52 protein-coding genes and 1 pseudogene (1 of these 53 running past the window's edge) are annotated in these 57,671 nt (G+C 59.9%); 24 read left to right on the forward strand and 29 right to left on the reverse strand.

The features are described 5' to 3' along the window. Positions 1–454 (reverse strand): mannose/fructose/sorbose PTS transporter subunit IIA (locus tag JK232_RS13760; protein WP_212589317.1); only part of this gene is annotated, 454 nt, incomplete at its 3' end. 570 nt (positions 455–1,024) lie between these two features. Here JK232_RS13760 and JK232_RS13765 point away from each other — a divergent pair. Beyond that, the gene (locus JK232_RS13765; protein ID WP_212589318.1) at positions 1,025–2,572 is read left to right on the forward strand and encodes a TerC family protein; all 1,548 of its coding nucleotides are present in this window, start codon (positions 1,025–1,027) and stop codon (positions 2,570–2,572) included. Between the two features lie 47 nt (positions 2,573–2,619). Here JK232_RS13765 and JK232_RS13770 read toward each other — a convergent pair whose 3' ends face one another. The 4 genes from JK232_RS13770 to pabB form a co-directional block, all read right to left on the reverse strand. Continuing rightward, positions 2,620–4,215 carry an EAL domain-containing protein gene (locus JK232_RS13770; protein ID WP_101828501.1) on the reverse strand — a complete coding sequence of 532 codons (1,596 nt, stop codon included), beginning with the start codon at positions 4,213–4,215 and terminating at the stop codon, positions 2,620–2,622. 309 nt (positions 4,216–4,524) lie between these two features. Next, positions 4,525–5,889: an L-serine ammonia-lyase gene (gene sdaA, locus JK232_RS13775; protein WP_072933289.1), complete on the reverse strand. Its 1,365-nt coding sequence runs from the start codon at positions 5,887–5,889 to the stop codon at positions 4,525–4,527. A gap of 349 nt (positions 5,890–6,238) precedes the next feature. Further along, positions 6,239–6,847, reverse strand: a complete 609-nt coding sequence (locus JK232_RS13780) for a CoA pyrophosphatase (RefSeq protein ID WP_101833776.1) — start codon at positions 6,845–6,847, stop codon at positions 6,239–6,241. Then, positions 6,844–8,229, reverse strand: coding sequence for an aminodeoxychorismate synthase component 1 (pabB, locus tag JK232_RS13785; RefSeq protein WP_072933291.1), 1,386 nt, complete (start codon positions 8,227–8,229; stop codon positions 6,844–6,846). The genes JK232_RS13780 and pabB overlap by 4 nt, the downstream gene beginning before the upstream one ends. A 167-nt stretch (positions 8,230–8,396) precedes the next feature. Here pabB and JK232_RS13790 point away from each other — a divergent pair, with 167 nt between their 5' ends. Further along, positions 8,397–8,636 carry a YoaH family protein gene (locus tag JK232_RS13790; RefSeq protein WP_072933292.1) on the forward strand — a complete coding sequence of 80 codons (240 nt, stop codon included), beginning with the start codon at positions 8,397–8,399 and terminating at the stop codon, positions 8,634–8,636. 51 nt (positions 8,637–8,687) lie between these two features. On the opposite strand, the gene purT is transcribed toward JK232_RS13790, so the two are convergent. After that, entirely contained in the window at positions 8,688–9,866 is a 1,179-nt protein-coding gene (gene purT / locus JK232_RS13795; protein WP_212589319.1) for a formate-dependent phosphoribosylglycinamide formyltransferase, read from the reverse strand. 317 nt (positions 9,867–10,183) lie between these two features. On the opposite strand from purT, the gene dbpA reads away from it, so the two are divergent. The 4 genes from dbpA to JK232_RS13815 all read left to right on the forward strand — a co-directional run bounded on the left by dbpA (position 10,184) and on the right by JK232_RS13815 (position 14,542). Beyond that, positions 10,184–11,566: an ATP-dependent RNA helicase DbpA gene (gene dbpA, locus JK232_RS13800; protein ID WP_212589320.1), complete on the forward strand. Its 1,383-nt coding sequence runs from the start codon at positions 10,184–10,186 to the stop codon at positions 11,564–11,566. Between the two features lie 111 nt (positions 11,567–11,677). Further along, positions 11,678–12,013, forward strand: coding sequence for a YebG family protein (locus JK232_RS13805; protein WP_101833771.1), 336 nt, complete (start codon positions 11,678–11,680; stop codon positions 12,011–12,013). A gap of 25 nt (positions 12,014–12,038) precedes the next feature. Next, positions 12,039–12,344 (forward strand): N(4)-acetylcytidine aminohydrolase, encoded by a 306-nt coding sequence (gene yqfB / locus JK232_RS13810; protein ID WP_072933302.1) that lies wholly within the window; start codon positions 12,039–12,041, stop codon positions 12,342–12,344. Positions 12,345–12,499: 155 nt separating this feature from the next. After that, the gene (locus JK232_RS13815; protein ID WP_212589321.1) at positions 12,500–14,542 is read left to right on the forward strand and encodes a S9 family peptidase; all 2,043 of its coding nucleotides are present in this window, start codon (positions 12,500–12,502) and stop codon (positions 14,540–14,542) included. Positions 14,543–14,637: 95 nt separating this feature from the next. Here the strand turns inward: JK232_RS13815 and exoX are convergent, their stop codons facing one another. Then, complete coding sequence (gene exoX / locus JK232_RS13820; protein ID WP_072933306.1) at positions 14,638–15,300, reverse strand: exodeoxyribonuclease X; 663 nt, start codon at positions 15,298–15,300, stop codon at positions 14,638–14,640. Between the two features lie 27 nt (positions 15,301–15,327). Further along, the gene (locus JK232_RS13825; RefSeq protein WP_072933308.1) at positions 15,328–16,080 is read right to left on the reverse strand and encodes a carbon-nitrogen hydrolase family protein; all 753 of its coding nucleotides are present in this window, start codon (positions 16,078–16,080) and stop codon (positions 15,328–15,330) included. A 441-nt stretch (positions 16,081–16,521) separates the two neighbouring features. Here JK232_RS13825 and pip point away from each other — a divergent pair, with 441 nt between their 5' ends. Continuing rightward, the gene (gene pip, locus JK232_RS13830) at positions 16,522–17,478 is read left to right on the forward strand and encodes a prolyl aminopeptidase (RefSeq protein ID WP_072933310.1); all 957 of its coding nucleotides are present in this window, start codon (positions 16,522–16,524) and stop codon (positions 17,476–17,478) included. Positions 17,479–17,504: 26 nt separating this feature from the next. On the opposite strand, the gene JK232_RS13835 is transcribed toward pip, so the two are convergent. Further along, positions 17,505–17,735, reverse strand: a complete 231-nt coding sequence (locus JK232_RS13835) for a DNA polymerase III subunit theta (protein ID WP_072933312.1) — start codon at positions 17,733–17,735, stop codon at positions 17,505–17,507. A 359-nt stretch (positions 17,736–18,094) separates the two neighbouring features. Here JK232_RS13835 and ftnA point away from each other — a divergent pair, with 359 nt between their 5' ends. The 6 genes from ftnA to JK232_RS13860 all read left to right on the forward strand — a co-directional run bounded on the left by ftnA (position 18,095) and on the right by JK232_RS13860 (position 21,884). Next, positions 18,095–18,604 carry a non-heme ferritin gene (gene ftnA / locus JK232_RS13840; protein WP_072933314.1) on the forward strand — a complete coding sequence of 170 codons (510 nt, stop codon included), beginning with the start codon at positions 18,095–18,097 and terminating at the stop codon, positions 18,602–18,604. A gap of 164 nt (positions 18,605–18,768) precedes the next feature. Next, the gene (copC, locus tag JK232_RS13845) at positions 18,769–19,143 is read left to right on the forward strand and encodes a copper homeostasis periplasmic binding protein CopC (RefSeq protein WP_072933316.1); all 375 of its coding nucleotides are present in this window, start codon (positions 18,769–18,771) and stop codon (positions 19,141–19,143) included. Continuing rightward, positions 19,140–20,036 carry a copper homeostasis membrane protein CopD gene (gene copD, locus JK232_RS13850; protein WP_072933318.1) on the forward strand — a complete coding sequence of 299 codons (897 nt, stop codon included), beginning with the start codon at positions 19,140–19,142 and terminating at the stop codon, positions 20,034–20,036. The genes copC and copD overlap by 4 nt, the downstream gene beginning before the upstream one ends. A gap of 33 nt (positions 20,037–20,069) precedes the next feature. Then, a complete protein-coding gene (locus tag JK232_RS13855) occupies positions 20,070–20,405 on the forward strand; it encodes a YebY family protein (protein ID WP_072933320.1) in 336 nt (111 codons plus the stop codon). A gap of 844 nt (positions 20,406–21,249) precedes the next feature. Next, positions 21,250–21,426, forward strand: coding sequence for an mRNA interferase (locus tag JK232_RS22845; RefSeq protein ID WP_101828506.1), 177 nt, complete (start codon positions 21,250–21,252; stop codon positions 21,424–21,426). 50 nt (positions 21,427–21,476) lie between these two features. Further along, positions 21,477–21,884 carry a type II toxin-antitoxin system HicB family antitoxin gene (locus JK232_RS13860; RefSeq protein WP_101828507.1) on the forward strand — a complete coding sequence of 136 codons (408 nt, stop codon included), beginning with the start codon at positions 21,477–21,479 and terminating at the stop codon, positions 21,882–21,884. 46 nt (positions 21,885–21,930) lie between these two features. Here the strand turns inward: JK232_RS13860 and JK232_RS13865 are convergent, their stop codons facing one another. The 4 genes from JK232_RS13865 to JK232_RS23080 all read right to left on the reverse strand — a co-directional run bounded on the left by JK232_RS13865 (position 21,931) and on the right by JK232_RS23080 (position 23,112). Further along, the gene (locus JK232_RS13865; protein ID WP_212589322.1) at positions 21,931–22,341 is read right to left on the reverse strand and encodes a type II toxin-antitoxin system HicB family antitoxin; all 411 of its coding nucleotides are present in this window, start codon (positions 22,339–22,341) and stop codon (positions 21,931–21,933) included. 62 nt (positions 22,342–22,403) lie between these two features. Beyond that, on the reverse strand, positions 22,404–22,529 hold the full coding sequence (locus JK232_RS22850; RefSeq protein WP_420847732.1) for a type II toxin-antitoxin system HicA family toxin: 126 nt from the start codon (positions 22,527–22,529) through the stop codon (positions 22,404–22,406). A gap of 276 nt (positions 22,530–22,805) precedes the next feature. Next, positions 22,806–22,991 (reverse strand): hypothetical protein, encoded by a 186-nt coding sequence (locus JK232_RS13870; RefSeq protein WP_101828509.1) that lies wholly within the window; start codon positions 22,989–22,991, stop codon positions 22,806–22,808. 61 nt (positions 22,992–23,052) lie between these two features. Then, positions 23,053–23,112 (reverse strand): type I toxin-antitoxin system Ibs family toxin, encoded by a 60-nt coding sequence (locus JK232_RS23080; protein WP_146000768.1) that lies wholly within the window; start codon positions 23,110–23,112, stop codon positions 23,053–23,055. Between the two features lie 143 nt (positions 23,113–23,255). Here JK232_RS23080 and JK232_RS22855 point away from each other — a divergent pair. Then, positions 23,256–23,619: pseudogene (locus JK232_RS22855) on the forward strand (structural protein); the annotation flags it as partial. A gap of 330 nt (positions 23,620–23,949) precedes the next feature. Here JK232_RS22855 and JK232_RS13880 read toward each other — a convergent pair. Continuing rightward, entirely contained in the window at positions 23,950–24,792 is an 843-nt protein-coding gene (locus JK232_RS13880; RefSeq protein WP_101828511.1) for a DUF2971 domain-containing protein, read from the reverse strand. A gap of 109 nt (positions 24,793–24,901) precedes the next feature. Between JK232_RS13880 and JK232_RS13885 the strand changes: the two genes are divergently transcribed. Continuing rightward, on the forward strand, positions 24,902–25,213 hold the full coding sequence (locus tag JK232_RS13885; protein ID WP_101828512.1) for a hypothetical protein: 312 nt from the start codon (positions 24,902–24,904) through the stop codon (positions 25,211–25,213). A 328-nt stretch (positions 25,214–25,541) separates the two neighbouring features. Here the strand turns inward: JK232_RS13885 and JK232_RS13890 are convergent, their stop codons facing one another. The 3 genes from JK232_RS13890 to yddG form a co-directional block, all read right to left on the reverse strand. Continuing rightward, entirely contained in the window at positions 25,542–26,696 is a 1,155-nt protein-coding gene (locus JK232_RS13890; RefSeq protein ID WP_212589323.1) for an acyltransferase family protein, read from the reverse strand. A gap of 174 nt (positions 26,697–26,870) precedes the next feature. Beyond that, entirely contained in the window at positions 26,871–28,001 is a 1,131-nt protein-coding gene (locus JK232_RS13895; RefSeq protein WP_101854308.1) for an acyltransferase family protein, read from the reverse strand. A gap of 652 nt (positions 28,002–28,653) precedes the next feature. Further along, positions 28,654–29,556 carry an aromatic amino acid DMT transporter YddG gene (gene yddG / locus JK232_RS13900; protein ID WP_101833891.1) on the reverse strand — a complete coding sequence of 301 codons (903 nt, stop codon included), beginning with the start codon at positions 29,554–29,556 and terminating at the stop codon, positions 28,654–28,656. A gap of 126 nt (positions 29,557–29,682) precedes the next feature. On the opposite strand from yddG, the gene JK232_RS13905 reads away from it, so the two are divergent. Continuing rightward, positions 29,683–30,237 carry a sugar O-acetyltransferase gene (locus tag JK232_RS13905; protein ID WP_072933330.1) on the forward strand — a complete coding sequence of 185 codons (555 nt, stop codon included), beginning with the start codon at positions 29,683–29,685 and terminating at the stop codon, positions 30,235–30,237. A 10-nt stretch (positions 30,238–30,247) separates the two neighbouring features. Here the strand turns inward: JK232_RS13905 and JK232_RS13910 are convergent, their stop codons facing one another. Beyond that, positions 30,248–31,123, reverse strand: a complete 876-nt coding sequence (locus JK232_RS13910; RefSeq protein ID WP_072933332.1) for an NAD(P)-dependent oxidoreductase — start codon at positions 31,121–31,123, stop codon at positions 30,248–30,250. Between the two features lie 510 nt (positions 31,124–31,633). Here JK232_RS13910 and JK232_RS13915 point away from each other — a divergent pair. From JK232_RS13915 to JK232_RS13930, 4 genes are read left to right on the forward strand one after another with little or no spacing between them, the layout of a single operon-like run. After that, the gene (locus JK232_RS13915; RefSeq protein ID WP_101828516.1) at positions 31,634–34,366 is read left to right on the forward strand and encodes a WG repeat-containing protein; all 2,733 of its coding nucleotides are present in this window, start codon (positions 31,634–31,636) and stop codon (positions 34,364–34,366) included. After that, a complete protein-coding gene (locus JK232_RS13920; RefSeq protein WP_212589324.1) occupies positions 34,363–37,275 on the forward strand; it encodes a WG repeat-containing protein in 2,913 nt (970 codons plus the stop codon). The genes JK232_RS13915 and JK232_RS13920 overlap by 4 nt, the downstream gene beginning before the upstream one ends. A 50-nt stretch (positions 37,276–37,325) precedes the next feature. After that, on the forward strand, positions 37,326–37,715 hold the full coding sequence (locus JK232_RS13925) for an ASCH domain-containing protein (RefSeq protein ID WP_072933338.1): 390 nt from the start codon (positions 37,326–37,328) through the stop codon (positions 37,713–37,715). A gap of 10 nt (positions 37,716–37,725) precedes the next feature. Further along, on the forward strand, positions 37,726–38,346 hold the full coding sequence (locus tag JK232_RS13930) for a hypothetical protein (RefSeq protein WP_072933340.1): 621 nt from the start codon (positions 37,726–37,728) through the stop codon (positions 38,344–38,346). Positions 38,347–39,127: 781 nt separating this feature from the next. Here JK232_RS13930 and JK232_RS13935 read toward each other — a convergent pair. From JK232_RS13935 to yebS, 11 genes are all read right to left on the reverse strand, one after another. Then, positions 39,128–39,373 carry a DUF1480 family protein gene (locus tag JK232_RS13935; RefSeq protein WP_072933342.1) on the reverse strand — a complete coding sequence of 82 codons (246 nt, stop codon included), beginning with the start codon at positions 39,371–39,373 and terminating at the stop codon, positions 39,128–39,130. Positions 39,374–39,483: 110 nt separating this feature from the next. Then, a complete protein-coding gene (locus JK232_RS13940; protein WP_101854332.1) occupies positions 39,484–40,845 on the reverse strand; it encodes a GGDEF domain-containing protein in 1,362 nt (453 codons plus the stop codon). Positions 40,846–40,899: 54 nt separating this feature from the next. After that, positions 40,900–41,850, reverse strand: a complete 951-nt coding sequence (locus tag JK232_RS13945) for a Csu type fimbrial protein (RefSeq protein ID WP_072933350.1) — start codon at positions 41,848–41,850, stop codon at positions 40,900–40,902. Between the two features lie 35 nt (positions 41,851–41,885). Then, positions 41,886–44,261: a fimbria/pilus outer membrane usher protein gene (locus JK232_RS13950; RefSeq protein ID WP_212589349.1), complete on the reverse strand. Its 2,376-nt coding sequence runs from the start codon at positions 44,259–44,261 to the stop codon at positions 41,886–41,888. 553 nt (positions 44,262–44,814) lie between these two features. Next, a complete protein-coding gene (locus tag JK232_RS13955) occupies positions 44,815–45,579 on the reverse strand; it encodes a fimbrial biogenesis chaperone (protein ID WP_072931020.1) in 765 nt (254 codons plus the stop codon). 29 nt (positions 45,580–45,608) lie between these two features. Continuing rightward, positions 45,609–46,166 carry a Csu type fimbrial protein gene (locus JK232_RS13960; RefSeq protein WP_079205287.1) on the reverse strand — a complete coding sequence of 186 codons (558 nt, stop codon included), beginning with the start codon at positions 46,164–46,166 and terminating at the stop codon, positions 45,609–45,611. Between the two features lie 16 nt (positions 46,167–46,182). Continuing rightward, the gene (locus JK232_RS13965; protein WP_101828518.1) at positions 46,183–46,734 is read right to left on the reverse strand and encodes a Csu type fimbrial protein; all 552 of its coding nucleotides are present in this window, start codon (positions 46,732–46,734) and stop codon (positions 46,183–46,185) included. A gap of 11 nt (positions 46,735–46,745) precedes the next feature. Beyond that, a complete protein-coding gene (locus JK232_RS13970) occupies positions 46,746–47,276 on the reverse strand; it encodes a Csu type fimbrial protein (RefSeq protein ID WP_072931012.1) in 531 nt (176 codons plus the stop codon). A 418-nt stretch (positions 47,277–47,694) separates the two neighbouring features. Beyond that, complete coding sequence (gene rsmF / locus JK232_RS13975) at positions 47,695–49,083, reverse strand: 16S rRNA (cytosine(1407)-C(5))-methyltransferase RsmF (protein WP_246538578.1); 1,389 nt, start codon at positions 49,081–49,083, stop codon at positions 47,695–47,697. A 220-nt stretch (positions 49,084–49,303) separates the two neighbouring features. After that, on the reverse strand, positions 49,304–51,937 hold the full coding sequence (locus tag JK232_RS13980; RefSeq protein WP_072931009.1) for a PqiB family protein: 2,634 nt from the start codon (positions 51,935–51,937) through the stop codon (positions 49,304–49,306). Further along, positions 51,906–53,153, reverse strand: coding sequence for a membrane integrity lipid transport subunit YebS (yebS, locus tag JK232_RS13985; RefSeq protein ID WP_079205286.1), 1,248 nt, complete (start codon positions 53,151–53,153; stop codon positions 51,906–51,908). The genes JK232_RS13980 and yebS overlap by 32 nt, the downstream gene beginning before the upstream one ends. Before the next feature lie 358 nt (positions 53,154–53,511). Here yebS and JK232_RS13990 point away from each other — a divergent pair, with 358 nt between their 5' ends. The 4 genes from JK232_RS13990 to htpX all read left to right on the forward strand — a co-directional run. After that, positions 53,512–54,012 carry a GAF domain-containing protein gene (locus JK232_RS13990; protein WP_072931005.1) on the forward strand — a complete coding sequence of 167 codons (501 nt, stop codon included), beginning with the start codon at positions 53,512–53,514 and terminating at the stop codon, positions 54,010–54,012. A 91-nt stretch (positions 54,013–54,103) separates the two neighbouring features. Next, on the forward strand, positions 54,104–54,823 hold the full coding sequence (gene proQ / locus JK232_RS13995; RefSeq protein ID WP_072931003.1) for an RNA chaperone ProQ: 720 nt from the start codon (positions 54,104–54,106) through the stop codon (positions 54,821–54,823). Between the two features lie 19 nt (positions 54,824–54,842). Further along, positions 54,843–56,882, forward strand: a complete 2,040-nt coding sequence (gene prc, locus JK232_RS14000; protein WP_212589325.1) for a carboxy terminal-processing peptidase — start codon at positions 54,843–54,845, stop codon at positions 56,880–56,882. Positions 56,883–57,145: 263 nt separating this feature from the next. Continuing rightward, on the forward strand, positions 57,146–57,671 hold the 5' portion of the coding sequence (gene htpX, locus JK232_RS14005) for a protease HtpX (protein ID WP_101828521.1). The gene runs 356 nt beyond the window's last position; only the first 526 of its 882 coding nucleotides appear in the window; its start codon is at positions 57,146–57,148; the stop codon falls past the right edge of the window.

Raw genomic sequence — 57,671 nt, forward strand, 5'->3', positions numbered from 1 at the left:
ACGAAGGGGAATGGGGAGGGGACTGCGCCTCAACGGGGGCGGCTTGCGGCGCCGGTTCCGGCGCTTTCAGGGCTTTCACCCCGGCGCGCCCGCTCTCAATCGCCAGCGCAGTGAGGTCCGCCAGGGTCGGGTCATCATCCCTGGCCATAAACGTTTCTGCCAGCATCGGAATATTGACGCCGGTGACCACCTCATAATTCTCCTCATCGTGGGCGATCCGGCTGGCCGCATTAAAGGGGCTGCCGCCCCAGGTATCCACCAGAAACAGCACCCCTTCTGAGGTGTCCAGGTCTTTTATTTTCTCGCGGTATTTATCGATTAATGTCTCTGCGTTTTCACCGGGAACGAAATCGATAAAGGTCACATTTTCCTGGGTGCCCAAAATCATTTCCGCCGTTTTCAGTAGCTGTTCTGCTGCCCAGCCGTGTGTGCCAATGACAATCGCAATGCTCACCCGCTACCTCCTGTTAATCACTGCATCGCGTCGGCGCACGACGGGCGCGGCGACAGATGCTGTATAAAAGATGCACTACACCTGTCCGAAAAACCCTGGTTTTCCAGAAATAAATGAGTAAATTCATCAGGCTGTAATACGCGCTGCACAAGACCCATTTATTTTAGTCAGCGAAGAAATAATTTATGTGATGGTGCTCTGTTATTTCGTGATGCCTAATACATCGCCGGAAAGACGGCGATAAAAACCGCACTTGTGTTACAAATTAATTCAAATGGTAAGATCAGATGGTAGTCGTCTTTTAAAAATCCTGTTACAGTGCCGGTTCTTATTTTAATGAGGAGTGTAGGGGCCAACCCCACTTTATGGACCGTCACCGAAGTCGCTTTATCCCTGATGATCGTTATTCCCAGCCCCGCTGCGGCACACACGCGATCTCCCGCTTGATGTTGTTACCCCGTACTGCCCCCGTTGATAACCGATCTGGTGCCCCTGTATGTGCGCTGCCGTACGCGGCTGCCCGGCATCCGGTTGTTGCTCATTTAACCTGTTCTCATTCTGGAGTCTGACATGGAATTTCTGCTGGATCCCTCAATCTGGGCCGGTTTACTGACGCTGGTGGTGTTGGAAATTGTCCTGGGTATCGACAACCTGGTGTTTATCGCCATCCTGGCGGACAAGCTGCCGCCGCACCAGCGTGACAAGGCGCGGCTTATCGGCCTGTCGCTGGCGCTGATCATGCGCCTCGGTTTGCTGTCGCTGATCTCCTGGCTGGTACGGCTCACCGCGCCGCTGTTCTCCGTTGGCAGCCTGACCTTCTCGGGGCGTGACCTGATCCTGCTGCTGGGCGGGTTGTTCCTGCTGTTTAAAGCCACTACCGAACTGCATGAACGGCTGGAGGGGCATGACGCCAGCACCGGGCATAACCGCGGCTATGCCGGGTTCTGGCTGGTGGTGTTCCAGATTGTGGTGCTGGATGCGGTCTTCTCGCTGGACGCGGTGATCACCGCCGTGGGGATGGTAGACAACCTGGCGATCATGATGACGGCGGTTGTGATTGCGATGGGGGTGATGCTGCTGGCGTCGAAAGCCCTGACGCGCTTTGTTAACGCCCACCCGACCGTGGTGGTGCTCTGCCTCAGCTTCCTGCTGATGATTGGTTTGAGCCTGGTGGCGGAAGGGTTTGGTTTCCACATTCCTAAAGGTTACCTCTACGCGGCGATCGGCTTCTCCATTCTTATTGAGCTGTTCAACCAGGTGGCGCGCCGTAACTTCATCAAGCATGAATCACGCCGCCCGCGCCGTGAACGCACAGCCGAGGCGATCATGCGCCTGATGGGTGGCCGTCGCCAGGACGCCGATCCGCAACAGCCGCAGAATGAGATCCCGGCCGGGGCGTTTGCCGAAGAGGAGCGCTACATGATAAGCGGCGTGCTGACGCTCGCCTCGCGCTCGCTGCGCAGCATCATGACCCCGCGCACTGACATCTCCTGGGTTGATTGTGACCGCCAGCCGGAAGCGATCCGCCTGCAACTGCTGGATACGCCGCACAGCCTGTTCCCGATTTGCCGCGGCTCACTGGATGAGATGATAGGCGTGGTACGCGCCAAAGATCTGCTGGTGGCGCTGGAGCAGGGGGAGGACATCGTGGCCTTCGCGGCCCGTACGCCGCCGATCATCGTGCCGGAGACGCTGGACGTCATCAACCTGCTGGCCGTGCTGCGCCGCGCCAAAGGGCGGCTGGTGGTGGTCAGCAACGAATTCGGGGTGATTCAGGGGCTGGTCACGCCGCTGGATGTGCTGGAGGCGATCGCCGGGGAATTCCCGGACGAAGACGAAACCCCGGACATCGTGCCGGAAGGGCGCGGCTGGCTGGTCAAAGGCGGGGCGGATGTCCACTCGCTGGAACAGGCGCTGGATTGCTCAGAGCTGGTCAGCCCCTCTGAGGATTACGCGTCCCTGGCGGGTTTGCTGCTCTCCCACATCGGGCAGATGCCGCAGGCCGGTGAGGTGCTGGAGCTGCACCGCTTCCGGTTTGAAATCCGCGCGGTGTCAGACTACCGCATCGATCTGGTCTACGTGGAGGCCTTGCCGGAAGAAGAACCGGTACAGGCGTAACCCTTCACCCTCTTCCTGTGCCGGCACCCTGCCGGCGCAGGATCCCCTCAGCGTTTCCCTTCCTGTTGGGCAGGCTGTGCGCCGTCGGGCGTGGCGCCATGAAACCGCGCCAGCCAGGCGGGGAATTCCTGCACCGGTAACGGGCGGGCATAGTAATAGCCCTGCACTGCATCCACCTGCCGCTCCCGTAAGTAGGCGATCTGTTCCGGCGTCTCCACCCCTTCGACCACCAGCTTCAGCTTCAGGCGCTGCGCCAGCGTGATAATCATGTCCGTGACCGTGGCATTGACCGCATCGGTGCCGATGGCGGCGGTAAAAGACTGGTCAATCTTCAGCACATCCGGGTTCAGCCCTTTCAGGTAACTCAACGAATTGTGCCCGGTGCCGAAATCGTCAATCGCCAGCAGCACGCCCAGCGCTTTCAGCTGGTGGATCTGCTTGCTGTCAATGTCGCTCAACCGGCTGCGCTCGGTCAGCTCGATCATCAACGTCACCGGGGGCTGCTTCGCGAGCCAGATCTGCTGCACATCCTGCAAAATCTGCCGCTGGTGGAAGTGGCGCGCATCGACATTGATGCTGATGTAAAACGCCGGGTCCTGCGGGAACAGCGCAAAATTATCGGCGATCTGCGCCATCAGGTAACGGGTCAGCGGCACAATCAGCGCATGTTGCTCCGCCAGCGGGATAAACACATCCGGCGGCACCGGCCCATAGCGCGGGCTGTTCCAGCGTAGCAGCGTCTCAATACCCACACAGCGCGCACTCTGGCAATGGATAATCGGCTGGCAATAGATCGCAAACTCCCTGCGGTCCAGCGCGTGGTTCAACGGGTAGGCCAGGCTCATGCGGGTGCCGGCCACCAGGTACGCCGCCGCCATCACCAGCAGGCTTATCAGCAGCGCCAACGGCAAATGGTGGTAGAGCTGCGCAAACGCCAGATGGTAGGCAGAGCGGGCGTACAGCGAGATCGAGAACGGGTAATGCGGCGAACTGTGGGTATATTGCGGCAGGCCACTCAGGTTTACCTGCGGGGTCAGGCTGTTTTTGTGGTACTCCAGGCTGTTGCCGGAAACATTCAGCACCAGCCGGTCAGCGTAGGGGGGCTGCGGCTCCAGCAGGAATTGCGCCAGCAGGCGGATATTGAACGTGTAGATCTGGCCGCTGTTATCGTCCGGGCCAAAGGGTTTCCACATCAGCATCAGTGGCTCGCCGCGGTTAAGGCCAACGGAGGCGCGCAGTGCCAGCAGCTTCTGGTGGGCGGGCAATTCCGGCAACACGCTGCTGAAAGGCAGGTCCAGCGTGCCCACCAGGCTGGAACAGATCAATACCCCGTCGCGCACCAGCACAATCGAGCGCAGGGTCTGGAGGTCAGCCGCCTGCTTTAACAGCTTCAGCTGGATTTGCGGGCATTCCATACCGTAAAAGGCGTCATAGCCGAGCGGCGCCCGATCCACCGGCCAGATAAGCATGTCCAGTTGTTGCGCCGTATGGGCGACCAGCGCCTGCTGGGTGGCGGCGATGCGCCGGCTCTCCTCATAAACGCGCAGCCCGAGGATAAGCAGCAATGTCAGCAGGCCGATACCGGCGGACAGGCCCCAGCGGTAAAGGCGGTATCTGGCACTGGCATGATCAGGTGTCAGCATAGGGTTCCTTGATGAAAAACGGCAGGCAATCCGCTGCCGGCGCAGGCGTGCTGCACACGGGGCGGATCGGTGGCCACTCCCTGATAACACCTGGCCTCACACCGAGGACAGAAAAAAGCGCCGCTGACAGGCCGGACGCAAAGAACAGGCGGAGAATAAAGGGCTTATTTTTGGATTGCCTGCCTGAAGCATGAATAATAGTGATACAAATTCCGCAGACCAGCCAGAAAATCACAGAAAGAATTGGGCAAAATGGGGAGGGGGCGGGGAAGGTGTCCGGGCAGCCTCAGCGGCTGCCCGGTGGAAAGATTAGTCGCACTGCACTTTGATGGCCAGGCCACCGCGGGAAGTTTCCCGGTATTTGGCGTTCATGTCTTTACCGGTTTCGTACATGGTTTCGATCACTTTATCCAGTGACACGCGCGGCGCACTGGTACGGCGCAGCGCCATCCGGGCGGCGTTGATCGCTTTCACCGAGGCGATGGCATTGCGCTCAATGCACGGCACCTGCACCTGGCCGCCGACCGGGTCACAGGTCAGCCCCAGATTGTGTTCCATACCGATTTCCGCCGCGACGCACACCTGCTCCGGGCTGCCGCCCAGCAGCTCCGCCAGCCCGGCTGCGGCCATAGAACAGGCCACACCGACTTCACCCTGGCAGCCGACTTCCGCACCGGAAATGGAGGCGTTCATTTTATACAGCGCGCCAATCACGCCGGAGGCCATGAAGTAGCGAATGTAAATCTCCGGCGTCACCGGCTCAATAAAGTGATCGTAGTAGGCCAGCACCGCAGGCACGATACCGCAGGCGCCGTTGGTCGGGGCGGTCACCACCCGGCCACCGGCGGCGTTCTCTTCATTCACCGCCAGCGCGAACATATTCACCCAGTCAATCACGTTCATCGGGTCACTGGAGAGTTTGTCCGACGAGACCAGCATCCGGCGCAGCGCCGACGCCCGGCGCGGCACCCGCAGCGGGCCGGGCAGCACGCCTTCGGTATTCAGCCCGCGGTCGATACAGGCGCGCATGGTCTGCCAGATCTGGCTGAAGTAGCGCTCAATCTCCTCTTTGCCGTGCAGCGCCAGTTCGTTCTGCATCACCAGGCCGGAGAGCGACAGCCCGGTCTGATGGCAGTGGGCCAGCAGATCGCTGGCATGGCTGAACGGGTAGGGCACGGCCACCGCCTGCTGATCCACCTGGCCAAAATGTTCTGCATCAACAATAAACCCGCCGCCGATCGAGTAGTAGGTTTTGCTGTAGATCGGCGTATCCCCGGCGAAAGCGTGGATCTGCATCCCGTTTTCATGCAGCGGCAGATTGTCCTGACGGAACACCATGCCGGTGTCACGCGGGAAATCAACCTCGTGGCGGCCGTTGGCCAGCAGCAGACGCTGGCGCGCCTCCACATCACGGATAAAGGCCGGGATGCCGTCGATATCCACGCTGTCCGGCAGGTTACCGGCCAGGCCGAGAATAATGGCGATGTCCGTATGGTGGCCTTTCCCGGTCAGGGAGAGGGAGCCGTAAACATCCACGGCAATACGGGTCACGGCAGGCAGAAGATCGCGGCTGACGAGGTCGTCAACAAACTGTTTGCCCGCTTTCATCGGCCCCACGGTGTGGGAACTCGACGGGCCAATGCCGATCTTAAACATGTCGAAAACGCTGATCACGCTGAAACTCCTTCAGGGGAAACGGGGCGGTTGCCTTAAAAACAACCAGGGACCTGCTTATTAAGTGTAGTGAGGCTGCCTGGCCTGCGGCCCCTTTTCGCATGAGATTACCTAATGGCAAGGCTTACCGGGTGGAGAAACCTCCTGCCCCGACACGCTGCATAAAACCGGGCAGCGATGGCCGTTATTAGTTTGTCATACAAAAAACAGGGGCTTTTTCAGTAGCAAATCATGGCAGGGGGCTAATATACAGAATATTACCATAAATAAGGTGATAAAGATCGCCTTCCTGACAGTGGCTCAGTAAAAGTGCGCACAAAAAAGGCGGATCAAAAGGACGATATGGCGGTTAACCGGCAGTCAGGGAGGGATTCATGCTGGCGCTCTCCTCCGGGCGGGCCACATGGCGTGACAGCTCACGGATAATCCCGGCGGTCATGCCCCAGACAAACTGATGCTGATACCAGCTCAGGTAGATGCGGTGGCGGATGCCGCGGCGCTCAATCTCCAGCGGCGTATAGCGCGACAGCCGCAGCGCCTCCTGCAACGGCATCTCAAAGATGTCCGCCACCTCCTCTGCATTCGGCACCAGCAGGGTATCCGGCGGGATAAGCCCCACCACCGGCGTAACCTGAAAACCGGTGGAACTCTCCACCGGCCCCAGCATGCCCAGCACCCGTACCGAGGCGGGGGGAATACCGACCTCTTCATGCGCCTCGCGCAGCGCGGTGGCAATCAGGGAGGCATCATCCGGGTCGGCGGAGCCGCCGGGAAACGCCACCTGGCCGGCATGTTTGCGCAGGGTATCGGCGCGCCGGGTCAGCAGCAGCGTCGGCTCCGGGTGGCAGACCACCGGCAGCAGCACCGCGGCCTGCCGCACATCGCGCAGCGGCTTGGGCGGGGCGGGCTGTTGCAGCGTAAAGCGGGTAATAAACTCGTCCAGCGTATAGTCGCTCATCCGGCGGTAACCTCCTGCGGTTCAGCGGCCGGGCGCAACTGCGGCAGAATGCGCGCCACTTTGTCAAACGTCTCCTGGTATTCCGCCTGCTCATCGCTGTCGGCCACAATGCCGCCGCCTGCCCAGCAGTGCAGGCGGCCCGCCTCAGCCAGCAGGGTGCGGATGGTGATATTGGTGTCCATCGTGCCGCACAGGCTGAGGTAACCGATGCTGCCGCAATAGACGTTGCGCCGTTGCGGTTCCAGCTCCTCAATAATCTGCATAGCCCGTATTTTGGGCGCGCCGGTGATGGACCCGCCGGGGAAACAGGCGCGCAGCAGGTCGGCGGCGTGGCAGCCTGCCGGCAGCCGGGCGGTGATGGTGCTCACCAGATGGTGCACCGCCGGGAACGGCTCCACCGCAAACAGTTGCGGCACCCGCACGCTGCCCGGTTCCGCCACCCGGCCGATGTCATTGCGCAGCAGATCAACAATCATCAGGTTCTCAGCCCGGTCTTTCTCTGAGGCAGCCAGCCGCGCCGCCTGGGCGGCATCGGCGGCCGGATCGGCGAGCCGCGGCAGGGTGCCTTTGATCGGCCGGGTCTGGATCTGGTTGTCCGCCAGCCACAGGAAGCGCTCCGGCGACACACTCAGCACCGCCTGGCCAGGCAGCCGCAAAAAGGCAGAGAACGGGGCGCGGTTACTGGCATTGAGGCGGGTAAATGCCTGCCACTCACTGCCCTGATAGGGGGCGGTAAAGCGCTGGGTCAGGTTAATCTGGTAGCAGTCGCCGCTGCGCAGATAATCCTGCACCTGCCGGAAGCGTTCACCATACGCCTCGCGGCTCAGGTTCGCCTGCCACTCCCCGGTCAGCCGGAAATCATCGGCCGGGGCCGGGCGCGCCTGCTGAACGTCCAGCCAGGCCAGCCGGGCTGCCGCATCCCCGTGGCAGACCAGCGTCAGCCGCTGCTGATGGTGGTCAGCGATCAAGGCCCAGTCATAAATGCCGACTGCCATGTCCGGCGCGGCGATATCCTGCGCGGCCAGGCTGGGCAGCGATTCCACCCGGCGGCCGAGATCGTAGCCGAACAGCCCCAGCGCACCGCCCAGAAACGGCAGATCCGCCTCCGGCGCGGCCGTCAGCCCCAGCGAGTCCATCGCCTCCGCCACCAGTTGGAAAGGATCGTCTGTGCGGCGCTGTTCGCCCCCGGCCCCGGCAATCGTCGTCTCTTCGCCGTGGGTCACCAGCGTGATGCGCGGGTCAGCCACCAGAATATCGAACCGGTTATGCAGGTGATCCGCCCGGCCGGAGTGCAGCAGCATTGCCCACGGGGAACCGGAAAGCGGGGCAAAGCGCGTCAGCAGCGCATCGGGGGTGTAAGTCAGGGTATGGGTTGCGTACATGGTGTCGGGCCGGCCGGGCAGTCAAAAACAGTCGCCCAGCCTACCACAGAACCGCACCGGGTGAAAAAGGGCGGCATCGTCCCGGCGCGGCGGGCAGCGCACGGCATGAGAGTAGGCCATTGGGCCATCGGCGCGTATACTGTGCCGGTCAACAGAGGAGACGAACCATGCAAGCGGGTATGCCGGCACTTTCACATCAGGAGCAGCAACAGGCTGCGGAACGCATCCATCAGCTGATGGAAGAGGGGATGAGCAGCGGCCAGGCCATTGCTGTGGTCGCGCAGGAGATCCGGGAATCCCATCAGGGCGGGCAGGTCGCGGTACGTTTTGATGACGAAGAGGATGACGCGGAACAGGACGCGCAAGACGACCAGGACGAAGATGAAGAGGATGACCACGGTTATTGACCGGTGGGCATTCTGGGGAAACGGGCGCCGCGGCGCCCGTTTTTTTTGGCCTCAGCCGCTGACCTTGACCGCTGCCGCCGCCCCGACGGCCCGTGCGACGGCCTGCTCCACGGTGTCACCGGTAGCCAGCGCCACACCCAGCCGGCGCGACCCGGCGATCTCCGGCTTGCCGAACAGGCGCAACTGGTTGTGGCCGGTCAGTGCCTGGCCGACACCGCTGAAACGCACATCACTGCTGGTGAGCGACGGCAGGATCACGGCGGAAGCCGACGGCCCGAACTGGCGGATTTCCCCTACCGGCAGGCCGAGGAAGGCGCGCACATGCAGCGCAAACTCTGACAGGTCCTGCGAGATCAGTGTCACCATGCCGGTATCGTGCGGGCGCGGCGACACTTCGCTGAAGATCACCTCATCCCCACAGACAAACAGCTCCACGCCAAACAGGCCGTGGCCGCCCAGTGCCGTCACCACTTTTTTGGCAATCTCCTGCGCGCGTTGCAGCGCCAGGGCGCTCATCTGCTGCGGCTGCCAGGATTCCCGGTAATCCCCGTCCTCCTGACGGTGACCAATCGGGTCACAGAAATGGATACCGTCCACCGCGCTGATGGTCAGCAGCGTAATCTCAAAATCAAAGCGGACCAGCCCCTCCACAATCACCCGGCCGCCCCCGGCGCGCCCGCCTTGTTGGGCATAGTCCCAGGCTGACTGGCACTCATCCTCATGGCGGATCAGGCTCTGGCCTTTGCCGGAGGAGCTCATCACCGGCTTGATGATGCAGGGCAGGCCGATGTCGCTCACCGCCTGGCGGAAAGCGCTCTCGCTGTCAGCAAACTGGTAGGTTGACGTCGGCAACCCCAGGGTTTCGGCGGCCAGGCGGCGGATGCCTTCACGGTTCATGGTGAGGCGGGTCGCCTCGGCACACGGCACCACATTGTGGCCCTGCTGCTCCAGCTCAACCAACATGCTGGTGGCGATAGCCTCAATTTCCGGCACGATAAAATCGGGGCGCTCCTGCTCAATCACGGCCCGCAGGGCGTCGCCGTCCAGCATGTTGATCACATGGCTGCGGTGGGCAACATGCATTGCCGGGGCATCGGCATAGCGATCAACGGCAATCACTTCCAGGCCGAGACGCTGGCATTCGATGGCCACTTCTTTACCGAGTTCACCGGAACCCAGCAGCATGACACGGGTGGCGGAAGGACGCAGGGCAGTTCCAAGGATCAACATAACTTACCTTCATTTACAGGGTTAACTGACAAGACCGGAGAAAATCGCGCGCAGTATAAACGAAAACGTTTGCGTGGTCACGGCTGTGCCGGTTATTGCCCGGAAGAGGGGGGCTGCCGCGTGCGGCCCGGCTGCGCAGGCAGGCCACAGAACAGGCAGGTTATGGATAAAAAACCGCCCGGATGCGGCTTTTTCCGCCCGGTTAAGCCACTATTAACACGCAGGGCGCCGGCTCTGTTATGATGGGCGTTTGCTGGAACTGACTGTATAGCAGCACACTCCCGCCTCCTTTTCTGATCACCATAAGAGTTACTGTCTTGAGCACACTTTCATTTTCTTCCCTGCCGCTGCCGGCGGAGCAACTCGCCAATCTGGCGGAACTCGGTTACGCCACCATGACCCCGGTGCAGGCGGCGTCACTGCCGGCGATCCTCAGCGGCCGCGACGTGCGCGCCAAAGCCCAGACCGGCAGCGGCAAAACCGCCGCATTCGGCATTGGCCTGCTGGACAAAATTGTGCCGGGGCAGTATGTCACGCAGGCGCTGGTGTTATGCCCGACGCGTGAGCTGGCGGATCAGGTCAGTAAAGAGCTGCGCCGGCTGGCACGTTTTACCCAGAACATCAAAATCCTGACCTTATGCGGCGGCCAGCCTATCGGCCCGCAGCTCGACTCCCTGGTGCACCCGCCGCATATCGTGGTCGGCACGCCGGGGCGCATCCAGGAGCACCTGCGCAAACAGACGCTGTCACTGGACGCCCTGCGCATCCTGGTGCTGGATGAAGCCGACCGTATGCTGGACATGGGCTTCAGCGATGACATCGATGAAGTGATCCGTTACACCCCGCCGCGCCGCCAGACACTGCTGTTCTCCGCCACGTACCCGGAAGGCATCGCCCGCATCAGCGCCCGCGTGCAACAGGAGCCGCTGGATGTGGAGATCGCGGCAGAAGCGGAACAGACCACCATTGAGCAGATCTTTGTGGAAACCACCCGTGAAAAACGGCTGCGCCTGCTGACCGGCACCCTGCGCCACTACCAGCCGACCTCCTGCGTGGTGTTCTGCAACACCAAACGCGACTGCCAGGAAGTCTACGAGGCGCTGGCTGACGAGAACATCAGCGCGCTGGCGCTGCATGGCGACCTGGAGCAGCGTGACCGCGATCAGGTGCTGGTGCGCTTCGCCAACCGCAGTTGCCGGGTGCTGGTGGCGACAGATGTCGCCGCACGCGGGCTGGACATCAAAGACCTCGAACTGGTCGTCAACTATGAGCTCTCCTTTGACCCGGAAGTGCATGTTCACCGCATCGGCCGTACCGGCCGCGCCGGGATGAGCGGCCTGGCCGTGAGCTTCTGTACGCCGCAGGAGATGGTGCGCGTGCACGCGCTGGAGGATTACCTCGCCATCCGTACCACCTGGCAACCGGCTGAAAAACTGCTTGCCACCCCGCCGGTCGCGCTTGAGCCGGAGATGGCTACCCTCTGCATCGACGGCGGCCGCAAGGCGAAAATCCGTCCCGGTGACATCCTGGGTGCGCTGACCGGCGATGCCGGGCTGACGGCGGCCGAGGTGGGCAAAATTGACATGTTCCCGGTCCATGCCTATGTCGCCATCCGCCGTGCCAGCGCCCGCCGGGCGTTGTCGCAGTTGCAGCAAGGTAAAATCAAAGGTAAAAGCTGTAAAGCCCGATTATTGAAGTAGTTTTTCTTTTGCGAGGCAGGTTCCGGAATGTGTAAAAGGGCTTGCCTCCGCGCCCCGATTTACTTAAACTGTATATTCATACAGTAGTGTGCCATAAGAGGATTATCACTCATGACGGTAGAAGTAAAATATGTCGTGGTGCGACAAGGCGAGGAAAAGATGACGTTTGCGACCAAGAAAGAAGCTGACGCTTACGACAAGATGCTGGATCTGGCCGATACCCTGTCTGAATGGCTGGCCCATTCTGCGCTGGAAATGGAAGAGAGCGAGCGTGAGCGCCTGAGCTTCTTCCTGGCGGAACATAAAGATCCGCTGACGCAAATCCTGCGGGGCGGCTCGCTGGAAAGCGTGCTGGCATCAGCACCAGGCAACGACGCCGCAGAACCGGCGCGCCTGAAACCCAAAAGCCGCGGCAAGGCCGAAGGCAGCGACGAGCAGGCCGCCTGAGCCTGCGCCATCAGGGAGTGATGCCGTGATACCTTTCACCTTTTACCGCCGTTTTGAGGCGGACATCCTGGCAGGCCGTAAAACCATCACCCTGCGCAGCGGCAGTGACGCTGACGTTGCGCCGGGTGATATTTTGCAGGTCTCACGCCTGGAGGATGGGGTTTCCTTCTGCCGCCTGCGCGTGCTTTCCGTCACGCCTGTGGCTTTCTCTGCGCTGGATGCGTCCCATGCCCGGCAGGAGAACATGACCCTGCCTGAACTGAAGCAGGTCATCGGGTCCATCTACCCCGGCATACAGCACCTCACCTGCATTGAGTTCACCCTCTGTTAGGGTCTATCATTATTTTTGTTATTAATGTGTTGTGACGGGACGCCCGCGTCGCCGCCGCAGCATGACGTATGATGACCGTACAGACTCCGGAGCGCCTGTCGCCCGCGTCCCGCATTTTTCAGTCGGTTCATAATGGCAGTGCCAGGGATCAGTTCATGACCACACCACCAAAAGCAGAGAAACGCCCGCATCCGATTACCGCCCACGGTGATACCCGGATCGATAATTATTACTGGCTGCGTGACGATGACCGCACACACCCCGAGGTGCTGGATTACCTGGCGGCAGAGAACGCCTATACCGCGCAGGCCATGCAACCTTATCAATCCTTGCGGGAAGCCCTCTATCAGGAGATGGTAGACCGCATCCCGCAAGAAGACGCGTCGGTGCCCTATGTGCGCCACGGTTTCCGTTACCAGACCCGTTACCAGCCCGGCAATGAATACCCGATTTACCTGCGCCAGCCGGCAGACGCCGCGGCGGAGTGGGATGTCCTGCTTGATGCCAACGTGCGCGCAGAAGGGCACGAGTTCTATACGCTGGGCGCGATGGAAGTCAGCCCGGATAACCGCCAACTGGCCCTGGCAGAGGATTTCCTCTCCCGCCGCCAGTACGACATCCGCATCAAACAAATCGGCAGCGATGAATGGGCCGACGAGGTGATTACCAATACCTCCGCCAGTTTTGAATGGGCCAATGATGCCCGCACGCTCTACTATGTGCGCAAACATGACAAAACCCTGCTGCCTTATCAGGTTTACCGCCACGTCGTCGGCAGCGATCCGGCTGAAGATACCCTGATCTACCAGGAGCAGGATGACACCTTCTATGTGGGGCTGGAGAAAACCACCTCCGAGCGCTTTATCCTGATCCACCTCAGCAGCACCACCACCTCAGAGATCCTGTTACTGGATGCTGACCAGCCTGATGCCGCGCCGCAGGTCTTTGTGCCGCGCCGCCGTGACCATGAATACGCGCTGGATCACTACCAGAACCATTTCTATATCCGTTCCAATAAAGACGGTAAAAACTTCGGCCTTTACCGGGCTGACCAGCCGGACGAGGCACAGTGGCAGGCGGTGATCCCGCCGCGCGATACTGTGATGCTGGAGGGCTTCAGCCTGTTCCGTGACTGGCTGGTGGTGGAAGAGCGCAGCGAAGGGCTGACCCATTTGCGCCAGATCCACTGGCAGAGCGGCGAGCAGAAAGAGATCCGCTTTGATGACCCGACCTATGTCACCTGGCTGGCCTATAACCCAGACCCGGAGACGTCTCTGCTGCGCTATGGCTACTCCTCAATGACTACCCCGGCCTCAATGTTTGAAGTCAACATGGACACCGGCGAGCGCACCTTGCTGAAACAGCAGGAGGTCAAAGATTTTAACAGCAGCGACTATACCAGTGAGCGCCTGTGGGTGACGGCGCGCGACGGCGTAAAAGTGCCGGTGTCGCTGGTGTACCGGCGTGACCGGTTCACCGCCGGCAATAACCCGCTGATGGTTTACGGCTACGGCTCCTACGGCAGCAGCATGGATCCGTCATTCAGCGCCAGCCGCCTCAGCCTGCTCGATCGTGGGTTTGTCTTTGCACTCGCCCATATCCGCGGCGGCGGCGAACTGGGCCAGCAGTGGTACGAAGACGGCAAGCTGTTCAACAAGATGAACACCTTCCATGACTTCATTGATGTCACCCGCGCGCTGGTGGAACAGCAGTACGGCCATGCGGACAAGGTCTATGCGATGGGCGGCAGCGCCGGTGGGTTGCTGATGGGCGCGGTGATCAACCAGGCCGGGGAGCTGTATCACGGGATTGTGGCGCAGGTGCCGTTTGTGGATGTGGTGACAACGATGCTCGATGAGAGCATTCCGCTGACCACCGGTGAGTATGACGAGTGGGGCAACCCCAATCAGGAAGCCTATTACCGCTGTATGCTGGAATACAGCCCCTATGACCAGATCACCGCCAAAGCCTATCCGCATATGCTGGTTACCACCGGTTTGCATGACTCGCAGGTGCAGTACTGGGAACCCGCCAAATGGGTGGCGAAACTGCGCGAACTGAAAACGGACACCAACCAATTGCTGATGTACACGGACATGGATGCCGGGCATGGCGGGAAGTCGGGCCGCTTCAAAGCCTATGAGGATATCGCGATGGAGTATGCGTTTGTGCTGGCGCTGAACGAGGCGCAGGCCTGACGCCGGGCAGTGCCGCCGCGGCATTCAGTGCGCGGCGGGGGCCGGAAAAGGGGCCGGCTGATCGGTAAAAGGATCAGCTGGCAGTCTGGTAGAGGTCAGGGCGCCAGATAGTGGTTCAGCGTATAGCGCATATCGGGGCTGAGATCGTCGATGGATTTCAGCATCCAGCGCAAATAGGCCGGGTCTTCCTGCGCCACGGTTTCAATCGGGCGGCCGCGGTATTTGCCGAATTTCAAGGTGCGCAGCAGCACCGGCTGTTCGGTAATGTCCGCCATCTCTTCAGCGCTCCAGCCCGTCTCCTGCATAATGCGCTGCAACAGCGCCGCCGTGACGTAGCTGTCATACAGCGCGCGGTGCGGGTAAAGCCCCTCCGGCACATCCACTTTCAGCCGCAAGGCGTAACGTAAATGCTGGTTGCTGTATTTCAGGCCGGGAAACGCCTGCCGGGCCAGTTTTACGGTACAGATCCAGCGGCCATGCATTTCCGGCAACATGGCGCGGTCAAACGCGGCATTGTGCGCCACATAATAGGGGCTGCCGTGGTAGCGGCCGATCACTTTTGCAATCCGCGGTTTGCCTTCGACCATCTCTTCGGTGATGTGGTGGATCGCCATCGCCTCAATACTGATTGGGCGATCGGGGGAAACCAGATCGCTCATCGGGTTCACAATCTCTCCCCCGACCAGATCCACTGACGCGATCTCAACCACGCCACCGTCCAGGCCGCAGGTTTCGGTATCAATAACTCGCAGCATCATTGGCACTCCTTTGGGTAGGGGTCACGGTTACCCTAATGATAATACATGGCCCTGCCATTGGTTTTGATGGCGGGTGCCCACCACCAGCGCATTGCCGTGGCTCGGTGCGCGGGCGATGCAATGGCCGCCTTCGGCCCAGATGGCACTTTTGCCGGCCGGCTGCCACCCGCCGGTATGGCCGCCGTGGTTGGCCATTAACACCGCCATCTGATGTTGCCGGGCGTACGTCTCCAGGGTTTGGGTGTCTTCCAGGTAACCCTCTTCGGAAAAGAGCACGCTGGCGGTATAAATCTGCGCGCCGGAAAGCGCGGCCTGGGCCGGATGCGACGGTACGCGCACATCCGCACAGATGGCCAGCCCCACCGGGTAACCCTGCACATTCACCAGCGGGCCGCCTTCGCCCTGGGAGAAATAGTGGGGCTCATTGCCGGCAAGGTGCTGTTTGGTATAGGCGTAGAGGGTACCGTCGGCCTCACAGGTCACGGCACCGATGCAGCAGGTGCCCTGGTCGTCAGTAATAATCGGCGCACCAAAAACAACGGTCATCTTATGGCGGCGCGCATCATCGCGCAGCGGCGTGAGGCGGGGGTCGCCAAGCATCAGGGCCAGCTCCGGTGCCTGGGCAATTTCATAACCAGTAATCGACAGCTCGGGAAAAATCAGCAGGTTGACCTGATGCTCCGCTGCCTGGGCAATAAACTCGCGATGTAACGAGACATTTTTCTCGATATCACATGGCACGCTGCAATATTGTGCCGCTGCAATAACAATCCGACTCATGCACTCAATCCTTTAGATATCAGAGACAATAAAAAAACCCGCCAGAGCGGGTTTAAGTACGCGGTTCAGCCGGACTCATTCTTGCGGATGCGCCTTTTTTGAACGTTTATCCGCCCGCTTTTCAGCTGGGGTCTTCAACGGCTTCTTCTTCGCATTTTTTTTGCTATCCATTCCCTTACTCATGGTGGCCTCTCTGTACCGGTGGCTGGGTTGGTATGCACCCTTATTAACGGCTGATTGAGAAAATTTTTCAAGCGCTATTAACCAAAATTTTTAAACGCACTGTTTTTTTTAAGATCTCTTTTTGGACAAAATGTAGCGTAACAGTGGTGGGAAAATCGCCAAAAAAACCGGAATCTCTACACAATAGAGCTAATTCATTGACGCAAATGTAACAATCGGTTTTAGTAAACCTCAGGATCAGGCAGATCGGAACAGCAGATGACGGTATTAAAGGGCTTATATCCGCCCATCAGAGCATACGCCAGCGGGTGGCTGAACACCGGCGACGGGCACCAGATCTACTGGGAGCGCAGCGGGAACCCGCAAGGCAAACCGGCGGTGTTTATTCATGGCGGGCCGGGCGGCGGCTGTTCACCCCTCCATCGCCAGCTGTTTGATCCCGCACACTACAACGTCACGCTGTTTGACCAGCGCGGCTGCGGCCGCTCCCGGCCCCATGCCAGCCTGGACAACAACACCACCTGGCACCTGATCGACGACATGGAAAAGCTGCGTGAGATGGCCGGGGCAGAGCAGTGGCTGGTCTTTGGCGGCTCCTGGGGGTCCACGCTGGGGCTGGCGTATGCCCAGACGCACCCTGAACGCGTCAGTGAGCTGGTGCTGCGCGGCATTTTCACCCTGCGCCAACAGGAACTGGATTGGTACTATCAGGATGGTGCCTCGCGCTTCTTCCCGGACAAATGGCAGCGCGTGCTCTCTATTCTGTCAGAGGAGGAACGGCAGGATGTGATTGGTGCCTACCGCCGTCGCCTCACCGGCAATGACCCGGTCGTGCAGCTGGAAGCGGCACGCCTCTGGAGCCTGTGGGAAGGGGAGACCGTCACGCTGATGCCGGCGGTGAATGCCGCCTCCTTTGGTGAGGATGATTTTGCGCTGGCGTTTGCCCGCATTGAAAACCACTATTTCAGCCACGGCGGCTTCCTGGAGCGGGACGATCAGCTGCTGGAGAATGTTACCCGCATCCGCCATATTCCCGGCGTGATTGTGCATGGGCGCTATGATATGGCCTGCCAGGTGCAGAACGCCTGGGATCTGGCGGCCCGCTGGCCGGAAGCAGAGCTGCATATTATCGAAGGGGCGGGGCACTCGTTTGACGAGCCGGGCATTCTGGATCGCCTAATCCGCGCGACTGACCAGTTCGCCGGCAAGGCATAGCGGCCCGCCCCGGCCTGGGGCGGCGCTTACTTCATTTTGGGTTCATAGGGCAGGCGTGAGTAGTTGTGCGATGCGCTGCGGTAGAACGCCACACGTTCGCGGAAGTAATCACGCAGCGCTTCCGGTTGCTCGCGCTCAACCAGTTCAGGCACCACCGGCATATTGTAACGCTCTTTAAAAGCGACGCCGGACGCGGCCAAATCCACATTGATCCGGTTCATCTCATCGGGTGTCAGTTCAGCCAGGTTATATCCCATCATTCTCTCCTGCCGGGCGTTGGTTATGCTGCGGCAAAAATAAAGCAAGCCTGTGAAAATGGCAAGGCGGTGTGTGTCTGCCGGGCAGGTGGGGCAACAGGAAGAAAGGGGCAGGCGGGATAAAATATAAATAAGAATGATTCGTCTTTATTTATTTTAAGGGATGTAAACAATTATCATTAAATAAAGAGGGTTGCCGGGTGGTGTCGTGCCGTAATAAAAAAATAATGACTATTTTCAAGAGGATGATTTACTTTCTCTGCGATTGTTAAAATTGCTGTTTGTAATTTAAAAGGATGTCGGCATAATGCGAAAAATTATTAAATATCGCTTCGCCTGTCGTTTATAAGGATATGTCTATGTTAAAGCCAGAAATGGTCAGCCAGCTTAACGAGCAACTGAACCTGGAGTTCTATTCCGCTAACCTCTACCTGCAAATGAGCGCCTGGTGCAGTGACAAAGGCTTTGAAGGGGCGGCGGCGTTCCTGAAGTCACACTCGCGTGAAGAGATGGAACATATGCAGCGCCTGTTTGACTATGTCAGCGACACCGGTGCGCTGCCGCTGCTCGGCACCATTGCCGCGCCGCCGGTAGAGTTTGCATCCCTGGCGGATGTGTTCACCCTGACCTATGAGCACGAGCAGTTGATTACCCGTAAGATCAACGAACTGGCCCACCTGGCAATGACGTTGCAGGATTATTCTACCTTCCACTTCCTGCAATGGTATGTGGCTGAGCAGCATGAAGAAGAGAAACTGTTCAAATCCGTGCTCGACAAGCTGGGCATGGTGAGCAACACCGGTAACGGCCTGTTTATTATCGATAAAGAATTAAAAAACATGACGGCGGGCAGCGACCCGGCGGCATAAAAACATTGCGCGCACGTATTGGCCTGCACCCTGGTGCAGGCCTTTTTTATTGCCCTTTCTTTTCACCTCCGCGCGATAACCCAATGCATTTTTTGCAACATCTCACCGGCTGAATCGGGTAAAGTAGGCGCAAATTTTGCCCCGCAGCCAGAGAGACGTCTGTTATGCCAAAAACATTCCTTTGTCTTCGTGTGTTATGCGCGTTCCTGTTCACCGCGGCCGTCGCCCCTGCGGCATTGGCCCACGCCCACCTGGCTTCTTCGGCACCTGCCGCCAACGCCCTGGTGCAGGGCGGCCCGCAACAGCTGGTCCTGACTTTCACCGAGGGCGTAGAACCCCGCTTCAGCCGTATCACCCTGAGCGGCCCGGTGCAGATGACGATACCTTCCGCCGCGCTGAGCAGTGACAACGGCGATAACACCCGCTTGCAGGTGCCGCTGGATAAGGCGCTTCCCGCCGGTGAGTATCAGGTCGCGTGGAAGGTTGTCTCTGTCGATGGGCACCGCACCCAGGGAACCTACCGCTTCACGGTAAAATGAGTACGCTTTCCCTGCTGTGGGTGGCATGCCGCTTTGTGCATTTTCTGGCGGTGATGCAACTGTTCGGCATCAGTGTGTTTACCCGGCTTCTGGCCCCGGCCGCATTTGGTGCGGTCCTGCTGCAGCGCCTGCGTTACTGGCAGGGATACGCGGCGCTGGTGGCCCTGTTGACGGCCTGCCTGATGGTGGCCGTGCAGGGCGGGCTGATGGGGGAGGGCTGGCCGGATGTCACGGCATTCCCGATCTGGCTGGCGGTACTGAACACCGCGTTTGGCCAGGTCTGGCGCTGGCATCTGTTGTTTGCCGCCTTGCTGCTGCTGAGTGTGTTGCTGCCGGCTGACCGCTGGCGTGACAGGCTTATTCTGCTGCTGACGTTCGCCCTGCTGGTGGGGCTGGGCAGCGTCGGCCATGCGGCCATGCGCGAAGGGATGGCCGGGCTGGCGCAACGTGCCAACCATACTCTGCATCTGCTCTCTGCGGCTTACTGGTTCGGCAGTTTGCTGCCGTTACTGAGATGCCTGCGTTTCAGCCGGGGCGGGCCGTGGCGTCAGGAGGCGATCCTCGCCTTGCTGCGCTTCTCCACTTTTGGCCATCTGGCTGTGGCGCTGGTGATTGCCACCGGCGCCGTTGATACCTGGCTGATTGTGCAGGGCTGGCCGTTTGAAAGCCGTTCGCCGTACCAGATGCTACTGCTGGTGAAAGCGGCGCTGGTGGCGGTGATGGTGGCGGTGGCGCTCTATAACCGCTACCGCATTGTGCCGCGTTTTACCGCCTCGCCGGTGCAGGCGCAACGCGGCGTGGTACGTGCCACCTCACTGCTGCTCGGGCTTTCGGTACTGGTTTTGCTGCTGGTCAGCCTGTTTGCGACCCTGGAGCCGGTAGCGGTAAACTAAGTTTTTGTTTTGGATAGAGTAAAGGACTCCCCAATGAAAAAAGTAATCCTCTCCCTGGTGCTGGCCGGTGTGTGCAGCAGTGCGTTCGCCGCGGATATCATCACCGTAAGCCGCTTCCAGTTCGGCAAGGCATGGCCGTTCACCCGTGAGGAAGTGATGTTGCAGTGCCGCGCGGGCCATGCGCTTTACGCCATCAATGACAGCACCCTGGTGCAGTACCCGCTGAACGACATCGCTGAAGCAGAAGTGAAAGCCGGCAAAACCCAGGCGAAGCCGATTGCCATTATTCAGCTCGACGACCCACAGCAACCGGGGCAGAAAATGAGCCTGGCCGCGGTACAGCAGAAGGCGCTGACCCTGTGCGAGTAAGCCAGACGGCACAATGAAAAGTCAGGGAAATGGCAGAGCGCCAGTGTTAAGGGCTTGTTTTGGGACTGTTATCACAAAAGTGAATTCCTTCCCGGTTGTCACTATCACTGCCCGGTGAGGGTGCTGGAAAAATCACCTGCGTCGTCTACGCTTTAAAGGGCAAGGCATAACAGCCTGCATTAATGCCAACTTTTAGCGCACGGCTCTCTCCCAAGAGCCATTTCCCTAGACCGAATATAGGAATCGTATTCGGTCTTTTTTTATGCTTTTGGTTTTAAAGGTGTTTTTTGAGGCTATCTGAAAAGTGCCCGAAATTCCATATCCGGTTTTTATAGCAAAGTAAGCTCTGAACTGTGCACATCCAGATACTTTAGAGCATCTTTTGCGACTCATGTCCCGCCTGGTGTTGCGCATATTCTTGCCCAGCTAAACAGCAGTAAATCCTCATAGCGCTGGGTAGTTAAAGTCCTTATCCCTGAAGTAGATCCGTGCTATAGCGCCATTATGATCCCTAGGGCTTTGCAATTACTGGAGAGTGCAATTGAAATGGTAAAAGATAAGCCAGTTCCAGAAAAATTCGTTAAGAACCTTAACTCATTGAAAGAATGCGATTTATTTAAATTTCACTGGTAAGAATAAACACAAAAAGGCTCGTTTTAGGGGGGCTTTTGCGTCTCTGCGCAACAGGCAAGCTGCCTGACGTGGTATCGCTTAGCAATATACTCGTGTTATGAAACAGGTGAGCTTTCGTTGTAGCCAATTTTATAAACAAAAATGTTCATCTTTCTGTTGGCGGAATAAACAAAAATGTTTATAGTTATCTTCACTTAAACCGACAGGGAAAGTGAAGCAAAGTGGGTTCAGACATTGGCTTGCTGGTCGGGGGGCGGAATTTAAAGAGGGAACAAACCCTCTAAAAATCTTCCTTAACGGCAGGCAAACAATCATGCCGGGGCCTCCGGCAAAAGAGATACCGGAGCCGCTGAGAAAAATGATTCTCAAGCAACTCGGAATGAAATAAAAACCACCCCCCCTTGGGGTTGGTATTCGCGGAGTTTCAATTAATCATTTATGCGATATCCAGTAACGTTCGACTGTGATGAAACAGGGTGTGCGGTGCTGTTCCCCGACATCCCGGAAGCAATAACCGGTGGTGATACCAGAGAAGGAGCGCTATCAATGGCGCAAGACGCTCTGGTAACGGCGTTTGATTTCTACTTTGAAGACCGTCGTGAGATTCCAGCTCCATCAGCAGAGGGTGAAGCATTTGTGGAGGTGCCGGCCAGCGTTGCTGCGAAGGTGCTTCTGTTGAATACATTGGTTCAACAGGGTGTGTCTAATGCGGAGTTAGCCAGGCTGATTGATACGCGCCCGCAGGAAGTTCAGCGCATCGTATCGCTGAGTCATAGCACTAAAATCGACACAATACAGAAAGCGCTCCTGGCGCTGGGTAAGCGGCTGGAAATAACCGCTTCCTGATTCCATTCCCTGCTTCAAAGGCCAGCCTATTCGGTGGTCAGGAGCACTATCCCCGCGCAATCTCTTTTCTGGCTAAGTCAGAGAGAAACGCTGACCTGTTTTTATAATGTCCGTTCTGCTCAATATAACGGTCTATTGCCGTTAACAGATTGCCAGGCATGGTCAGATTGAACTTAACAGCCTTCGTCTCGTATTTGGTCGGATCAATCTCTACCAATGCGAGAAAGCCGCTATCCTGGGTAAGACGTTCGTCACCAAGATAATCAGCCGGATCGCGGGGTGCGGGTACGTGGCCGCCTTGCGCAATTAACACTTCCATGTGTGCAGCAAACGCTTTTTCCGCACGATGAATGGCTTCCTCTAAAGAGTTTCCTGCAAAGAAACATCCTTCAACATCAGGAAAGTAGCCATCGTATGCGCCGCTGTCAGTTTTAAAGATAAAAAGCGGATAAATCATAAACACCTCATCAGTTGCGAATGACGGCCTTTGCAGAGAGGGGCGGCTTTCGGCGCACCCTGTTATAACAATTTGAAATCTGAAATCACTTGAGTCTGTCGGGCAATCCCCTTTGAAGCATCTTTCCGGGGATGGGGTATGGTAATTATCTTCCTTCCCCCTGGTTTACTCAGCGTTACATGACTCACGCTGCTTAATCTATCTATCAGCTATTAATTGTTTAATTAACTCTGCACTGCTCATAATATGCCATCTCGTTATCACGCCAGGGGGTATAATACCCACAAAGTAAAATAGAAGCTATTCAACAGTGGGTTCTATACCTACCTATTATGTCGGTTTAGCAGGGTTCCTTTTCTGCGCAACAGGTAAAGGGATTGGCGGAAGCAATCCGCTGGCGGCCACGTTGATAAGTAATGCTCTTCCTGCTGCTTATAAAAAAGCCTCCCGAAGGAGGCTTCCCGTTATAGCTTTAGTTCATTGGCCAGCATCTGAAGCGCCTTGGTTACAACGGCCGATTGAGGCTCACCAGTATGGGCTGCAAGGCGCTCCAGTAACGCGATGGTTTCGACGTTAAGCTTCATGCTCTTTACCTTCAGGCCGCGCCGTTCGTCGCTGCGTTTTTGGATGTCAGTTATTGTCCGGGCCATGATAAAATCCTAAGTTATGGAGTGTGGGTTGGAGGGCGTTTCTCTCCTCCGCCTGACTGTCTTAGTACGCTGGCGAGCTAATCACTAAGAGAACAATCAGGATGATGATTAACGTCATCATAACCCTTCCTCATGTTGGCCTCTGCTTCGGTAGGGGCCTTCCTATTTCAGCGTCTGGCTGAGGGGACAGTTATAGGTACACCTATATTGTAGGTCAACCTGTATTTTGCATTCATACATATAAAAATAAGGCTGCCTATGGGCAGCCTTAGCGATTGGCGTGGCCTGAGTGACGCAGCCCGTGCTGACCTGGTTAGCGTGATATCAGATTTCATCGGGCGCGGTGTTAACCCGCGGGTATCATTAGCAAACGCCTTAATGTGTCTATGGACAGAGCCAAAAACATAGCTCAAACAGAGCAGGTCGGCGCGCTGCGTTAAGCCAATGGCTTGAGACTGAGTGGGCCAGAGAAAGGCTGGGGCTGAATGCCAGCCTGCTCTGGCTCTCTGCATTGAAACCTGCGATACGCAGATGGCATGCCGCCAGGCATGGCAACATGTACTCTACTGAAGAGGTTGACGTTTTTTATGCAGTTAACGGCAACCGCTATTGCTGCTATTACACAGAAAGAAAATGATGTGGCCGAACCTGAAACAGGCAAATGAGCTTGCTGAGCAACGCCCTGTGCCGGATGACATAATCGAAAAGATACAAGCGATAGCCGATAAGACATCCGAACCAGTGGAAAAGGTGCTGGTAGAAAACGTTAAGCTTATGTACGTCATGTACCATAAAAATCACGGTAGCTTTGAAGGCTATTAGGCAAACACGCTCTAATCCAGGTCTGGCTCGAGACACACATCACCACGTTCCGGGGGTTCAACTGCCGAAGGGGACAGGCACTTTTCAGGTATAAAACCCTGAAGGTGGTGTGTGAGTTGACTGGATAACTTCCCCCTCACCAGTTCCTGAACGGGATCTGGCTGGCGTGCAGGGCAACGTGCAACCCCATTTTCTGCATCAGGGTCTGGGTGGCGGCGATGGCGAGTTCGCTGTTGGGCGTATGGCCGACAATCACTTCGCGTACGCAGCCGTTTTGCCGGTTGTCGAACGGCAATTTGTGGTAAGGCGTCAGGGTCGAGTGGCCGGGGCGGAAAGCGAGTTCTGCCGGGCTGAGGGAGCGGCGGGAGATGGCGCGCCATTCGGCTTCCTCGCTGAAACTGCTGTCTTTCAGCACGGCCGCCACGCAGGAGAGATGCTCCTGGAACAGGCGCGAGGCGGCGGACGGCTTCTCAATCTCCGCGTGATCCGGCTCCGGCTGGCCTTCAAACATCATCAGAATGGTGTCGATGACGTTGTTAATAAAATCTTCATGCTCTTGCGGCTGGTAACGGCATTTCATCAGCACGTAGTCATGCCGGCTGAACCCCGCTTTCAGCCTGTCATAGTCAAACCCAATCGAATATCCCCCCAGGCCGGACGCATACCCGCGCCATTGGCTCAGCAGATCGCCGTTCTCCGACAGGGAACAGACACAGACATTGACGTCATTCATCCGCGGCAGCGCTTCCCGGAAACGAATCAGGCGGATCACCACGTCCCGGTTAATCTCCGTGCGCAACCGCTCTTTCAGGATCTCGTCTGCGATGGACAGCGCCAGGAAAAATTCTTTGTTGTCATTGAGGTACTGGATTTTAGTCGCCCACAGGGTGCCGCTCTCCATAATGCCGAGAAAGCCCGCCTGATTGGTGTAGTGGTAAAGCAGCATATCCATCTCCCCCTGGTTAGGTGTTGACAGCATAGGAGGTCAGCGGCGGTTTTCAATCCTTTTTAGGGTGATAACGGTTGATTTTGCAGGAGTTATCACATAATAGTTATGTGTTTTATTTGAATAATTATTCGGAGGGATCATGATTTGCCGGACCTGGCACGGGTGTGTGCCGCTACACCATGCGGAAGGGTTTGCCCGCCATCTGCAATTGACGGGCGTCAGCCATGCCCAGGGCATTGCAGGCTGTTGTGGGGCATTTGTCCGCCGGGAAGCCCAGGGCGACTACATGCACTTTTTCCTGGCGACGTATTGGCGCGATATGGCCGCCATCCGCGCCTTTGCCGGCGAGGCGTATCAGGTCGCCGTCACTTACCCGGACGATGAGCAGTTCGCGCTGATCTCTGATCCCTACGTTTTTCACCATCAGGTGCCGGCAGTGCAGCCGTTATAGGACGGCCTGGCAGAACGCCGCCCAATAAAAAGCCCGGCGGGTTAGGCCGGGCTCAGGGGGGCGGATCTGCCGGGATGAAACATCGGGCCGCCGCATGCATCAGTTACGCACTTTCATCGATGCAAGCACTAATGCGATATTGCACAATACGAAGATAAACAGAGCCATATCCTTCACCTCTCTCAGACTACTCTGAGATAAGTGTAATGGTTCCGTGGCGCAACAGTTAAGCAATCCGTGGTGTTTATTAAGATAAATCTTAGGTCGATCCCGGTTAACCGCCCACCTGAATTGCTATACCGCCGCCGGTTGCCGGCCGCGGCCAGCCTTATGCCAAGGGTTCGATCCGCGGTTCTGCTTTGTTCTGCCGCAGCACATATTTCCCCAGCTTAATGCCCGGTTTTTCCACCCCTTTATAGAGCAGCATGGCCAGCAGGTAGGTCACCGGCAGGCAGAGAGCGGCCACCTCCAGGAAACGCAGCACTGCGGTCTGTTGCGCCAGCGCGGTGTGGCTCAGCAACAGGCCACAGACCGGGATCACAATCAACAGGTGCAGCATGTAAACCGAATAGGAGACATCACCCAGGAAGGTGCTGAAACGCAGCGTCAGGAGGCGTTTCGGCAGCGACATCACGGTGGCCATCATACTGCCGGCACGGAATTTCCACAGGATTGCCGCCATCAGCAGGATCATCAGCGCTTCCATACCAATACGCACTTTATGCCAGCCGATGGTCAGGAAGATGCTGATGACCGGTGCCAGCAGTGCCAGCAGCAGGTAACGCACCTGCATACGCCGCACCGCCTCGGCGATGAGCATCCCGGCCACAAACATATGCAGCTTGAGGAAGATCAGCGACGGCATCTTAAATGCATCCACATAAGCCGGCAGGGCAAATTTCAGGGCGATACCGGCCAGCATCAGCACCACGCAGGTGGCCGGGTAACCGAAACGCATGATCGCCAGCATGATGAACGGGAACAGCGCGTAGTACTGCATCTCCAGCCCGATGCTCCAGTCCGGCAGCACGGTGTTGAACGCGTAGTGCGGCAGGAACCCGAACAGGAACAGCACGTGGGTCGCGAGGTTACCGAATGACTGGTCCGCATAGCGTGACACCTCGGTAGCCGTGGATGGGTAGAACGACGATATCACGTCGCGCATCTCCCCGAAGTACGGCCCAAAGCCAATGGCGACCACCAGCAGCACATAGTAGAGCGGGGCGATGCGGAAGTAGCGGCGTAGCCAGAATTTTTTAAAGGTGGCGGGATCGGTCCAGGGTTCCACCTCACGACGCTCCTGATAGTTTTTCGCCATCAGGAACCCGGAAAGCAGGATAAACAGATCAACCCCCATACTGGGGTCAGAGAGCAGAGGGAAAGAGTAGTTAATCAAAATGCAGATGTGGCCCAGTAAAACCCACAGAGAGGCCAGCCCCCGCAGACCTTCCAGTTCCGGGGACCAATTCTTTGGTGCTTTCATACTGCGTTCCTTTACATTGGCGGACAAAATTAGGCAAACGCACGAGTGTAAACAGACCAAGATTACAAATACTTAAGAATTTTCATAAAAAGGTGAGGAATCAGAAAAGCCTCAGAGGCGCACCAGCCAAAAAAAAAGGCCCCCGAAGGGGCCAGACATAGAGGGATATTATGGTTATTTTTCAGCACGTCGGAGGGCGTAACTTTGGGTGAGCGACCGGCCAATCTGTTGCCAGTGTTTCTCAATACGTCGGTTGGTGATACCTGCAATAACGATAACCAATGCCAGGATCGCCAGCAGCGCGAGATTGTTCATTACCGGGCCGCCGAAATCGAGATAGCGTTTGTCACCCACCATCGGCGCAATGTGCCAGCCGGTGACTTTTTGCAGCACGATCATCAGCGAGATCAGGCAGAACAAAATCGCCGCATGGGTCATGTAGATGGAATAGGAGAGCACACCCATCCGCAGGAAAAACGGCCGTTTCATCAACTGCGACACCGCGCCCTGCTCAAGGGAGAAGGTAAAGACGCACACGCAGAACAGTAGGATACAGGTCAGGGTTTTTTCCGGCACCGGCAGGGCGACCACGGTAATCGCTGCCACCAGAACGATGATCTCCACCAGGGAAGCCAGGGTATAGCTCAGGTCAATGCTATCGGCGACCCGGCGATACAGTGCATAGGTCAGCGACCCGCCAAAGAAGCAGCTCAGCCCGCGCAGCACCTCTTCAGTCAGCCAGGCGTGGTGGTGCAGCAACAAATACAGCGAGGAGAAGGAGAGCGCCGCCCAGGCCAGGTATTTGCCCACCCCGCGCAGCATCGTCAGCGCAAAGAAGATCATATACATGTAATACTCAACGCTGATGCTCCAGGCCGGGAAGTTATAGCTGAGCGGGTTGGTCAGCGGCGTCCAGGACTGCACCAGCACCAGGTTAGGCAGGATCTCATGCGGGGCAGTCACACCGGTAAACGGTATGCTGTTAAACACAAACCCTTTTTTGTAGGCAAGCCATTTCCCCACTTCCAGCAGGATGAACACGCCCAGCATAAAAATATGCAGCGGGAAAATCCTGAAGGTGCGGGATATAAAAAAGTCCTTGAAGCGAAGGCCGCTTTTAAATCCATACCCGTGAGCCAGCACAAACCCGCTCAGCACAAAGAAAAAATCCACCAACAGGTGGCTGGCGCGGAAGAAAGAGAGTTGCGTCGGGGTGCCCGCCATATTCACGTGATAGATAACCACTGACATGGCACACAGGCCACGAAAGCTGTCCAGCGCATCGAAGCGCTTATTTACTGCCATGATAAATTCCTCGCCAGAGTTAACATGTAAAAGTGTAAAGATTTCTCTTTGCGGTGCAACTGCCGCATTGTTTAATTAAGAGAATAAAAATAAACACGATATTAAATAAGAATCATCTTAAATGATAATTCAAGTAAATAACCATTAAAATCAATAGATTGATTAATATTCTTGGGCGAATAATTGGCAGATATACTCATTTTGTCTGAAAAAGCAGAGTATATTTTTAGGATAATTACTTAGGCTATTTTTTGCCTGGCGCTAATTGAATGACGCGCGTTTTTTAGCAGGGGAGTACCGTTAAATAAGATGAAATACTTATGTGACTCAGGCTAACGAGATAAATATATATCATTTATAGTAATGATGTCGGATAAATCTATTTTAATAAATAATCAGATAGCGCCTTATTGCCTTCATACGTTGAGCATAAGCCCGGCAATGAATGTTTTATATTTCTTATCAATAGTGGTTAACCGGGATACCTTAAACCCGCGTCTCTCTTCAATGCGTGAGGAACAGCCTGGTCAGGGACGTCAGGATTATTGATATAAGGCCTGCCGGGCCACACCAGGAAAGGGGCGGCCGCGACGCGGGCCGCCGATACACGCCGCTAATCAATCATGAAAACAAGCAGTAAGCAGCGTTAACCTCAGGCGGTGGCCCGCCAGCAGATCAGTGATCCGGCGGTCACCATCACCACCCCTTGCCAGAACCCGGCCCCAGGCACCAGCCCCAGCCAGGCACAGGAAACCAGCGCCGACAGCACCGGCGTAAAGTAGGAGGCGGTGGCCAGCAGCGTCAGGTTGCCGTGCTGGATGCCGGTATTCCAGCAGCTGTACGCGGTGGCTGTTGCTGCCCCTAACAGCAGCAGTTGCCAGGTGCCGCTGAAGGTCATCTGCCAGTCAGGCTGCGGGGTCACGGCATACTTCAGCCACAGCACCAGCGCAGTGCCGAGGAAAAACAGCGTCACGCCGTTTTTGCCGCCGCCGTCACGGCGCGCCACGGTGCAATACGTCGCCCATAACAGGGCCGCCAGCAGTGCCAGCCCATACGCCACCGGGTTATCCATGATATTCGCCAGCATCTGTTGCGGTGAGCCTTGGCCGTCACCTTTCATCACCCAGACGACCCCGGCGAAAGAGAGCAGTGCGCCGGGCCACAGCCAGATCCGGGCGCGCTGGCCGTTGAACAGCACGGCAAACACCAGCGTCAGGCAGGGCCAGAGGTAGTTGATCATGCCGATTTCCAGTGACTGGCTGCGACTATGGGCCATGCCGATGGCCAGCGCCAGCAGTGCCTCATAGGCAATAAACAGGGCGCCGCCAAGCCAGAGGTAGCGGCGCGGCAGTTCGCCGGGGCGCGGCCAGCCTTTCACTGCCACCAGCAGCAGCGCACTGACGCTGTAAATCAGCGCCGCGCCGGAGGTGGTGCCGAGTTGCTCAGTGACGCTGCGGATAAGCCCCACCGTCATACTCCAGAGCAGGATCGCGGTCAGGCCAATCAGGGTCGCGCGCGGCGGCGTCAGTACAGCGGGGGAGGGCAGGGTTTTCATCAGCGGCATCCTTGTCATGGGCAGGCCACTGTAGCCTGCGCTTTTCCAGTGGGCAAGAAGTGACCATGACAGCCGCCGGTTTACCGGTTATAACAGCCACTTCTTTTATCAAATGGAGTGACAAGGATGAAAACGGAAAAAGAGAAAATGCTGGCCGGTGAGTTATATCAGGCTTATGACCCGGAGCTGACGCAGGATCGCAAATGGGCGAAAAAGACCTGCCAGCGGATTAACCAGCACGACACGGACGATTTGGCCGGGCGCGAGGCGCTGCTGGCTGAGTTGATGCACTTTGAAGGGAAATTCTGGGTCGAGCCGCCGCTGTATGTGGATTATGGTTACAACATCCATATAGGCGATAACTTTTACGCCAACCACGGGCTGACCATCCTCGATGGCGCGCGCGTGGTCATCGGGAAAAATGTCTTTATCGCGCCCAATGTGGTGATCGCCACGGCCGGGCACCCGCTGGATAAAACCCAGCGCGCCGCCGGCGAGGAGTTCGTCAAACCGATTACCATTGGGGATGATGTCTGGCTGGGTGCCCACGTCACGCTCTGCCCCGGCGTCACCCTCGGCAATAACGTGGTGGTCGGGGCAGGCAGTGTGGTGGTGCATGACCTGCCGGACAACAGTGTCTGTGTCGGGACACCTGCCCGGCCGGTGAAGTCTCTGGCGTAAACGCCGCGCGTTATTTCAGCCCGGCGCGGCGGGTGGCGACCGTCGCCAGCCCTGACCAGTCGAGATGGCCGTCGCCCTGGGCGACGGCATCAAGGAAGTTATCTTTCAGTACCCCGGCAAACGGCAGCGGCGTATGGCTCTGGTTGCCCGCCTCCAGCGCCAGGTTGACATCTTTCAACCCCAGCGTCAGTTTGAAACCGGCGGGCGAGTACCGCTCTTCTGCAATCATCCCGCCGTAATTCTGGTAGGCCGGGCAGTTAAACAGGGTGCCGGAGAGCATACCCAGAAACGCCGGGGCCTCCACGCCATGGTTACGCACCAGGGCGGCCCCTTCGGCCATGCTTTCAATCGCGCTGGCCAGGGCAAAGTTGGCGGCAATTTTCACCACGTTGGCCTGTTCCGGCTGGTTGCCGAAATGCCAGGTTTTCTGGCCCATGACCTCAAACAGCGGCTGTACCCGCGCCAGGGCCGCTTCCTCGCCCGCCGCCAGGATGTTCAGCTTGCCGGCTGCCGCAACGTCAATCCGCCCCAGAACCGGGGCCGCCACATAGCTGATACCGCGCGTCTGGTGCAGCGCCGCCAGCTCACGCGCCAGGGCCACGGAGATGGTCGCCATATTGACATGCACTGCGCCCGGTACCAACTGGCCCAGCAGGCCGCTCTCCACCACCACCGACCACGTGGCCGCGTCATCCGCCAGCATGGTGATCAGCACATCCACGTGCGCCAGCCCGGTCGGGTCGTCAGCCCCGGTCGCCCCTTGCGCAACCAATGCCTCTGTTGCCTGCGGGCTGCGGTTCCACACTACCAGCCCATGCCCCGCCTTCAGAATGTTTTCTGCCATGGCGCTGCCCATCGCGCCCAGCCCTGCGAATCCGACTTTCATACTTTTCTCCTTGCCCATTCATTTGCTGAGGTAACGGTTCGGGTGCCCGGTTTCCTTAAAGATAGCAGGTGGAACAACAGCATCCGGGCTGCCTGAACGCAGGAAATCGAAAAAAAGATGCAGGAATGTAAAAGTGTAGAGCGGGTTGCGGCAGACAGTGGGTAAATAATCCGAAAGGCGTAGAGAGCAGGGAAACCATAACCATCTGATGGGGTAGCCGGTTTTTAAAAATTCCGCGCCTATGTTATAAACGCTGCGGTTATCACAGGCTTAAAAAGCACGTTCGTGCAGCACGACGGTACGGCTTCGGTAGCCTGTTACATTTTGTTGCTTATTTGTCCGTGACACAGGGGCGGAACCGGCAAAAACGGTCACCCCAGACGGACACCAGAACCGCAACGGCGTATGCGTGCAGACTCCGCCGACCGTTGCTGCGCAATGATGTGCCGGACGTAAGGCCGGTGCGGAATACGCTACACTTTTACCTACTTTTGCCATAAAGGGAATCGGATGCATCACGCCGAACATTTTACCCGCGCAGGGGCACTCAGCGCGTTGGCACTGGCGATTAACGCCATTTTTCTGTTTCCGGCCAGCGCCGATCAAAGCTGGCTGCAAGGCTGCAAGGCCGTGCAGGGTGAAAACGCCTGCCAGCAGCCTTTCCAGCAGGGGTTGTCACCGGTACAGCTCGGCAGCGGCAAAGAAAAGCAGGGCAGCTGGGGGTTCATGGACACCACCGGCCATATGGTGATTGCGCCGGCCTTCAGCGACGCCCAGGGCTTTGTGAACGGGCTGGCGGCGGTCGCGCAGGACGGCAAGTATGGCTACATTGACCAGCGCGGCAATGGGGTGATCCCGGCACGTTTCAGCCGGGCGACGCCGTTTAATACCGAAGGCACGGCGCTGGTGGAAGTGAATGACCGCCTGGCGTTAATCGACAAACAGGGCGCGGTGATTCATACGCTGCCGTTTGCGGCCAGCCTCGGCACCCCCGGTTTCGTGGACGGCCAGCCACTGGCCAGCGTGCAGATGCAGATTGCCCCGGCATTATGGCAGGCCAACACCGGCCGGGCGCTGGCGCTGCCGGATGACGTGATGGCGCTGGAGGCCCCACAATCCGGGCTGACGCCGGCCCAGAAACGCGATTCCCGTACCAGCGGTTACTGGGGTTACCTGGATGAAACCGGCAACTGGGCCATCGACCCGATGAGCATCAAGAGCCGCACGCTGCCGCTGCTCAACGGCGCGACGCTTGCGGTGCAGGGTAAAAATGGCTGGGTGTTTATTGACCGCCAGGGCGTTGCCCGCAGCAAACAAACGTATAAAGCGGTCACCGCCTTGCCGGACGGCAACTGGCTGGTGACCACCCCGGAGGGCGCGCGCCAGCTGCTGAACCCGGCACTGGAGAAACAGCAGGATCTGCCGGCCGGGCTGGAAGAGACATTGCGCCCCTGGCACCAGTGGTGGGTCGGCACCAGCAATGAGGGGGTGGTGCTGATTGGGCCGCACAACAGCGTGCAGGTGATCAAGGCGGAGAAAGCCCGCCTCGACATCCAGCCGCAGGCGCTGTGGATAACCCAGGGCAAAGAGAACCCGCGCATCGTGCAGATCGTCGATACCCGCGGTGTCAGCCTGCTTTCTGAGGCCACCCTCAAGGCCCTGGAAAACTATCAGGTGAAACTGCTCGGCGGCCAGCCGTCCATGGACGATACCCAGGTGGAACAGCGCCTGCCGCTGGCCGTGCTGACGCCCACTGACAAGAAACAGCCGCCGGCGCTGCTGACTGCGCACGGCGATATCTTCTCCGATCCGCAATGGGCAGGCGTGGAGAACGACACCGCCGCCCCCCTGCGCATCCGTACCCAGAACCAGCGCATGGGCGCCGTGGATGCCAACGGTCAGTGGGTTGTCCCGCCGCAGTTTGAGCAGATCCAGCCCTTCACCGGCCCTTACAGCTGGGCCACCGTTACCGACGGCAAAACCAGCAGCCAGCGCATCATCGATCGCCGCGGCACGGTGATGGATGTCCCGACCCGTACTCTGCAGATGGCGAAAGGGCTGTCCGGCGGCCTGTTGCAGACGGTCGCAGGCGAGGGCGCCCAGCAGCGCTGGGGCCTGTGGGACATCGCGGCCAAACGTGAGGTGATCGCCCCGGTCTATGACCAGATCGAGGCGTTCAACGAGGGCTATGCCCTGGCCCGCAGCGGCACGGCCTGGGGTGTGATTAATGCCACCGGCAACTGGGCGGTTACCCCTGACGCGCAGCAGAGCGAAAAACCGCTGGCGATGGGCAACGGCCTCTACCTGCAAACCTTCGGCACTGACAGTGCGCGCCGTTACCGCCTGGTAAGTACGGATACCGGCCGCCCGCTGGCAGAAGATCTGCTGGAAAAACCGCGCGCCGTGGGCCGTGAACACTGGCTGGTGAAACCGGCCGGGGGCGGGGTGGCGCTTCTGGATGGCGAAGGCCGCGCGGTGATGGAAAAAGCCGTCCCGGTGGAGAACGCCACCATTGACGGTGACCGCGTGCTGCTTAATTTCGGCCAGCGCTATGGGGCGATCAATGCCCAGGGCGAATGGCAGGTGCCGCCAATCTATACCGCGCCGCTGGCCTTCACCGGCCCGCGCCAGTGGGCAGTGGCGCAGCGCGACCAGCACACCACGCTGATTGACAGCCACGGCGGCCAGCCGATCCCGGATGCCCCTACCGCAGTGCCGCTGGTCGGCATGGTGCGCGTGGCAGACACCGACCCGGCTGCCCAGCAAAGCGTGCTGCGTGATTTCAGCGGCCGTGAGATTCAGCGCTTCGCCGGGGTGGACAGCCTGGTCACGTCCGCGGCGGGCGGCGGGCTGGTGCCGCTGCGCGGGGCGGATAACCGCTACGGCTTCGTCAATGCCGAGGGCAAAACCGTGGTCGCGCCCTATTTTGACCAGCTGGGGCCGATGAAAGATGGCCGCGCCAGGGCTGTGAAGCGTGCCACCTTTGGCTCGCTGAACGGCTACATTGATAAAACCGGCCGCTTTGTGGTGAAGCCGGCCTACAGCGACGCGGGTGATTTCAGCGATCACCGCGCCTGGGTGGTGCACAAGGGTGTGACCAAACTGATTGATACCAACGGCAAAGTGCAGGCACAGCTGATCGTGCGCTGCAACCAGCGTATCGTCACCGATGCCAAAGGCCATCCGGTGTGGCCGGCCAAGGCAGTAACCTGTGCGGGCAGCCCGCAGGGAGCCGGAAAATGAAACCCACCTTCGGCCGGGCCTGGCGGCAAGGCGGTGTACTGACCCTGCTGGCCTTGTGCCAGCAGGCGTACGCCGCGGCGGAAACGCCATGCAGCCGCCCGGTGCAGGAGCGTTCTGAGGCGGAGGCCAGGGCGCGCGCCGCCCTGCCGCAGGCCATCACGTTGTGCATCCGTGATGTGCATCAGGGGCGGGCCGCAGTCTTGCTGCCCGCCGCCGATCTGCCGGTGGATGATGCCGCGCTGGCACCCGGCCTGAGCGGCCACCGCTGGGGCTTTCTGGACAACACCGGGCAACTGGTGATCCGCCCGGTGTTTGACCAGGTCGGCGACTATCATCACGATCTGGCCGCCGCCAGCCAGCAGGGCAAATGGGGTTATATTGACCTCAGCGGCAAATGGGCGATTGCGCCGCAGTTCGACAGCGCAGCAGATTTCACCCAGCCCGGCGTGGCCGTAGTGAGCCGGGACGGCCGCCCGCAGCTGATTAACCGCAGCGGTGCGCCGGTCGGCCAACCCTTTGACGATCTGGTGGAGAGCGTCACCCTGCAGGACGGCGATCCTGTCCGGATCCGTCTCACCTATCGCACGGTGTTCCTGTCGCCGGACGGCCGGCGACATTATGCCCGCGAGCAGATGGAGATTGTGCAGCCCTTCGGCCACGACGGGCTGTTCATTGCGCGTAACCGTGAGAACCGTTACGGCATCGCCGCGCCTGACCTGACCTGGCGCATTGCGCCGCAGTTCAGCGCGATTACCGTGCCGCCGCAGGGGCACGGGCTGGCGCGGGCAGAAAGCGCGGACGGCATGACCTTTATCCGCGCGGATGGGACGCTGGTGGGGAAAACCTACCGTGCGGCCGAACCGCTGACCCGTGACATCTGGCAGGCAACGCAGGCCGACGGCCAGGTTGATTTGCTCGACAGCCGCGGCACGGTGATGCGCACCCTGCCGGCAGAGGCGGTCTCCGCCCTGAGCCTGCACCACCATGCGGTGCTGGAGCGCGGCAAAGGGCCGGTGAGCCTCTATCTGGATGGCCACCCGGCACCGGTTTCCCTGCCGCCGGGCAGCACGCTTGATGAGCGGGATACCCTGCCTTATCTGGTGACGCTGGCCGGGCCGGAGGGGAAAATCAGCGGGGTGATCGCGCCGGACGGCACCTTTGCCAACGCCGCCTGGCTGGCGCAGGCCGCCTCTGCCGAGGTGATCAATGGCCGCCTCTGGCTGCGTGATGCGCGCGGCAAAGTACTGAACGTTGTCGACCCGCAGGGCAAGGCGCTGCTGAGCCCCCGCACGCTGAACGCGCTGGACGGCCACCCGTTGCAGCCGTTTTACGGCCGTGACCGCACCCAGCGTACGGTACAGCCGGAGCTGCCGCTGGCGCGGCTTGATCCGGCGGCTGACGGTGAGGGCAACGCCGGGTTGCTGCGTGCTGATGGCTCCCTGCTGCAACAGGCGTCATGGCGCGCGGTGAGCCTGGCGGACGGTGCCGGTGCCGGGGTGGATCAGGGCGCGCCGTTGCAATTTATTGTCACCACCCAGGACGGCATGGGGCTGGTGGACAGCCAGGGGCAACAGCGGTTGCCGTTTGGTGAAGAGAATATTTCCACCTTCGTGCAGGGCTACGCGTTTGTTTACCGCGACGGCACGCTGAGCGCGCTCGATCATCAGGGCACGCGTTACGCGCTGCCGGATGTCGTGCAGATCGACTCTCTCGGCGGCGGCTGGTTCCGTTTCCGTGATGCCGCCGCGCAGGATGCCCCGTGGGGGATTTTTGACGCGCTGGCGCAGCGGGTCGTGGCCGCACCGGCTTACCGTCAGGTGGGGCAGTACGCCAACGGGCAGGCGGAGGTGCAGCAGCCGGATGGCCGCTGGGGCGTAATCAATGCGCAGAACAGTTGGGTGATTGCCCCGGACTATGCGGCCCTGACGCGGGTTAACCCGGCGCTGTGGTTTGCCACTTTGCCCGCCGCCGCAGGCAGCGAGGCCACCACCACCCACACCCTGATCGGCGCTGACGGCCAGCCGCGGGTGCCGCCCACCGCCGGGCTGACACAAGAGCAGTTCAGTGACGGCCGGATTCTGGCCAGTGCGCCCGACGGGCAGTCCTGGTTATTGTCGGCGGACGGGAAGCCTGAGCTGAATGAGCAGGGCACCACCATCCGGGCGCTGGGCGACTGGGTGAAGCTTTCCCGCCTGCCGCAGGAGGGTTACCTGACTGCGCAGGGCGGCCGGCAGATTGCCGCCGACGGGCGCGGCGCGGGCAGTGCCTTTGTCAACGGCCGCGCACTCAGGGCGCAGGGCCAGCAGACGCAGGTCGTGGATGCGCAGGGCACCGTGCTCGGCACGTTGCCGGCCGGGCAGTGGTACTGGCCTGCCGCCAGCGAGATGAGTTTCAGTGTGTCCGGGGATGGCGACCAGGCCATGACCCGCTATGCTGACACTAACGGCCGCCTTGCACTGACGGTTGCCGGGCAGGGCAGCCGGATGACCGGCGGGCGCGCCGTGCTGGCAGTCAGGCCCGGTGACATGGGCTGGATCGATACCAAAGGGCAGCCGACAGGCACGCTGCATTATCAGGATCTCGGCCTGCCGACAGACGGGCCGGCCTTCGCCAAAACCAACGGCCGTTACGGGTTTGTGGATGCGCAGGGCAATTTTGTGATCCCGCCGGTGTTTGACGCCGTCTCACCGTTTGAGGGCGGGGCGGCGATCGTGTCCGATGACACGACGTCGATGATGATTGACCGCACCGGCAGGCCGCTGGCGCGGGTAGACAATGTGTGCGGGGTCCGGGTGTTGTATGGCCGCGGCAGTGAGCGCCAGTGGCCATTGACGCTGCCGGTGCGCTGCGGCGATAACCCGCCGGCTGAGGCGCCGGCTCCGGTCACGCCGGAACCGGCGAAACCCTAATTTTATAACAGGCGCGGCCAGGTGCCGCGCCGGTAAAAGTGAGCGAAACAATGAAGACATTGCCGGAAAAGTATCAGGATCTTGAGCGTTGGGCTTTCGCGGATAATGAAGCGCAAGCAGACCTGCTGGCGCAGCGGGTGGTCGACGGCACAAAAACCGCCACCTGTGCTGCGCTGGACGACGAGGGTGTGCCGCAGGTCGGCGATCAGTTTTTGATCGTGGACGGGCGCAATCAGCCGGTATGTGCTGTTGAGCTGACGGCGACCGATCTGGTGCCGTTTGATCAGGTGCCGGAATCCCATGCCAAAGCGGAAAACGAAGGGGACGGCACGCTGGCCAACTGGCGTCAGCAGCAGCAGGCCTTTTTCGAAGAGTATGAGATGTTTTCCCCGCAGATGACGCTGGTATTAATGAATTTCCGCGTTATCGAGACATTCTGAGGCTGACGGTTTGCCCGGTTCCGTCCCGTATTTCAGCCAGTGGGAATCCCCCACCGAGGCCGCCGCCCTGCTTGACGGGCGGCAGTCTCTGGCAGGCATTACGCACTGGGCGGCCTCCGGGGCCAGGACGCAGGCGGAATTTATTGAGTGGGCGAACCACCTCTGTGGGATGTGTTGCCTGAAGATGGCGCTGGCCGCCAGCGGTTATCCGCCGCCGCCGCTGTTGCACCTGGCGCGCGCGAGCCTGCCCTACGGCACGTACGTGCGTGAAGGCAACAGCCTTCGCGGCCTGATTTATGCGCCCTTTGTCGCTTACGTAAAGGAAGCCTGGGCAATGGATGCGGCAGTCACCACCGGGATCACCGCCGGTGAGATAGCACCGCTGCTTACCCGGTATTCATGGTTTATCGCCTCTGTTCACCCCTCGATCCGCCAGCCGGCGTGCTGCCCGCCCCATACCGGCGGCCACCTGGTGCTGGTGTCAGCGGCTGACGATCGCCACATTACTTTCCATAATCCTTCCGGCGACCGCCCGGAAACGCAGTCTTACGTCACGCTCCCGCTGGCCACCTTCGCCCGCTTCTTCGCCGGCCGCGGCATCGCACTCTCCGCTCCCGAGTCAGACAAGTAACAGGTCTCTAGCCCCGCATTTTCATCGTGCTAATCATTGTCGATTAGAGCCGTAGGGCTGAGCAAGCACACAGAACGCGCAGAAACCCTCACCTATTCTTTCCTTACAGACTTAAAAATTTGCAGAAAGGGTGGGGGCGTAAAAATCATTGCCGAATAGAGTCGCAGGGCCGGGCGAGCGGGCAGGACAAATTGGCCGGGAGCCAATTTGAACAACGCGAAGCGTTGGCCCCAAAGGGGTGAGCCCCAGGGATGGGGCGAATAATCCCGCGAGAGGTACAGTCACGCTGGGAGGCGTGTCTGTACCGGCCCGGAAAGCCCGGAGGCGGAATAAGGGCCACCCGCGGTAGCGGGCAATGATTCAGCCGGGGCACCGAAAGTGCGCGGGTGCAGGGCGGGCGCACCGGCACGCCCTGCTCGGTTGAGGCAATGTGGGCCGGGTAGATAACCGCACATGAGCAACCGAAACGTTCTCCCCGCCGATAAACACCTGAAACATTCCCCCCGCTGAATTTCATTACAACATATTTAATATTCCATACGTAAAGCCCGGCAAACCGGGCAATTAACCGCACATGAGCAACCGAAACCTTCCACCCTTAGTTTCATTACAACATACTAGAAATTTAAACACCTTATCCTCAGCAAATCAGCCTACTTCATTACAACATACTAAATACCCACACCTTTAACACCCGGCCTTCCGGCCCCTGAGCCAACACCGTAAAACAACAGGCCACGCTCGCCCACCGGGCAGGACGAGCGCCCCGGCGCGTCCCGCGCTAACTCCCGAACCTCATCACCCACACATCCTCCGCCTTATCGTAATGCTGTTTATACAGTATCGACTGCTGCCCATTGAGCGTTGCCGGGATGCTGGTGTTTTCGTCCCAACCATCAAGCTGCATACACAATTCCGGGTCAGATTTGCAGGGAATACGCAGTGTAGGCCCACCGCGCTCATCCGACGCTGAATGCTCCGCGTCATCGATCTCATAACTTCCGATTTTTACCGTGGTTTTGCCCATGATGCGATCCTCTCTGGCTGGCGGGTGAGGTATGACCAGTCTGGTCCCTCTGTTGAGCGTAGCCGAGCGGGACAAAATTGCCAGCATCGGCCTGCGCAGGAAGCGGGGAATCAGAAGCGCGATAAGCGGGGTGTGACCGCCATCATCGCTGCCTGATTACGGCCCTGGTTTTTAGCGAGGTAAAGTGCCTCGTCCGCAGCGGTCAGAATATCCGCCTGTTCAATCTCATCTTCCCGATCTGCCGGGCAGTACGTGGCCGTACCCAGGCTGATGGTGACATAGCCAATATCGCTGCCCTGATGACGGATGCCCAGCCCGCGCACCGCCTCCATCAGCTGCCGTGCCACCACCTGCGCGCCGTCCGGGTCAGTGTCCGGCAGGATGGCCGCAAACTCCTCACCGCCAAAGCGGGTGACCACATCGGTGCTGCGCTTCAGCGCGCGGCGCAGGGTGCGCGCGATCAGCCGCAAACAGGCATCCCCCGACAGGTGACCATACTGGTCGTTGAAGACTTTAAAGTAGTCGACATCGATCATCACCAGTGACAGCGGGGAGAGCGCGCGCCGGGCGCGCATAAACTCATACCCCAGCACTTTTTTGAACTCGCGCCGGTTGGGCAGCCGGGTCAGGGCGTCGGTGTGCGCCTGAATCTCCAGACGGCGGTTGGCTTTCACCAGTTTCAGTTCCAGCAGTTTGCGCTCGTGGATGTCCTCGGCGGTGCCGTACCAGCGCATGATATGCCCCTCCGGCGCAAAGCGGGCCGCCGCGCGCAGGCGCATCCAGTTCCAGCCGCGCTCCACGTGGCAAAAGCGTACCTCCATGTCGAGCGGCATCCCGCTTTTCAGGCTCCGTTCCCAGCTCTCCAGGGCGCGGCGGCGATCATCGTTGTGGATCGCCTGCACCCAGCGGTCGCCTAAAATATCCTGTTGCGGCAACCCGGTAATGCGCTGGAAACGGCTGCTGACATCGGTCAGCAGGCCGTTCGGGTCAGCGGTCCACGGGAGTTGCGGGTTCAGCTCCACCATATTGCGGTAGTGCTCCTGGCTTTCACGCAGCGCCCGCTCCATCTGCTTCATGCTGGTGAGGTCGATCAGGGCCAGCGACAGGCCACTTACCTGCCCGCGGGCATCGGCCGCCGGGTTAATCCGGATAAAATAGTCCCGGTTACCCAGGCTGAACTCCCGATCCTGCATCGCCTGCCCGGCGGCGGCATGGGCCAGCGCCTCACTGACCAGCGTGCGGAAGGCCGGGTTAAATGACCCGACCTCATGGCCGGTCATTTGCGCCGGGTGCAGCCCAAGGATCGCCGCCATCGCATCGTTGACCGTGACATAACGGAAAGCCAGGTCAATAAAACAGAGCCCGACCGGGGCATGGGCATAAATCGATTCCAGCTGGAACAGGCGCGGGTTGTCCGGTTCACACAGGAGGGCGGTACTGGCCTGGCTCTCTTTATGGTCATCATGTCGCATGATGCGCTCTCCAAAACAGGAAGTCGGCGGCGCATGGCCTGTGCCGCCATACACTCAATATTCCAGCACCAGGCTGACGGTGTCGCTGTAGTTACCGGCCGGTTGTGCCAGCTGAGCGGTGTTGACACGCACCACGTAAGAGAGGCTTTGGCTCAGGCCGGTGCCGATGCCGGTCAGCTTGCTGTTACTGTCCCAGATGGTGGTGCCGTTGGCCTGGTAAATCTGGTACTGAATGTAGTTGCTGGTGGTGCCGTTGCGCATCCGCCGCCACGGGGTGCCGTAGTTATTGCCGTTGGTAAAGTAGGTTTTATACCCCTCGGTTTTGGTGCAGGTCAGGGTCACGCTCTGGGTGACGGCGCTGAACTGGCTGACCAGCGCCATGCTGCCGAGGTTGACATTTGGGGTGCTGTTGATGGCGCAATCTTTGGTGATGATGGCGGTCACCGTCACCGCCGCCACCCCGGTGCCGGTCCAGGCGCTCAGGCAGGCACCCACCACCCCCAGGGTGCAGACGGAGTACGTCCAGCTGATGTTAATCACATCAGTATAGGTGCCGGAACGTACATTGGCCCCGGTGGTGGTGCGGATGTAGACCGGCACGACGACGTTGCTGGACTGGAACAGCGCCGGCAGCAGGCCCAGGCTGCCGTAGTCCATGGTCTGGCCGGTGCTGAAGGCGTACTGATAGTTGGGGTCCGGGTAGATCAGGTAGGGAATGGCGTCCCCGGAGCCGTCAGTATTCGCCAGCCGCATGGCGTTGGTGGTGGACTGGATGGTGCCGCGCACGGTGTTGTTGGTCAGCAGGTTGACCGTGGCACCGGTACAACTCAGCCCGCCGGTGCCTTGCGCGCGGAACTGCGTGGTGTAGGCGGTAAATGAACTCTGGGTGCCGAGGTTCACCGTGCCGTTGCCGATGGCGCAATCCGCCCAGGCACCGGCGGACAGCAGCATCAGCGGGAGCAGCCACCCGGCAGCGCGTAGGGGAAAACGGATTGCGGTGTTCATCTCAGGCTCCTGTGAATAATCGGCAGTCAACAGCATCAGGGGCGGCACACCAGCGGCCCCAGGTTATGGATGCCCTGTGGGCGCGGCACCCGCACGGTGACCCGGCAGACGGATCCGTCATCTGCGCGGGTAATGGTCAGCAGGTTCTCCTGCGTGATCTCCTCCAGCCAGACCAGGCCGTCCCAGCCGACGTAACTTTTCTTTGCCGACCCGGCGAGGCTGACCGGGCTGCCGTTGGGCAGCGGCCGGCCATCGGGGCCGACCAGCGTCAGGTTGGCGGAGGAGAGGGTGTTTACCGGGAAGGTGATCAGCAGCCCGCTGTCACGGCGCAGGGATCGCGTCTGTTCCACCGTGGGCACACTGACCTCCGCCGGCAGGTTGAGCGGGTCAATCTGGAAGCGGGCGTGGTAGAACGAGGTGACCGAAGGCACCAGCAGGTAGCCGCGCTCATCGGTTTCACCGATGCGCTGGTTCTCATAAGAGACCGGGATGCCGCCATGGCCGCTGGTGGAGATCAGCGCAAAGGCGTCGTTCACCTGGTTGGCGGCGTAGACCCGGCCGTCCATCGCCACCAGTGAGCCGCTGACCTGCCCCCAGCGGGTAAAGCGGCCGCTGTTGCCGTAAATGCCGCCGCGCGTTTCAAGGTGGTCGCCGCGCCAGCTCAAATCAGCCTGCTGGTATTGGCTGTTGCTGACCTGCCCATCCGCGTAGGCGATGTTCCAGCCAAACCCGCCGTCGGACGGGATGGCGCGGCTGTAGGTGGCGCGCCCGCTCCACTGGTTATCGGTGTCACGGGTGGCGCTGAAGCTGGCGGTGCCTGCGTCCCCGAACGGAATGCTTAACATCAGCTGGGCATTGAACCCCTCACCGCCGATGGCGCGGTTCACGGTGGCGTAAAAGGAGCTGTTGCCCCACAGGCTTTTGCTGTAGCTGAGGTTGACCAGCCGCGTGCGGCCGCCCTGGGCATCCCGTACGTCAAAATAGCCGCTGCCGAGGGTGCCGAACCGGCCGAGGCTGAGGCTGCCGGTAAGCTGGTCACTGCGGCGGCTCAGGCGGGAGCGGGTGTTGTAGTTGGAGAGATCGGCATAGTGTTCACTGCGCAGGATGCGCTGGGCATTCAGGCTGAAGCGTTGATTGCTGAAGGTGTAACCGAGCGACACCTGGGAGCCGCGTCCGCCTTCCGGTGGCAACAGGGTGCCGGTGCTGAAGTCGCTGATGGGGCCGCTCACGTCGCTGTCGCCAATGCCCGCGCCGGTGCGGTTGTCCAGCGCCTGTGCGGCCTGTTCCGACTGGTCAAACGCATCGGCACGGCTGCTGCTGCCGCTCCAGGCGAGGTTCAGCACGCCAAAGCGGCCAACGCGCACCCCGGCCCCGGCCCCGCCTACCGCCATACCGGGCGCGCCTTCGGCCTGCGCCTCCAGCGTCAGCCAGTCTGTGAGGCCGTGGCGCACCAGCCCGCTGGCCGCCGGGTCGCCGTAGTCGGCAGAGCGGATGCCATAATTCTGGCGTATCGCCCCGGCACTGACGCTGTAATCCGTCAGGCCCGCCTGCAACAGCTCACTGGCGACATAGAAAGGCACCACCGTGGACACCTGCCGCCCGAGCGCGTCGGTGGTCACCACCGTGGCCTCGCCCGCGCCGCTGACGAAGGGCACGCTGTCGATGGTGAAGGGGCCGGGGTTCACCTGGCTGCTGTTGGTTTTATAGCTGTTGATATAGAGATCCACGGTGCTCGGCACCGCGGCCTGCCCGGCAAAGGCCGGCAGCGGGTAGGTGACCAGATCCGGGCGGGTGGAGAAATTGCGCGACACCTGAAGCCCGCCCAGCCGCACGGCGCTGCTCCACGGCAGGGCGCCGGTGATCACATCCCCGGCGCTGTAGCTCATCATGTTGACGTCGTCGTTATATTGCCACTGGGTGTCGTAGCGGATGTAACGGTTCTCGCTCTCCACGCCTTCGGCAGAACCCAGATCACGCCGGTAGATGCCGTTGTTGGTCACCGCGCCAAACCCCCCGAACAGCCGCTGCTCAGTCCAGGCGGAGATAAACCCGTGGGTCTGGGAATCCGGCGTCTGGCTGGCGTACACCTCGTAATTAAACAGCAGGCCGGGGCTGCTCTCTGCCGGCAGGTAATTCTCCGACGGGCCTTCGCCGATGCGTTGCGACGGCAGCCAGTCCCCCGGCACGGTAATCAGCAGTTGCTGGGTTTCCCCGCTGTACCTCACCTGCAGGCGGCTGTCGATCTGGTCAATCGCCACCGGCTGCGCGCCGGTTTGTTGCAGCGGCACCCCGGCGTTGCGCAGCTGATCGGGCGTTAAATAGTAGTGGCCGCCGCGATACTCGACCGGCAACACCTGGCCGCCCGGCTGCCCGTTCACCACAATTTCCAGGTAGAGCAGGGTGTCCGGCATGGCCGGCACCGCCGCCGGCGGCGGGGGCAAACCAGAGGCTGCGGCAGGTGGCGGCGGCAGTGTGGATGCGGCGGCAGCCGGGGCTGGGGAGGGCGTGGATGCCGCGACCGCCGCCGGCAGCGGGGGCAAACCGGAGGCTGCGGCAGGTAGCGGCGGCAGTGTGGATGCGGCGGCGTCCGGGCCTGGGGAGGGCGTGGATGCCGCGACAGCCCCCGGCGGCGGAGGCAAACCGGAGGCCGCGGCAGGCTCCGTCGGTGAAGGCGCAGAGTCAGCCGCCATGGCGGCGGGCGGGGGAACGTCATACGTCGCGGCAATCTCCGCAGGCGAGGGCGAAGCAGGCTCCGCCGGCAGCGAGGGCGCAGAGTCAGCCCCCGCCAACGGTGGCGAAGGCAAACCGGGCGCAGCGGCAGGCTCCGGGGAAAGCGCCCCGGCCCCGGCCTGGGCGCTGAGCAGTGCCAGCACCATCAGCAGCGGCGGCAGCAACCCGGTGTGCCGGCAGCGCATCAGCGCCTCCTGCCGGGCGCAGTGCATAGGATCACCCTGGGATCGCCGGTCAGTAAGCGGAGATCGTGACAGGCTGCGGGTTGTCATTGACCGTCGCCTCCAGCCGGGTAGCCCCGCCCACGGTCTGTTTCAGCGGGAAACGCATCTCTTGCCCCGGCAGCACATACCCCAGCAGCCCCTCGCTCAGGCTGATGCGGCGTGACCCGGAGAGCCAGGAGACGCGGGAGATGCGGGCATGAACCGCCCCCTGGTTCCGCACCATCAGCCAGGCTTTGCCCTGGGCAGAGACGGCGCGAAAATGGAGCACCGGCTGGGCCGCTTCGGCGTAATCCCGCGGGTGTTCGTAATCCTGTTTGGTCCAGACCCCCGGCCCGCTGACAAACAGCGGCACCGAATAGCGCATCTGGAATTTTAACCCCAGGCTGTTGGTTTCCGGGGCGGCATCGCCCTGCGGTACCTCATCCACCAGAATGCGGTAAGCCCGCTCCTGGCCGGGCGGCACCTGGCTGTTCCTCACCAGCCGCACCAACTGGCGCTTGCCGGGGGCGATAGAGGCCACCGGCGGGCTGGGGATCACCTCGGTCTGGCCGGCGTAGCGATCCTCGCCGTTACCCTGCTGCCAGCTCAGGATGCGCACCTGAAGGTAGACCGGCTTGCTGTCGCGGTTCTCCAGCCAGAGCGCCGAAGCCTGCTGGTGAGATTCAATCACCGGATCAATCGGCCAGATGAGGATCGCGGCAGCGGCCTGCGCCGTCGCGCTGAGGAAGGGGGAGATCAGGGCACACCACAAGGAGACCCATACCGTTAACTTCATGCCAAACATCCTTTTCATTTCAATCAAGATCAATAGGTCACGGTGACCAGCACGCTGTCGCTGTAGTTGCCCGCGCTGGGCATGGTCGCGGCCGGCAGCACCCTGGCATAAATTTTGTACTCCTGTACCGCGCCGTTGGCGCTGAGCACCAGGGTAGTGCCGCCGTTGCTGCCGTTGCCCCACACGGTGGTGCGGGCGGCATTCTGGTAAAGCTGATAGGCCAGGGTTTCATTGGTCGCGGTGTTGAGCATCCGGCGGCCGGCCGCAATCGAACCCGTGACGTTATTGCCGTTGCCCAGCGCCAGTGTCACCGGCGCGCCGGGGGTGCACTTCAGCACAATCGACCCGCTGCCCTGGCTGGTGACCGCATCCACCGGCACTGCCAACGACGAAATCGTGCCGAAGCTCAGCGACCCGAAGGTGCTGACGTCAGCACTGCCGCTGCCCAGCACGCAGCCGTTCACCAGGGTGGCGCTCAGGGTAAACGCCTGGCTTTTGCTCAGGTCATCCACCCCGGTATCCGCCCCGGTACCGGACGCCAGCAGCAGGGCCATCACCGGCAGCCAGGCCGGGAATCTGCATCGCATCACGGCGGCTCTCCTGTTACCAGCTGACGGTGACCTGAACCGTGTCACTGTAATTTCCCACAGAGGGCGTGGCCTGCGCCGGTATCCGCCCATATACCGGCAGGTAGATAATCTGGCCGTTACCGGTGCCGGAAACGCCGGTGACGTTGTCCCAGACGGTGGTGTAGGCCGCGTTGGTATAGAGGTTGTAGGTGACCCGCTGGGCCGTGGGGCCACCCACCAGATAGCGGCTTGCCGTGCTGCCGCTGTTCCCGCCGTTCAGCAGCACCCGCCACGCCGTGCCGTTATTGCATTGGAGTCGGATCGCCCCGGCGTTTTGCTGGCCGGTGACGTTGATGGGGCGGGAGAGAAAAGAGGTGGTGCCGAAATCGAGCGTGCCGAAACTCACCACGCCGTTGCTGGTGGTGCCGGCTGAGCAGGCAGCCACCAGTGTGGCGTTAAAGCCGACCGAGGCGGTCTTGGTGACGGCCGTGACCGGCCATGCCGGCAGCATCAGTACCGGCATGATCAACGCGGCTGCCCGCCGTAACCCGGCCCGCCCGGCGTCCTTTCCGTGGCTGCTGTTCATCGCGCGGGGCGTTACCAGGTGACGGTCATGGTCACGGTATCCGTGTAGGTACCGGCCGCCGGGGTGGTCTGCGCCGGCACCTGACCATAGACGATCAGGTTAACCGGGGTGCCGGTACCGGTGCCCGCCAGCGGGGTGCCCGGCCCCCAGAGGGTGGTCCGCGCCGGTTCCTGGTAAAGGTTGTAGTTAATAAACGCGCCACCGGTGCCTGCCATCCGCCGTTGCCCCCCGGCGGCGTTCACGCCGTTATCCAGTGCCACGGTAAACGGGGTGCCGGTGGTGCAGAGCAGCTGAAGGCTGCCGGTACCGGCGGCATCCGTTGACTGGGAATTAATGATGTTAGCCAGGGAAGAGTACTCGCCAAAGCTCAGGGTGCCGAATTGGTTTACCGCGCCGGTGGAGTTCCCGCCGACCACTTCGCACCCGGCCCCCACCGTCAGGGTGACCCCCATGTTCCCGGTGACCGTACCGGCAAACAGCGGGGCAGTCGGGGTCAGCATCATCAACGCGGCGGTCGCCAGCGTGAGTTGTGTTTTCTTCATAACCTGTTCCTTTCAGTAAAAAACAAAAGCTGAATCAGTAAGACACATCAGAAGCCGGGCTGGGGCGTCCTCCACGCAGATCAATGGTTAATCTTGTTAATAAGATTAATTATTAGAATACATTTGGTCATATTTCCTCTTAAAAATAAAAAAAAGCCACTGAGGGGTAATGACGCCACTTTTTGCGTTGCAAGCGGTGAAAAGGGTGCATAAAAAGATGTGATGTAAATTAGGTGTTAATCTAGGGTAATTTCTTGATAACGCATGTAACAAACTAAAAGTGAAGTATTAATTAGTTTTGTTAATGTTTTGCAGGGTTTTTTTAAAGAATTGATTATTTTTTGAGCAGGAAAACCGGGTTATCTGAGCCGGAATAATAAGAAAAGCGGGCCTTAGCCCGCCTATGAAGTGAAGAGGATCACACCGGGGGCAGCATCACAAAGGCGGCACCGTCGCGTACCAGTTCACGCGGCAGGGCATTTTTGATGCGGCTGCCGATGCGCTTGGCCAGGCCAAGCGGCTGGCCAAGCCAGGTCAGGATAAATTCATCCCCGGCGGGCAGCGTTTCCGGGTAGAGGTCACGCCCCATAAACCAGCTCTGCGCCTGTTCTGCGTCCAGTTCCAGCGTGGTATGGCCGGCGGTGTCGGCCAGCGCCACCACGGCCTCATGTTGCCAGCGATAGCCTTTCGGGAAACGTTCCGCCAGCTTCAGGCCAATGCGCGAGAAACGCACCTTGCCGAACAGCGGGGTCAGCGCCTGCGGGAACAGCCAGATCTCTTTGTCACGCAGCCACAGGGTATGGGTGTCGGGCAGCGGCAGCCCGGCCGCCCGTGCCGCCTGGGTGACGGCGTCGCGCTCTTTGCCCGGCAGCGGTGAGAAGGGGAACGCGCCCACTTTATAGGTGGGCGCCGGCAACGGGGTGACCGCCGCGGTTTTACGCAGTCGCGCCACAAAGAAGCCTTCGCTGTCAAAAATCTGCGGGAAAACATGCAGGAACCCTTCCGGCGTCGCAGCCCGTGCGGCACCGGGGAAGAGGTCGTCCAGCGGCTCTGTGGTCACGGCGTCCGGGTAGCGTGCCAGCAGCCAGCGGCAGACGTCCTGGTTCTCCTGGGCGTTCAGGGTACAGGTGGAGTAAACCAGCGTGCCGCCCGGTTTCAGCGCATGGAACGCGCTGTCGATAAGTTCCCGCTGGGTGGCGGCAATGGAGACGATGCTCTCCGGCGACCAGTTGCTCATGGCATCCGGATCTTTGCGTACCACGCCTTCGCCAGAGCAGGGCGCATCGAGCAAAATCGCATCAAAGGTCTCCGGCAGCGCGGCCCCAAACACCCGGCCGTCAAAGTGGGTCAGCGCGCTGTTGCTGACGCCGCAGCGGCTGATGTTGGCGTGCAGCACCTTGACCCGGCTGGCGGAATATTCATTGGCGACAATGCCGCCGAGGTTGCCCATGCGGGCCGCAATCTGGGTGGTTTTCGAGCCGGGGGCGGCGGCCACATCCAGTACCCGTTCCGGCAGGGCATTGCCGCTGAACAGCGCGCTGACCGGCAGCATCGAGCTGGCTTCCTGCAGGTAAAACAGCCCGGCCAGGTGTTCCAGCATGTTGCCGAGCCGCTGGCTTTCGTCATCACTGCGTTCAATCCAGAACCCTTCCGCGCACCACGGCACGGGCGAAAGCTGCCAGCCATAGGCGGCGGCGCGGGCGGTGAAGTCCGCCACACTTATCTTCAGGGTGTTGACGCGCAGGCTGCTGCGCAACGGGCGCTGGCAGGCGGCGATAAAATCGTCCATCGACAGGTCGGCGGGCATGATGGCACGGGTGGCCGCGAGGAATTCAGGCGGCAGGAAAGCAGAGAGGTGTTTAGCCACAGGGAGGAGTCCGCAAGCGCAATAAAAGTGGCGCGCAGTCTAGCACACCTGCGGTGCGGCGGTGAAATGGCGACCCGGCCGGAAAAAGCCGCCTGCGGGCGGCGCCAAAAAAGAAAAAGCAGCCCGCAGGCTGCTTTAAAGGAGAGACGTTCCCGCCGGATCAATTCTGCGGGATGGCGGTGCCCCAGCTCTGCCAGCCTTTCGGCTCCTCGCTGTTGAGCAGGAAATGCTTGCCGGGCAGGGCCTTCGGTGCCAGCGGAATGCTTGGCGGGGTCATAAAGGCGATGCCGCCGCGGATAAACTGCTGGAAGGTGCCGCTTTTGATCACGCCGCCGGTCAGGCCGAATTGCAGGTTATAACCGGAAGCCAGCCAGAACACCGAATTGTTGCGCACCAGGTGCTGGTACTTTTTGCTGATGCGCAGCGTGACATGCACCCGGTCGCCCATCGAGCCGAGGTAGAACCCGGTGACGGTGCCGACCTCAATGCCGCGGTAGAGGATCGGCGTGCCCACTGACAGCGAGCCGGTTTCTGCCGCATCCAGCACAATCCCCAGCCCGTCGGTGTAACGTGAGTCGGTGATGGTGGCTTCCTGCAATTCAAAGGTGCGCGCCATATGGCCGCCTGCGCCCGGTTCCACATTGATGTAGGGCTGGATCAGCGTGTCGAGGTTACTGACCCCGGCGGCGGAGATCTCCGGCGACACAATCGAGAACCGGGTGCCGGTGCGGGCAAAGTTCTGCACATATTCCGGGTAGAGCACCGCTTTGGCATCCACCTGGTTGCGTTCCGGCGTCAGCTTCAGCGACTCCACCTGGCCGATGTCGATGCCCAGGTAGCGGATCGGCATACCCGGTGAGAGTTTGCTGGCGTCAAAGGTGGTCAGGGTGATCTGGCTGCCCACTGCCCGTGCGGCGGTTTCGTTGGCGTAGAGCACCCGTTTCACCCCTTTGGTAAAGGTGACGCCTTCCAGGTTATCGAAGCTGATTGCCCCTTTCAGCGCCCGGTTGAGCGGGGAGGCCTGCACAGAGAAACCGGCCCCGTTCAGCTGCACTTTCGCGCCGCCTTCGGCCCAGAAGATGCTTTTGTCCGTGAGCAGCTTGCGGTACTCCGGCTGGATATAGACGTCCACATCGAAGGCGTTGGCGCGCGGGCGGATATCCGTGATTTCACCCACCTGGAATTTACGGTAGAGCACGACCGAACCGGCCTGCACATCCGGCAGGCTGTCGGCGGTCAGCGTCAGGGTGGGTTTCGGGGTGTCGCTCTGGGTGCCTTCTTCTGCTTTCTGCTCATCACTGTAGAGCGGGTAGCGGCCCGCCGGGTCGCCTTTCTCGCCCGGCAGGATCTTGATGCCGCCGTCAATCCACTCTGCGGCGCTGGCCCCGCTGACCTGTAGCCCGTCCAGCCCCAGCTTCACATTGACCCGGCTGTTGACCACAAATTTGCTGTCCTGATGGATAAGGTGGCGGTATTCCGGTTTGACCGCGACTTTGAACAGGATACCGGCGTCCGTGAGGTCGCGTGACAGCACCTGGCCGACATTGATGCCGTACAGGATCAGCGGCTGGCCGGGGTTAATGCCGTAGGTCTGCGGCGCGAGCAGTTCCAGCGTCAGCACATTGGGCTGCTGCAACAGTTTCAGGCTGCTGTCGAACACCGTGAAGCGATCCTGCCGCTCACCCTCGCCGGGGATAAGCTCCAGAGTGCTGCCGGTGAGCAGCGCGCTGAGGCGGGTATCGCTCAGGCTGAGTTTCGGGCTGTTCAGCTCAATGCGCGTGCCGCTGCGCATCAGTTCCACCACCGACGGGTCTACCGTCAGCTCACCGCTGACCTTGCCGCCTTTTTCCAGCGTGACTGCCGTCAGGGTACCGACCTGTAACCCCTGGTACATCAGCGGGGTATGGTTGGCGTTCAGGCCGTCGCCCGAGGGCAGGTCGAGGTGGATCAGCACGCCGCGCTGGCTGTGCGCCAGGTCGGGGTAGAGCTGGTAGGTCTGTTCCGCGGAGGCCGGGGTGCCGCCGGTGGGGGAGTCAAAGGCAATTGCCCCGTTGACCAGCGCCGCCAGGCTCTCCATTTTGACCGACGCCCCTTGCAGGCTGAAATCGCCCTGGAAGCCGGAGACATTCCAGAAGCGGCTGTCGCGTTTCACCAGATTGGCGAAGCGGCGGTCGATCAGCACATCAATGGTCACACCCTCTTTGCCGGGCGCGATGTCGTAGTCGTAGACCTTGCCGACCGGGATTTTGCGGTAATAGACCAGCGAGCCGGTGTTCAGGGAGCCGAGGTCCGCCGCCCGCAGGTGCACCATCAGCTCGCCGGTGTTCAGGCGGAATTTCGGCTGGGTGTCGAGGGCGGTGAACTGGGTTTTCGGTTCGCCGGGGCCGGGCATCATGCCGATGTAGTTGCCGCCCACCAGCGCATCCAGCCCGGACACCCCGGCCAGCGAGGCCTTGGGCGTCACCAGCCAGAACTGGGTGCCGTCGCGCAGCGCATCTTCCAGCTCACTGCGGATGCTGACCTTAACCAGGATGTTGCGCAGATCCTTGCTCAGGCTGATAGTCTGGACGGTGCCCACCTCCACCCCCTGATAGCGCACCGGCGTACGCCCGGCGACAATGCCCGCCGCAGACTGGAAGGAGATGGTCACCGTGCTGCCGCGCTCCTGATAGTTGCTCCAGATAAGCCAGCCGGCAATCATCAGGGCAATAAACGGCAGTAACCAGAACGGGGAAATCCGGCGCTTCTTTTTTATCCGCGCCTTAGTCGGTGTAGTCGGCGTTTCGTGTTGCATGTGCATCCCAAATCAAACGGCTATCCAGCCAGTGTACGGCCAGGATAGTTAAGAACACCGCACTGCCGAAATAAAAGGCAGCCGGCCCCATGGTAAACGAGAGCAACTGATCGCGGTTGATCAGTGACATCATCAGCGCTATCACAAACAGGTCGAGCATTGACCAGCGGCCAATCCAGGTCACCAGCCGCAGCAGGCGGATACGGGTTTTCAGGCTGTGCTGGGTACGGAAATGGATGCTGAGCAGCAGCACCAGCAGCACGATGACCTTGGTAAAAGGCACCAGCACACTGGCGATGAAGACGATCCCGGCAATCGGGATATTGCCGGAGGTGGCGAGCGACACCACCCCGGAGAAAATGGTGTCTTCCATGCGTTCGCCGTTGGCGTAGATGATGGAGATCGGCAGCAGGTTGGCCGGCAGCAGAAACACCATCGCCGCCAGCAGCGCAGCCCAGCTCTTTTGCAGGCTGTGGCGGCGGCGCAGGCGCATCGGCACATGGCAGCGCGGGCAGCGGCCGCGGGCATCCGGGTGGCCGGTAAATTTGCACGGCAGGCAGAGCCGGAACGTGGCGGGATCGCCGCCCGGCTGTGGCTGGGGGTAGAGGCGCAGCCAGAGTTGCTCCACGTTGAGGTGGATCAGCAGCAAAAGCGTCAGCAGCATCACTGCCAGGTAGGCAATCAGCGCCGGGCCGGGCGTGATGTCGGCATACTCTTTGACTTTGATGCACGCCACGCCCATGCCGACCAGGTAGATGTCCAGCATGACCCACTCTTTCAGCCGGTCCAGCATCAACAGCACCGGCCGCAGGTTCATGCCGAGCTGCCGCCCGAGATACAGATAGAGCAGGGAGAGCACCAGCGTCAGCGGTGCGCCCACGGTGCAGAACAGCACCATGCTGCCGGTGAGCGGCGAATTCTGGTCGGTCATCAGCCAGACGCCTTCCAGCAGGGAGGCCTCGATGCGGGTGCCGAGCAGGCGGATGCTTACCAGCGGCTCGCTGAAGGCAAACGGCATCAGCAGCAGCGCGGTCACGGCCACCACCGCCAGGCGCGTCAGCGACCAGTCGCGCCCTTTCTCCACCCTGGCATTGCAGCGCGGGCAGTAGGCGGATTCCGTGCCGCTGAGGAACGGCAGGGTAAACAGCATGTCGCACTCACTGCAACGCTGGTAGCGGGCCTGGGGCAACGGGCCGGAGAGTGTCTCTATTTTCATGATTCCGGACTCGGCAGAAGGTGCGTGAACAGCCTGTGAGGGGTCTGTGCCACCTGGTTACAAAAAAATGTGCTTTCCCTGCATCGTATCTGGGGCACAATCCGCCTCCGGCGGTCGTGGCCGGAAGGGAGACGCGTTTTTTGATGCATGTCTAGACACTTAGCGTAGCGTGAAATGAGGGCGCGGTCAGGCATGGTTCAGATAAATCCGGCGACTTTCAGCGGCCAACATACCCCGACACAGGGGGTTTTGTGAAGTAACCGCCGATTAACCTTGTGACGATACGCATTTAATGCTTATTTTATAGGGGCTAAGCGCTGTCAGCGCGGGTTACCCTTACAGATTTTATGGTCATGACATGAACAAAAACGCATTCTACACAGAATTAAAACGTGACATGGGCGCGCTGCTGTCCGGCGAAACCAATTTTATTGCCACGCTGGCCAATGCCAGTGCGCTGCTGTATGAGCGCCTTGAAGGCGTGAACTGGGCAGGCTTCTACCTGATGGACGGCAAAACGCTGGTGCTGGGGCCGTTCCAGGGAAAAATCGCCTGTGTGCGTATTCCGGTGGGTAAGGGCGTCTGCGGGACGGCAGTGTCAGAACAGGCTGTCCAGCGTGTGGGTGACGTCCACGCATTCCCCGGCCATATCGCCTGTGACGCGGCCAGCAATGCCGAAATCGTGTTGCCGCTGCGGGTCGGCGGGCAGATCATCGGGGTACTGGACATTGACAGCACAGTTTATCAACGCTTCGATGAAGAAGACGAAACCGGCCTGATTGCAGTGGTTGACGCGCTTTGTGCACAGCTGGAACAGTGCGACGCGGCAAAATATGTCCTTCTTTCTCACGATGATTAACGGATAACGTGGCATTTACTGATGGCGTCATTATAATGGCGCCTGTTCATGCCTGCGCCGGTTGGCAAACCCGTTGTAATCAGGAAATTTCATGGAAAATCAACCTAAGTTGAACAGTAGTAAAGAAGTCATCGCCTATCTGGCTGAGCGGTTCCCGCTCTGTTTCACCGCCGAAGGCGAAGCGCGTCCGTTAAAGATCGGCATTTTTCAGGATCTTGTGGAGCGCGTTCAGGCTGAGGAGAACCTCAGCAAAACGCAATTGCGTTCCGCCCTGCGCCTTTATACCTCAAGCTGGCGCTATCTGTATGGCGTTAAAGTCGGTGCCCAGCGCGTCGATTTAGACGGCAACCCATGCGGCGAGCTTGAAGAACAGCATGTTGAACATGCGCGTAAGCAACTGGAAGAGGCGAAAGCCCGCGTCCAGGCGCAACGTGCCGAACAGCAGGCTAAGCGTCGCGAAGCGGCTGCTGCCAACGGGGAAACCCCGGATGCTGCGCCTGCCCGCCGCCCACGCCCGGCGGGTAAAAAACCTGCGCCGCGCCGTGAAAACGCCGCCGCCCAGGAAACCCGCAAGCCGCGCTCACCGCGTCCGCAACAGGCTAAAGAGCCTCGCGCTGAACGTCAGGAGAGCCCGGCAAGTCTGGTGCCCGTCACCGACATCTCAAAACTGCAGATTGGCCAAGAGATCAAAGTCCGGGCCGGTAAAAGCGCGATGGATGCCACCGTATTGGAAATTGCCAAAGACGGTGTCCGTGTGCAGCTTTCCTCCGGTCTGGCGATGATCGTGCGCGCAGAACACTTGCAGTTCTGATACGGAGGCCAACCCAGGCATGAACAAATTTGTCAGAGTTACCGCCATCGCGGCGGGCCTGTTTCTGGCGGGCGTAAGCTTTGCCAATGAGGCCCCCGTGACGCTTGAAACGCTGCCTCAGCTCCAGCAGGAGCCGCAGGACGCCACCGTCAGCGAACGTGTGACGGCGCGTTTCACCCGTTCTCATTACCGTCAGTTTGACCTGGATGAGAACTTCTCCGCGAAAATCTTCGAACGCTACCTCAATATGCTGGACTTCAACCATAACGTGTTGATGGCGGCAGATGTGGCGCAGTTTGCGGACAAAAAAACCAGCATGGGCGAGGAGCTGAAAACCGGCAAGCTCGACACCGCCTATGCCCTGTTCAACCTGGCGCAGAAACGCCGGTTTGAACGCTTCCAATACGCGTTGACGGTGCTGGCCAAACCCATGGACTTCACCGGCAATGACACCATTGACCTCGACCGCAGCAAAGCGCCCTGGCCGAAGGACATCAATGAGCTGAACAGCCTGTGGGATGCCAAAGTCAAATATGACGAGCTGAACCTCAAGCTTACCGGCAAAGACGAGAAAGAGATCCGTGATGTGCTCAGCAAGCGCTACCATTTCGCGATTAAGCGACTGGCGCAGAGCAACAGCGAAGATGTATTCCAGCTGATCATGAATGCCTTTGCGCATGAGATTGATCCGCACACCAATTACCTGTCCCCGCGCAACACTGAGCAGTTCAATACCGAGATGAGCCTGTCACTGGAAGGCATCGGTGCTGTGCTGCAGCAGGATGATGACTACACCGTCATTAATTCGATGGTACCGGGCGGCCCGGCGGCGAAAAGCAAAAACATCACCGTGGGCGATCGGATCGTCGGGGTGGGCCAGAGCGGCAAACCGGTGGTGGACGTGATTGGCTGGCGCCTGGATGACGTGGTCGCGCTGATTAAAGGGCCAAAAGGCAGCAAAGTGCGCCTGGAAGTGTTACCGGCCGGGAAGGGCACCAAAACCCGCACTGTGACCCTGACGCGTGAGCGCATCCGCCTGGAAGACCGCGCCGTGAAGATGACGGTGAAGACCCTCGGCAAGCAGAAAGTCGCCGTGATGGACATCCCCGGTTTCTACGTGGGCCTGACGGATGACGTTAAAGTGCAGTTGCAGAAGATGGAAAAACAGCACGTCACCAGTCTGGTGATCGACCTGCGGACCAACGGCGGCGGTGCACTGACCGAGGCGGTTTCGCTCTCCGGCCTGTTTATTCCAAGCGGCCCGGTGGTGCAGGTGCGTGATAACAACGGCAAGGTGCGTGAAGACAGCGACACCGACGGCGTGGTCTATTACAAAGGGCCGCTGGTGGTGCTGGTTGACCGCTTCAGCGCCTCGGCATCTGAGATTTTCGCTGCCGCCATGCAGGATTACGGCCGCGCGCTGATTGTGGGTGAACCGACCTTCGGGAAAGGTACCGTGCAGCAGTACCGTTCGCTGAACCGCATCTATGACCAGATGCTGCGCCCTGAGTGGCCGGCGCTGGGGTCGGTGCAGTACACCATCCAGAAATTCTACCGCGTCAACGGCGGCAGTACTCAGCGTAAAGGGGTCACGCCGGACATCCTGATGCCGACCGGCATCGAGGCGGCGGAAACCGGGGAAGCGTTCGAAGATAATGCCCTGCCGTGGGACAGCATTAACGCGGCGACCTACAGCAAAACCGGCGACATGAAACCGTTCGTCCCGGCGCTGCTGAAAACGCACGCTGACCGTATCGCCGGCGATCCGGAGTTCCAGAGCATTGCGCAGGACATTGAAAAGTATAAGGCGACCAAAGATAAGCGCGACATCGTGTCACTCAATTTTGCCCAGCGCGAAAAAGAGAACCACGAGGATGACGCCATCCGCCTGAACCGCATCAATGAGCGTTTCAAACGCGAAGGGAAAAAACCGCTGAAATCGCTCGACGATCTGCCGAAAGATTACCAGCAGCCCGATCCGTATCTCGATGAGACGGCGCACATCGCGCTTGATCTCTCTAAGATGGAAACCGCTGAAGGGAATGCGGCAGCCAAATAAGCAGCCCGCCTTGAAAAAGCGCACTCCGGTGCGCTTTTTTTATAGCTGCTGTTCGGGGGATCGCCCCACTAAGCTGCAAAGGCAGAGGATTTCGGTTAAGCCTGCTCATAATGCGACACAGATCGCTGCATTTTGTAAAGTTTTGTGATTTTAGCAGCTTAAGTCCACGTAACGCTTGAAACATGCCGCCAAGCCCATACGATCAAGGGGCAGGCATGTGGCCTGCACAGCAAAAATCCCAACAATGAGGAAGTGACAATTTTATGATGCGTATAGCGTTATTCCTGCTGACCAACCTGGCGGTGATGGTGGTCTTCGGGCTGGTACTCAGCCTGACAGGGATCCAATCAAGCAGTGTCATGGGGTTAATGATCATGGCCGGGCTGTTTGGTTTTGGCGGCGCATTGGTTTCGCTGCTGATGTCCAAATGGATGGCGCTGCGCGCGGTCGGCGGCGAAGTGATTGAACAACCCCGTAACGCCACCGAGCGCTGGCTGCTCGACACCATCCGCCAGCAGTCACAGCAGGCGGGTATCGCCATGCCGCAGGTGGCGATTTACCACGCGGCGGACATCAACGCCTTTGCCACCGGTGCCCGGCGTGACGCCTCGCTGGTGGCGGTGAGTACCGGCCTGTTGCAGAACATGAGCCAGGCAGAAGCGGAAGCGGTGCTGGCCCATGAAATCAGCCACATTGCCAACGGCGATATGGTCACCATGACCCTGATTCAGGGGGTGGTAAACACCTTCGTTATCTTCATCTCGCGCCTGCTGGCGCAGGTGGCGGCTG

This window comes from Nissabacter archeti (assembly GCF_018257325.1).
GTDB lineage: Bacteria > Pseudomonadota > Gammaproteobacteria > Enterobacterales > Enterobacteriaceae > Chimaeribacter > Chimaeribacter arupi.

Coding starts and splice junctions, on each gene's coding strand:
- JK232_RS13805 (WP_101833771.1), top strand. CDS start 11,678: ATGACGGTAGAAGTAAAATATGTCGTGGTGCGACAAGGCGAGGAAAAG.
- JK232_RS13915 (WP_101828516.1), top strand. CDS start 31,634: ATGCATCACGCCGAACATTTTACCCGCGCAGGGGCACTCAGCGCGTTG.
- pip (WP_072933310.1), top strand. CDS start 16,522: ATGACGGTATTAAAGGGCTTATATCCGCCCATCAGAGCATACGCCAGC.
- JK232_RS13770 (WP_101828501.1), bottom strand. CDS start 4,215: ATGCTGACACCTGATCATGCCAGTGCCAGATACCGCCTTTACCGCTGG.
- JK232_RS13890 (WP_212589323.1), bottom strand. CDS start 26,696: ATGAAAGCACCAAAGAATTGGTCCCCGGAACTGGAAGGTCTGCGGGGG.
- yddG (WP_101833891.1), bottom strand. CDS start 29,556: ATGAAAACCCTGCCCTCCCCCGCTGTACTGACGCCGCCGCGCGCGACC.
- JK232_RS13980 (WP_072931009.1), bottom strand. CDS start 51,937: ATGCAACACGAAACGCCGACTACACCGACTAAGGCGCGGATAAAAAAG.
- JK232_RS13825 (WP_072933308.1), bottom strand. CDS start 16,080: ATGAGTCGGATTGTTATTGCAGCGGCACAATATTGCAGCGTGCCATGT.
- JK232_RS13920 (WP_212589324.1), top strand. CDS start 34,363: ATGAAACCCACCTTCGGCCGGGCCTGGCGGCAAGGCGGTGTACTGACC.
- JK232_RS13955 (WP_072931020.1), bottom strand. CDS start 45,579: ATGAAGTTAACGGTATGGGTCTCCTTGTGGTGTGCCCTGATCTCCCCC.
- prc (WP_212589325.1), top strand. CDS start 54,843: ATGAACAAATTTGTCAGAGTTACCGCCATCGCGGCGGGCCTGTTTCTG.
- JK232_RS13860 (WP_101828507.1), top strand. CDS start 21,477: ATGCGATATCCAGTAACGTTCGACTGTGATGAAACAGGGTGTGCGGTG.
- proQ (WP_072931003.1), top strand. CDS start 54,104: ATGGAAAATCAACCTAAGTTGAACAGTAGTAAAGAAGTCATCGCCTAT.
- JK232_RS13905 (WP_072933330.1), top strand. CDS start 29,683: ATGAAAACGGAAAAAGAGAAAATGCTGGCCGGTGAGTTATATCAGGCT.
- JK232_RS13865 (WP_212589322.1), bottom strand. CDS start 22,341: ATGATTTATCCGCTTTTTATCTTTAAAACTGACAGCGGCGCATACGAT.
- JK232_RS13950 (WP_212589349.1), bottom strand. CDS start 44,261: ATGCCGGACACCCTGCTCTACCTGGAAATTGTGGTGAACGGGCAGCCG.
- JK232_RS13880 (WP_101828511.1), bottom strand. CDS start 24,792: ATGCTGTCAACACCTAACCAGGGGGAGATGGATATGCTGCTTTACCAC.
- JK232_RS13765 (WP_212589318.1), top strand. CDS start 1,025: ATGGAATTTCTGCTGGATCCCTCAATCTGGGCCGGTTTACTGACGCTG.
- JK232_RS13965 (WP_101828518.1), bottom strand. CDS start 46,734: ATGAACAGCAGCCACGGAAAGGACGCCGGGCGGGCCGGGTTACGGCGG.
- JK232_RS13790 (WP_072933292.1), top strand. CDS start 8,397: ATGCAAGCGGGTATGCCGGCACTTTCACATCAGGAGCAGCAACAGGCT.
- yebS (WP_079205286.1), bottom strand. CDS start 53,153: ATGAAAATAGAGACACTCTCCGGCCCGTTGCCCCAGGCCCGCTACCAG.
- JK232_RS13895 (WP_101854308.1), bottom strand. CDS start 28,001: ATGGCAGTAAATAAGCGCTTCGATGCGCTGGACAGCTTTCGTGGCCTG.
- rsmF (WP_246538578.1), bottom strand. CDS start 49,083: ATGCCCGCCGACCTGTCGATGGACGATTTTATCGCCGCCTGCCAGCGC.
- JK232_RS13945 (WP_072933350.1), bottom strand. CDS start 41,850: ATGAACACCGCAATCCGTTTTCCCCTACGCGCTGCCGGGTGGCTGCTC.
- JK232_RS13935 (WP_072933342.1), bottom strand. CDS start 39,373: ATGGGCAAAACCACGGTAAAAATCGGAAGTTATGAGATCGATGACGCG.
- JK232_RS13960 (WP_079205287.1), bottom strand. CDS start 46,166: ATGCGATGCAGATTCCCGGCCTGGCTGCCGGTGATGGCCCTGCTGCTG.
- JK232_RS13925 (WP_072933338.1), top strand. CDS start 37,326: ATGAAGACATTGCCGGAAAAGTATCAGGATCTTGAGCGTTGGGCTTTC.
- copD (WP_072933318.1), top strand. CDS start 19,140: ATGAGTACGCTTTCCCTGCTGTGGGTGGCATGCCGCTTTGTGCATTTT.
- JK232_RS13815 (WP_212589321.1), top strand. CDS start 12,500: ATGACCACACCACCAAAAGCAGAGAAACGCCCGCATCCGATTACCGCC.
- JK232_RS13780 (WP_101833776.1), bottom strand. CDS start 6,847: ATGAGCGACTATACGCTGGACGAGTTTATTACCCGCTTTACGCTGCAA.
- copC (WP_072933316.1), top strand. CDS start 18,769: ATGCCAAAAACATTCCTTTGTCTTCGTGTGTTATGCGCGTTCCTGTTC.
- JK232_RS13970 (WP_072931012.1), bottom strand. CDS start 47,276: ATGAAGAAAACACAACTCACGCTGGCGACCGCCGCGTTGATGATGCTG.
- pabB (WP_072933291.1), bottom strand. CDS start 8,229: ATGTACGCAACCCATACCCTGACTTACACCCCCGATGCGCTGCTGACG.
- JK232_RS13910 (WP_072933332.1), bottom strand. CDS start 31,123: ATGAAAGTCGGATTCGCAGGGCTGGGCGCGATGGGCAGCGCCATGGCA.
- JK232_RS13870 (WP_101828509.1), bottom strand. CDS start 22,991: ATGGCCCGGACAATAACTGACATCCAAAAACGCAGCGACGAACGGCGC.
- JK232_RS13990 (WP_072931005.1), top strand. CDS start 53,512: ATGAACAAAAACGCATTCTACACAGAATTAAAACGTGACATGGGCGCG.
- JK232_RS13835 (WP_072933312.1), bottom strand. CDS start 17,735: ATGGGATATAACCTGGCTGAACTGACACCCGATGAGATGAACCGGATC.
- ftnA (WP_072933314.1), top strand. CDS start 18,095: ATGTTAAAGCCAGAAATGGTCAGCCAGCTTAACGAGCAACTGAACCTG.
- JK232_RS13885 (WP_101828512.1), top strand. CDS start 24,902: ATGATTTGCCGGACCTGGCACGGGTGTGTGCCGCTACACCATGCGGAA.
- JK232_RS13940 (WP_101854332.1), bottom strand. CDS start 40,845: ATGCGACATGATGACCATAAAGAGAGCCAGGCCAGTACCGCCCTCCTG.
- exoX (WP_072933306.1), bottom strand. CDS start 15,300: ATGATGCTGCGAGTTATTGATACCGAAACCTGCGGCCTGGACGGTGGC.
- JK232_RS13855 (WP_072933320.1), top strand. CDS start 20,070: ATGAAAAAAGTAATCCTCTCCCTGGTGCTGGCCGGTGTGTGCAGCAGT.
- purT (WP_212589319.1), bottom strand. CDS start 9,866: ATGTTGATCCTTGGAACTGCCCTGCGTCCTTCCGCCACCCGTGTCATG.